Raw genomic sequence first — 54,576 nt, forward strand, 5'->3', positions numbered from 1 at the left:
CCGGACGTCGGCCTTCGTGGCCGCGGCGGCGCCGCTGTAGCCGACGATGACCTTCAGGCCGTTCTTCTGGGCCCTGCGGGTGGCCGCCTTGTTGAGTTCGGTGACGTCGAAGAGGCGCTGGTCCAGCTTGCCGGTGGCGACCAGTCGGGCAGCGTCGGCCGGGACGACCAGCGTGTGCCCGGCGGTCTTTCGGACCTGGAACGGTATGTGCTCGCGTCCCTTGGCCCGCTGCAGGCCGACGACGCGGCCCTTGGCGTCGAGGGCGACCCGGTCGCCGGTGATCAGGGTGACGTGGTGCTTGGCGGTGAGCGAGGAGGCAGCCGCCGGGACGCCGTGCCCGGGCTTCGCCGACGCGGGGCTGGTCATACCCGCTGCGAGGGCGACGGCTGCGGCGACGGCGACGGTGGCCGCAGCTCCTCTTTTCACTTGTCTGCGCAAGTTCTCCCCCTGGAGACGAGGTACCGGGCGAATTCCCCATTCACCCGACCGGGGGGAGTCTCGTACACATGAACGTCAACCCCCCGGATCACGCAGTATGCCGGGGGTGATCAGGCGGCTCAAGGGATAAGAGGGAGGTGAGAAAGCGCTGACCGGAACTGTTACGTGCCGGGCGGGACACTGTTACAGGATCGGGAACTGTGGTGCGTGCGCGTCGGCTTGAAGCGTGAGAAGCCCGCGCCCGGACCCGGAAACACCGGTGCCGCCCCTGGGGGGCGGCACCGGCGATGCTGTGCGGAGACCGTCGGACGGGGTGTCAGACGGCCGAACCGGCCTTCCACTGGGCCCAGTCCATGTTCCAGCCGTTGAGGCCGTTGTCCGGGGCGACGGTCTTGTCGCCGGTGTTCTGCACGACGACGACGTCACCGATCAGCGAGTGGCTGTAGAACCACGCGGCCGGCGTGCTCGGGTCGCCCGCGCCCTTGACGTCCTGCAGGCCGACGCAGCCGTGGCTGGTGTTGGCGTTGCCGAACACCGACGGCCCGCCCCAGTAGTTGCCGTGGATGAAGGTGCCGGAGGTGGTCAGGCGCATGGCGTGCGGCACGTCCTTGATGTCGTACTCGCCCTTGCCGTCGCCGTCCTTGAAGCCGACCGTCGCGCCGTTCATGCGGGTCTGCTTGAACTTCTCCGAGATCACCATCTGGCCCTCGTAGGTGGTGTGCTCGGGGGCGCCGGCGGAGATCGGGATGGTCTTGACGACCTTGCCGTCCTGCGTGACCTTCATCTGCTTGGTCTTCGCGTCGACGTAGGAGACCTGGTTGCGGCCGATGTGGAAGGTGACCGTCTTCTGCTGGACGCCGGTGACGCCCGGCGCGCCCTCGACACCGTCGAGCGCGAGCTTCAGGGTGACGGTGGCGCCTTCCTTCCAGTACTGCTCCGGGCGGCAGTCCATGCGGTTGGCGTTGAACCAGTGGCAGGCGACCTCCTGGCCGCTGCTGGAGGTGACCGTGATGCCCTTCTGCACGGCCGCCTTGTTGGTGATCGCCTTGTCGAAGTTGATCGACACCGGCATGCCGACGCCGACGGTCGCGCCGTCGTCCGGGGTGAAGGTGCCTATGAAGCTGTTGGCCGGGGAGACCGTGGTGAAGGAGGCGTTCTCGTTGGCTATGCGGCCCTGGGAGTCCTTGGCCACCGCGGCGATCTTGTACGTGGTCGAGCGCTGCAGCGGGACGCTGGGCTTCCAGCTCTTGCGGTCGGGGGAGAGCTGACCGGCGACCGCGCTGCCGTCCTGCGTGGTCATCGTGACGCCGGTGAGCGTGCCCTTGGCGACCGTGACGGTGGCGGAGTTGTTGATCGAGGCGTTGTCGGCGCCGTCCTTGGGCGTGATCGTGATCTGCGCCTCGGAGGACTTCTTCGCCGCCGCCTCGTCGACCTTGGCCTGTGAGCTGTCGCCGGTGTCGGCGGCCTTGGCGTTGCCGCCGCCGGAACAACCGGTGAGTGCCAGTACCCCGCCGAGCAGTGCGGACGCGACCGTGAGGCCCTTGCGCCGCTTACTGTCCGTCATCACACGCTTCTCCATCATTGCCGAATTCGCGAACCCCGAAAGTCCCTGCGAGCCATCAACGCTACGGACGATCCATTCCGTTCCACATGGTGCGCATGTGTTAGGCGCACCACGTGCCCGCTCGGGGCGAGTGGTGCGGAAGCCGGTCCGTGCGTCCCCCTGGGACGGCGAAAACCCCGAACGGCGGTCGCCGTCCGGGGTGTTCGGGTGCCCCGGGACGCTCAGCCGATGCCGTCCTCTTCTTCGTCGCCGCCCCTATCATCCTCGTCCAGATCCCACTCGGGCGAGTCGGGGTCGTAGTCGACCCACTCGGTGGACCACGAGGCCTGCTGCAGCTCCACGCCGGGTACCTCGCTGACCAGGTCGAACGGGTCGACGAGGTGCGCGATGGCCTCCGCGGTGTCTTCCGTCACAGCGCTCTCGGCCTGACTGCGCTCGTCCTGCGGCAGCTCCGGATCGGCGGCGAGCCGGCGCAGCGCGGCCTTGGCCACCTCGTCTTCGTCCTGCACCTCGAGGACCAGCTCGACTCGAAGCCGTACAAACCGTGATGTCTCTTCTTCGCTCATGGCGGGAGAGTACGACTGAAACCTCCCGTGACTTTCCTGTGACCCGCAACTTTCACTAACATCGCCCCACACGGCCAATTCGCCAGCGTCACAAGGGGATCGATATTCCGTGTCATCCGCTCGCCGTCCGCTGCTGACCGCCACCGCCGCGGGGACGCTGTTGTGCGCCCTGTGGTTCGTCCCGTCCGCCAACGCGTCGCAGGACGGCCCGGCGAGAGCGACGGCGCAGGTGACCTCGGTCACCTCGACCACACAGGTCACACCGGCCACCCAGCAGGCCAGGGCGGTGTCCGGGGCCACGGCGACCGACGCCTCGGACAGCACGCGGCTCGCCGACACCGGCAGCTTCGACACCACGCCGTACGTGATCGCGGGCAGCGCGTTCCTCGCGATAGGTGCCGGTTTCGTGGTGTATTCGGTGCGCCGCGAGCGGCTCGGCCTTTAATCTCGCTTGACGATCTTTTGACGGTACACGCATAGTCCGTCCATGAAGAGATCATCGGGCGTGCGGCTGTGCGCCACCCTCGCCGTGAGCGCGCTGTCCCTCGCCCTCGTCACCGGCTGCTCCGACGGCGGGTCGAAGGACTCCCCGGAGGGCAAGGGGGCGGACGCGGCGAAGCCGGCCGCGAAGGCGCTGAGCGCCGCGGAGTTGAAGAGGCTGATTCTCGCCAAGGGCGACGTGACCGGGTACAAGGTCGAGCCGGTCGAGGGCGGCACGCCCGCCAAGAGCAAGGTCAAGGCGGCCGACGCCCAGTGCGACCCGCTGCTGCGCGTCATGACCGGCATCGCGCCGGGCACCCCGGCGGCGGAGACCAACCGCGCGGTCCAGGAGGTGAAGAAGGCCCCCACGGACAAGGCGACGTCCATGGACGACCTGGCCGACGGCAAGTTCGAGGACACGTTCAAGGACTCGATGGACATCGACACCACCATGGTCATCCTGTCCTCGTACGACGGGGACGGCGCGCGGCAGGCCCTGCGGTCGGTCTCCGACGCGATGAAGGCCTGCGCGGGCGGCTTCACGGGCGACCAGGCCGGCGACAAGGCCAAGTTCACCAGGGTCGCCGAGGAGCGGCCCGCGGACGCCGGCGACGAGTCGGTGGCCTTCATGGCGACCAGCGACATGGAGGACGGGGACACCGCACCGGTCCACGTGCAGGTGGTGCGGCACGGCAACAACGTCGCGTCCTACATGACCATCAACCTCGGCGCCATGATGACCGAGAAGGCCTACTCGGTGCCGGCCGCGGTGGTCAAGGCGCAGGCAGCCAAGCTGAAGTGACCGCGTGACAGAGAGGGCCCTGTGGTCGCACAGGGCCCTTTCGCCATGCCGGTTACCGCAGCGGCCCGGTGACCGTCTCCACGGCGGCGACGAGCGCCCCGCTGCGGACGAACGCGTCGGCGGCGGCCAGGTCGGGCGCCAGGAACCGGTCCGGCCCGGGGCCCCGCACGCCCGCGGCGCGCGCGGCCTCGATCACGGCCCGCGAGGCGGGCGCCGGGGTCAGGCCCTCGCGCAGCTCGACGGCGCGAGTGGCCGCGTACAGCTCGATGGCGACGATCCGGGTGAGGTTGTCGACGGCGGTACGCAGCTTGCGGGCGGCCGACCAGCCCATGGACACGTGGTCCTCCTGCATGGCGGAGGACGGGATGGAGTCCGCGGAGGCGGGCACGGCCAGCCGCTTCATCTCGCTCACCAGCGCGGCCTGCGTGTACTGGGCGATCATCAGCCCGGAGTCCACTCCGGCGTCGTCGGCGAGGAACGGCGGCAGGCCGTGGCTGCGGTTCTTGTCCAGCAGCCGGTCGGTGCGCCGCTCGGCGATGGAGCCGAGGTCGGCGGCGGCGATGGCGAGGAAGTCCAGCACGTAGGCGACGGGCGCGCCGTGGAAGTTGCCGTTGGACTCCACCCGGCCGTCGGGGAGCACCACCGGGTTGTCGACGGCGGAGGCCAGCTCCCGCTCGGCGACGACCCGGGCGTGGGCGAGGGTGTCGCGTCCGGCACCGGCGACCTGCGGGGCACAGCGCACCGAGTAGGCGTCCTGGACGCGGGGCGCGTCGTCCTGGTGGTGCCCGGTGAGCTCGGAGCCCTCGAGCACGGCGAGCATGTTGGCGGCGGAGGCGCCCTGCCCCGGGTGCGGGCGGATGGCGTGCAGCTCGGGCGCGAGGACCTTGTCCGTGCCGAGCAGCGCCTCCAGGCTGAGGGCGGCGGTGACGTCGGCGGACTTGTACAGGGTGTCGAGGTCGGCGAGGGCCATGACCAGCATGCCGAGCATGCCGTCGGTGCCGTTGAGGAGGGCCAGGCCCTCCTTCTCGCGCAGCTCGACGGGCTGGATGCCGTGCTCGGCGAGCAGCTCGCCGGCGGGCCGTACGGTCCCGTCGGGGCCCTCGGCGTCGCCCTCTCCCATGAGGGTGAGGGCGCAGTGGGACAGCGGGGCCAGGTCGCCGGAGCAGCCGAGCGAGCCGTACTCGTGGACGACCGGGGTGATCCCGGCGTTGAGCACGTCGGCCATGGTCTGGGCGACCTCGGGCCGCACGCCGGTGTGCCCGGAGCAGACGGTCTTGAGCCTGAGGAACATCAGGGCCCGGACGACTTCCCGCTCCACCCGCGGCCCCATGCCGGCGGCGTGGGAGCGGACGATGTTGCGCTGCAGCTGGGCGCGCAGCTCGGGGCTGATGTGCCGGGTCGCCAGGGCGCCGAAGCCGGTGGAGACGCCGTAGACCGGGTCGGGCTTGGCCGCAAGGGCGTCCACGATCTCCCGGGCCGCCGCCAGGGCCGCCACCGCTTCGGCCGACAGCTCGATGCGGGCACCGCCGCGCGCCACGGCGAGAACGTCGGACGCGGTGACACCGGACGTCCCCACCACCACAGTGTGCATATCCATATTCAGGAGCGTACGCATTGAATGCGTTGATGTCACCAGTGGGGCGGCGGATTGACCCTTACCCTCGCTGTGCGCCGCGTCACGGCTCCCGCCCGCGGAAGCGGCGCCGCTCGCCGTGCGCGGGGGACGCCTCGTCCGCCAACCGTACGACCGGATCGTCCGGGCCCTCCCGGCCGGCCACCACCGGCCGCTCGGCGCGCAGGGCCTTGGCCCGGTACTGCGCGGCGTCGGCCAGCCGGAACAGCCGCCGGGCCGACCGCACCGGCCCGATGGGATCCCCGGTCGAGGCGACCCCGCAGGCCACGCCCTCGCCGAGTTCCAGCTCGGCGGCGCGCCGGCACAGCTCGTCCGCCGCCTTCACCACGTCGTCGGCCGGCCGCCCCACCGCGAGCAGGCAGAACTCGTCCCCGCCGAGCCGGGCCACGAGCGCGCCCGGCACCATCGCCCCGCACAGGGACAGCACCGAGCCGAATCGTTCCAGCAGCCGGTCGCCGACGGCGTGCCCGAGGGTGTCGTTGACCCGCTTGAGCCCGTTGAGGTCGCAGACGACGAGGCTGACGACCACGCCCTCCACCCGGTGCCGCTCGACGGCCTCCTCCAGCCGTACGTCCACGGCGCGCCGGTTGGCCAGGCCGGTGAGGGCGTCGGTGAACGCGAGCCGGCGGGCCTCCTCCAGCCGCTCGGTCTGCGCCAGCCCGGCGGCGACGACGGCGGCCAGGACGGTCGCGAAGTCGGCGTCCCCGCGCCCGAACAGCGGCGCCCCGGCCGGCCGGGCCACGTACAGCTCGCCCCAGGCCCTGCCGTGCAGCACGACGGGGGCGACGACACAGCATCCCCGGCCGCGCCGGCGCAGGGCGGCCACCCGCTGGTGGAAGTACCCGGGGGTGCCGGCGGCGGGCCCTTGGGCGGTCTCCACCCACGCGTTGGGCCCGCCGCCGCCCGCCCACCGCTCGTGCAGGAACTCGGTGATCTCCGGGAACTGGTGCACCGGGTAGGCCTCGGTCTCCGGAAACTCCTCCTCGTCCGGTGCCCGCTCCCCCACGTTGACGAGAACGCGCAGCCGCCCCAGCTCCCGCTCCCACACCGACAGCGCGGCGAAGCTGCCGTCCAGCGCCCGGCACGCGCCGAGGGCGGCGGCCCGCCACGACTCCCGCGGGGTGTGCGCCGCCGCCATCCCCTGAGCCAGCGTCACCACGTCGGCGAGCCGGTTGTCCTCACCCATTACTCCAGGTTAGGGACGAACACCGGCAAGAGGGATATTTATGGAGCGATCAAGTGAAACCGCGCATGCGGCGTGCGGCCGCGATCACTCACCCGGCCACTGCGGCCTGCGCTTCTCGTTGAAGGCCGCGACGCCCTCCGCCCGGTCCCCGGAGAACGCCACCGACCGCCAGGCCGCGTCCTCGACCTCCAGCCCGGCCGGCAGGTCCAGCCCGTGCCCCAGCCGCAGTGCCCGCTTCGCGGCCCGCAGGCCCACCGGCGAGTTCCCGGCGATCCGCTCGCCCAGCGCCAGCGCCTCCTCCCGGTCCCGGCCCTCGTCCACCAGCAGATCGACCATGCCCAGCTCGGCGGCCTCCGGCGCCTCCACCCGCCGCGCCGAGAAGATCAGCTCGGCGGCGCGCGCCGCACCGACCCTGCGCGGCAGCAACTGCGTGCCGCCGCCGCCCGGGATCACGCCCACGGACACCTCCGGCAGCCCGACGACCGCCGTACGGTCCGCCACGATCAGGTCGCAGGACAGGGCCAGCTCGAACCCGCCGCCCAGCGCGAAGCCGTGCACCGCCGCGATCGTCGGCATCGGCAGCTCCAGCACGCCGGTGTACGCCCCGCGCGCGACGGGCCGCTGCCGCACCAGGTCGGCGTCGCTGAAGGAGTTCCGCTCCTTGAGGTCCGCACCGACGCAGAACGCCCGCTCGTGGGAGGACGTCAGCACGGTCACGCGTACGTCCCGGTCGGCGGCGAGCGCGGCACAGGCTCCCGCGATGGAGCGGGCCATCTCCGTCGAGACGGCGTTCATGGCCTTGGGCCGGTCCAGCACCAGCTCCGCGACGTGCCCGTGCCGCCGCACCAGCACGAACTCCCCGAACCGCTCCTCGCTCATGACACCCTCCGGTTAACGCGGGTTAACTTCTGCCGCCCCGATCATCGCAGCCGTACCCCGCCCCGGAAAAGAGCCGCCGCCGTTGCCTGTTCTACCCCCGTTCGAGTGACATCCCGACTGTTCCGCCCCACACCCCCCACAGCCCGGCATAACGTGCGCACCGCCACGACGCGCCCCGGGCGCGCGGCGGGGAGGGGACCTGATGACACCGATACGTGGAGAGTCCGGCACGGCGGGAAGACCGCCGGCACCTGCCGAGGCGGGGACGACGGAGACGCGGGCGGCCGGCGCGGCGGAGACGGTCCGCCCTGGAGCGGCGGGTCCGGCCGGAGCCGCCGACGGGCAGCGTGCTGCCGCGGCCGGGACAGCGGACGCGGACGATGCGGCCGGTACGGCCCGGTCGGCCGAGGCCGCTGAAGCGGCGAAGCCGGCCGAGGCGACGGCAGCGGCAGCCGCCGGCAGGACAACCGCAGCCGAGCCTGTCGAGGCGGCCGGCGCGACGCACCCCTCCCAGGCCGCCACCGCGGCGAAGGCCACGGCGGAGTCGGCAGAGGCCGCTGCCCCGGCCCCGTCAGCGGAACCGGCCGCAGAGGCCGAGCCCCCCGCTTGGGCCGCCGCCCCAGCGGAAGACCCGGCAGAGCGGACCGACGCCGCTGCCCCAGCCACACCGGCGGAACCGGCCACACAGGCCCAGGCAGCCACCACAGCGCAGGACCCGGCAGAGCAGACCGGCACCACCGCCCCCGCCACACCAGCCGAACCGTCCGCGGAGGCCCAGCCCCCCGCTCCTTCGACCGCACCGCGGACCGGCGCGGCGGACACCGTCCGGGCCACCACCGCAGCGGTGGACACGGTGGAGTCGGCGGAGGCCGCCGACCCAGCCGCAGCGACGGAGCCGGAACCAGCGGAGCCGACCGCGGAGACCACGCCCACCGCCCGGCAAACAGCGCCCCACCTCCTCCCCCACGGCCGCCACCGCAAGCCCCGGCACCGGAAGGTGCTGATCGCCGCCGGGGGGCTGGCCCTGGCCGTCGGGGTGCTGAGCCTGGTGCGGGTGGCGCCGGAGTCGGGGCTGGGCGGTCCGGGTACGGCGGAGGCCGACCCCCGGGTCCACCCGGGCGCCGGGGCGAGTGCCCGGTCGGCGGCCCCGTCCGCCGGCAAGGCCGCTCGCCCGCGCGCCGTGCCCTCGGCCACCTCCGTCATGGGCGGGGTGAGCGCCGCGCCGACGACGTCCGGGGCGGCCGCGACGCCCCCCTCGGCGAAGCCCACCCGGCTTCCCGGCACCCCGTCCGGCGGGGCCCCGCAGCCGACGACCGCACCGACCAGCACCGCGCCCCGCCCAGCCCCCGACGCCCCCACCCCCACCGGAACGGCCCCCGCACCGGCCCCGAGCCACAGCACCACCGCCCCCACACCGGGCGGCGGACTGTGCCTGCCACTGATCAGCCTGTGCGTAGGGGATCTGCTGGGCGGGAAGAGCAGCCGCTAGGCAGGCCCCCCACGACGACCCGACACCGTGGGAATCCGCTGGGCGGAAAGCAGCCGCTGGGCCCTAGGCGGAGCCCGTGCGGCGGCCGAGCAGCCACGGCTCGACCACGCCGAGTCCGCGCACCGGCCGCTGCCACATGGGCTGGAGCGCGAAGCGGTACGTCGGCGGCTCCTCGCCCTCCTTCTCCGCGGCGGCCGCCGCCTCGGCGGCCTCGGCCTCCGAGGCGGGCGCCTCGCCGGTGCGGATCAACTCCTCCGCGAAGGCGCTGTCCACCAGCACCGCGTCCCGCGGCGCTATCGACGTCAGCCGGGAGGCGAGGTTGACGGTCGTACCGAACACGTCGCCCATCCGGGTGGTCACCGTGCCGAACGCCATCCCGACCCGCAGCTCGGGCATCGTCTCGTCGTTCGCCATCGTCTCGACCAGGCGCAGGGCGATGTCCGCGGCCGTACCGGAGTCGTCGGCGACGTACAGCACCTCGTCCCCGAGGGTCTTGATGAGCCGGCCGCCCCGGGCGGCCACCAGGTCGGCGGCGGTCGTCTCGAACGCCTCGACCAGCTCGCCCAGCTCCTCCTCCTCCATCCGGCGGGTCAGCCGCGTGAACCCCACCAGATCGGCGAAGCCGACCGCGAGCCGCCGGTCGACCATCTCCTCGTCGTCGGCGGTCTGCACGACCCGCCCGGCCGAGGCGGCCAGCTGGCGGCGCCACACGTAGACGAGGAACTCCTCCAGCTCGGGCAGGAGCAGCTCGACGATCGGGTACGTCACCTCGGTGCGGGTCATGCCCGGCTCGGGAGGCTCGGTCAGCCCCTCCAGGAAGGAGTCGATCTGCCATTCGGCCAACCGGGCGGTCGTCTGCCCCGTCGACCGGGCCACCTGCACCGCCATGGCCTCGCTCAGCAGGCCCGCCTCCACCAGACCGGCGAGGCGGCGCAGCGCCAGGACGTCGGCCTCGGTGAGGGCCTTGGCCTGGCCGATGTCGGCGAAGCCCATCGCCCGCCAGAACCGCGAGGCCAGCTCCATGGAGACACCGGCGCTCCGGGCCGCCTGGAACGGGGTGTAGCGCCGCTCGGCGCCCAGGATGAGCTGTTCGAGGCGCAGCGCGAGCGGGTCCTCGCCGGAGTCGGCGGCGTGGGGGTCCCCCCGGTCCGCACCGGAGCCCGTGTCGTCGACGGTCACGCCTGCTGCCCTTCCGATCTGCCACGGTCAGGTATCGACCGGCCTCAACTCTACGGCAGGTGTGCGCCAGCTCACTCCGCTGGGTTTGGCCGAAGGTCCACTTGCGCGGGGACGCTCCGGGCCGTCCCCGCCCACCATGCCGCACGGGCGCCGCGGGCGCTCGCTCACGCGGGGCGCAGGTGCACGATGTCCCCCGCTCCCACGGGCTCCTGCACCCCTTCCCGGGTGGCGATGACCAGCCGCCCGTCGCCGTCGACCGCCACCGCCTCGCCCACGATCGAACGCTCCCCCGGCAGCTCGGCCCGCACCTCGCGCCCCAGGGTGGCGCAGCCGGCCGCGTACGTCTCCTGCAGTCCGCTGGCGGCCGGGTCGCCCCCGGCCGCCCGCCAGCGCCCGTACCAGTCCTCCAGCGACCGCAGCACCGCGCGCAGCAGCGGATCGCGGTCCGTGCTCACCGCCCCGGCCAGCACCAGCGAGCCCGCCTGGGGCACGGGCAGTTCCCCGGCCCGCAGCGTGACGTTGATCCCGACGCCGACGACCACACCGCCCTCGCCGGCCCGCTCGGCGAGGATGCCCCCGGCCTTGCGCTCCTCGCCTCCGACCTTCACCAGCAGGTCGTTGGGCCACTTCAGCGCCGTGTCCACGCCCGCCGCGCGGGACAGGCCCGTCGCCACCGCCACGCCGGTGAGCAGCGGCAGCCACCCCCAGCGGGCGATGGGCACCTCGGTGGGCCGCAACAGTACGGAGAAGAACAGCCCGGACCGCGGCGGCGCGGACCACTGGCGGTCCAGCCGCCCGCGCCCGGCCGTCTGCTCCTCGGCGACGAGCACCGCGCCCTCGCCCGCGGTGCCGGCCGCGGCCCGCTCCACCAGGTCGGAGTTGGTCGAGCCGGTGCGCTGGACCAGCTCCACCCGGGACCACAGTCCGCCCTCCCGCACCAGCCCGCGCCGCAGCGCCGCGGCGTTCAGGGGCGGACGGTCCAGGTCGGACCAACGGCTGTCGTCTGAGGCATTGTGCGGTGTCATGCAAGTCACCCTAGGTGTGGGAAACGCCGCACTGCCGACCCGGAGGCACACCACTACGCTACGGATGAGTAACCGTCCCCCCTTTTGAGCAGGCAGGGAGCCGCGATCCCGATGTCCGAGCCGGAAGAGCGCCACGAGATCGACATCCACACGACCGCGGGCAAACTCGCGGGTCTGCAGCGCCGTATTCACGAGGCGACGCACGCCGGCTCGGAGCGCGCCGTCGAAAAGCAGCACGCCAAGGGCAAACTGACGGCCCGTGAGCGCATCGAGCTGCTGCTCGACGAGGGATCCTTCGTCGAGCTCGACGAGTTCGCCCGCCACCGCTCCACCCACTTCGGCCTGGAGAAGAACCGCCCGTACGGCGACGGCGTGGTCACCGGGTACGGAACCGTCGACGGCCGCCCGGTGGCCGTGTTCTCACAGGACTTCACGGTCTTCGGCGGCGCCCTCGGCGAGGTCTACGGCCAGAAGATCGTCAAGGTGATGGACTTCGCGCTGAAGACCGGCTGCCCGGTCATCGGCATCAACGACTCCGGTGGCGCCCGCATCCAGGAAGGTGTCGCCTCGCTCGGCGCGTACGGCGAGATCTTCCGCCGCAACACCCACGCCTCCGGCGTCATCCCGCAGATCAGCCTGGTCGTCGGCCCCTGCGCGGGCGGCGCGGTGTACTCCCCCGCGATCACCGACTTCACGGTCATGGTCGACCAGACCTCGCACATGTTCATCACCGGCCCGGACGTCATCAAGACCGTCACCGGCGAGGACGTCGGCTTCGAGGAACTGGGCGGCGCCCGCACCCACAACACCGCCTCCGGTGTGGCCCACCACATGGCCGGGGACGAGAAGGACGCCATCGAGTACGTCAAGCAGCTGCTGTCGTACCTGCCGTCGAACAACCTCAGCGAGCCGCCGGCCTTCCCGGAGGAGGCCGACCTCGCCGTCACGGACGAGGACCGCGAGCTGGACACCCTGGTCCCGGACAGCGCGAACCAGCCGTACGACATCCACACGGTGATCGAGCACGTCCTGGACGACGCCGAGTTCTTCGAGACGCAGGCGCTGTTCGCGCCGAACATCGTCACCGGCTTCGGCCGGGTCGAGGGCCGGCCGGTGGGCATCGTCGCCAACCAGCCGATGCAGTTCGCCGGCTGCCTCGACATCACGGCGAGCGAGAAGGCCGCGCGCTTCGTGCGCACCTGCGACGCCTTCAACGTCCCGGTCATCACCTTCGTCGACGTGCCGGGCTTCCTGCCGGGCGTCGGCCAGGAGCACGACGGCATCATCCGCCGCGGCGCCAAGCTGATCTTCGCCTACGCCGAGGCGACCGTCCCGCTGATCACGGTCATCACCCGCAAGGCCTTCGGCGGCGCCTACGACGTCATGGGCTCCAAGCACCTGGGCGCCGACCTGAACCTGGCCTGGCCGACGGCCCAGATCGCCGTGATGGGCGCCCAGGGCGCCGTCAACATCCTGCACCGCCGCACCCTGGCCGAGGCGGAGGCGAGCGGCGAGGACGTGGAGGCGGTGCGCGCCCGGCTGATCCAGGAGTACGAGGACACGCTCCTCAACCCCTACGTCGCGGCCGAGCGCGGCTACATCGACGCGGTGATCATGCCGTCCGACACCCGCCGCCACATCGTCCGCGGCCTGCGTCAGCTGCGCACCAAGCGGGAATCCCTGCCTCCGAAGAAGCACGGCAACATCCCCCTCTAGGCCCGCCGACCCTGGGAGCGGTCATGAACATCAAGGTCGTACGAGGCAATCCGACCCCGGAGGAGCTGGCCGCCGCCCTGGCGGTGGTCCGGGCCCGCGCCGCGGCGGCGGCAGCCCTGCCGCCCGGCGCGCCCACCCCCCGCGACTCCTGGTCGGACCCGTCCCGCATCGCGACGACACACCTGCCGGCACCGGGCCCGACGAGCTGGACCCGCACGTACTGGCCGAGCTGAGGCGGCGTCCTCAGGTGCGCCGGGCGCCGATCTGAGTACCCCTACTCAGGCGCCCGGCCCGCCGAGGCCGCACGCTGGTGGCATGTTGTGGTCAGACCCCGAGGACGAACCGCCGAAAGAACTCCGCGACACGCAGGAGATGCTCCGGCGGCTGGGCCTCCTGATGGCTCTGGCCGCGGTCCTCACGATGATCGTGATCGGCCTGAGGTAGCGCGGCGCGCCCCGCTAACCTGGGCCGCATGACCGCCACACCGCGCAGACGACTCGTACTGGCCTCCCAGTCCCCGGCCCGCCTGGGCCTGCTCCGCCAGGCCGGCCTGGCCCCCGAGGTGATCGTGAGCGGGGTCGACGAGGACGCCGTCACCGCGCCCACCCCGGCCGAGCTGGCGCTCGCCCTCGCGGAGGCCAAGGCCTCGGTGGTGGCGGCGAAGCCGGAGGTGCAGGGCGCCCTGGTGATCGGCTGCGACTCGGTGCTGGAGCTGGACGGGCAGGCGCTCGGCAAGCCCGCCGACGCCGAGGAGGCCACCGCCCGCTGGAAGTCCATGCGCGGCCGGGCCGGCGTCCTCCAGACGGGGCACTGTGTGTGGGACACCGCGGCCAAGCGGTACGTCTCCGCGACCGCGTCCACCGTCGTCCGGTTCGGCGAGCCGACGGACGAGGAGATCACCGCGTACGTCGCCTCCGGCGAGCCGCTCCACGTCGCCGGGGCGTTCACCCTGGACGGCCGTTCGGCGCCGTTCGTCGAGGGCATCGACGGCGACCACGGCAACGTGATCGGCATCAGCCTGCCCCTCGTCCGGCGGCTGCTGGCCGAACTGGGCGTGGGGATCACCGACCTGTGGACACCGGCTGCCGACTGACCTGGGCGGGGACGGTGTCCTGCGGCTCCTCGTCGCCGTCCTGCGGCGCGTCGCCGCGGCCGTGCGGCTCCGCCGCGGGGTGCGCGGGCGGCTCGGCCGGCGCGCCGGGCTCGGTCCCGGCCTCCGGGTGGCCGCCCGTCAGCGGGTCGCCCCCGGCGACCTCCTGCCCGGGGCCGGGCTCACGGTCGTAGGTCACCAGGAGCAGGACGATCAGGGCGAGCATCACCAGCATGAACAGGAACGCGGGCCAGCCCACCAGGCCCAGCGCGAACGCGCCCAGCAGGGCGTGCACCACCGCGGCGCTGATCAGCAGGACGCGGCCGAGGCCGGCGGGGGCGCGGTCGCGGATCGCGACGAGCAGGGCCACCAGGGCGCACGCGGCGAAGTAGAGCCCGAAGACGACGCCCCCGGCCTTCGAGGACGTCGACATCACCTGGGGGTCGAGGCCGGCCATGGACATCTGCTGGTGGTCGACGACCACTCCGAGGAACCAGTTCAGCGCCCCGATTCCGAACGCCTCGGCCAGGAGCACGACCGCCACGACCCACGCCACCGGTCTGCGCACCACCGGTCCCACCCACTTTCGACCTCAGCCCTAGCAGGCTGCTGTTACCTGAAGTACGTTCGCGTCTCCGTGAGGCTACTAACGGGTAAACCCGGGGACAAGGGTTCGGTCACCGGCAAAGAATCGTTGGGCCATTCGTAGGGACTCGACAAAGAAACGAAGTGGGCCGCAGCACGCGCCCACAGAGACCTTGACCACACGACGGGGCTAGGGTTTTCCGGTGGAGTCCTGCGCATCACGGCGCGACAAGGGTTTTCGCGGGTCGAGCGAGCCTCGCATCACGCTCCGTGTGGGCAAGCTCACCATGGGGGACGGGTCGATGTGACTCGTCGGCAGTCCCTAAACTCGGCTTGTTTCAAGGAGGGAGCCTCAATCGTGCGCAAGGTGCTCATCGCCAACCGTGGCGAAATCGCTGTCCGCGTGGCCCGGGCCTGCCGGGACGCCGGGATCGCGAGCGTGGCCGTCTACGCCGACCCGGACCGCGACGCTCTGCATGTCCGCGCCGCGGATGAGGCGTTCGCCCTGGGCGGTGACACCCCGGCCACCAGTTATCTCGACATCGAGAAGGTACTGAACGCGGCGCGGGAGTCCGGCGCGGACGCCGTGCACCCGGGCTACGGCTTCCTGTCGGAGAACGCGGAGTTCGCGCAGGCGGTCCTGGACGCCGGTCTGAACTGGATCGGCCCGCCCCCGCACGCCATCCGCGATCTCGGTGACAAGGTCGCCGCCCGGCACATCGCCCAGCGGGCCGGCGCCCCGCTGGTGGCCGGCACCCCGGACCCGGTGTCCGGCGCCGACGAGGTCGTGGCCTTCGCCCGGGAGAACGGCCTGCCGATCGCCATCAAGGCCGCCTTCGGCGGTGGCGGGCGCGGCCTGAAGGTCGCCCGCACCCTGGAGGAGGTCCCGGAGCTGTACGACTCGGCGGTGCGCGAGGCGGTCGCCGCCTTCGGGCGCGGCGAGTGCTTCGTGGAGCGCTACCTGGACCGCCCCCGGCACGTGGAGACCCAGTGCCTGGCGGACAAGCACGGCAACGTGGTGGTCGTCTCCACCCGTGACTGCTCGCTGCAGCGCCGCCACCAGAAGCTGGTCGAGGAGGCCCCGGCGCCGTTCCTCTCCGAGGAGCAGGTCGCCGAGCTGTACCGCGCCTCCAAGGCCATCCTGAAGGAGGCCCGCTACGAGGGCGCGGGCACCTGCGAGTTCCTCGTCGGCCAGGACGGCACGATCTCCTTCCTGGAGGTGAACACCCGCCTGCAGGTGGAGCACCCGGTGACCGAGGAGGTCGCCGGCATCGACCTGGTCCGCGAGATGTTCCGCATCGCCGACGGGGAGGAGCTGGGGTACGACGACCCGGTGCTGCGCGGCCACTCGTTCGAGTTCCGCATCAACGGCGAGGACCCGGGCCGCAACTTCCTGCCGGCCCCCGGCACGGTCACCGCCTTCGACCCGCCGTCCGGCCCCGGTGTCCGCCTGGACGCGGGCGTGGAATCCGGCTCGGTCATCGGCCCGGCGTGGGACTCCCTGCTGGCCAAGCTGGTCATCACCGGCCGCACCCGCAAGGAGGCCCTGGAGCGGGCCGCCCGCGCCCTGGAGGAGTTCCAGGTCGAGGGCATGGCGACGGCGATCCCCTTCCACCGCGCGGTGGTGCGGGACCCGGCGTTCGCACCCGAGCTGACCGGCTCCGACGAGCCCTTCACGGTCCACACCCGCTGGATCGAGACCGAGTTCGTCAACGAGATCAAGCCGTTCGCAGCCCCGGCCGACGCCGAGGCGGAGGAGGAGGGCGGCCGCGAGACGGTCGTCGTCGAGGTCGGCGGCAAGCGCCTCGAGGTCTCCCTGCCGTCCTCGCTGGGCATGTCCCTGGCCCGCACCGGCCTCGCGGCGGGCGCCAAGCCGAAGCGCCGCGCGGCCAAGAAGTCCGGCCCCGTGGCGTCCGGTGACACCCTCGCCTCCCCGATGCAGGGCACCATCGTGAAGGTGGCCGTCGAGGAGGGCCAGGAGGTGCAGGAGGGCGACCTGGTCGTCGTCCTGGAGGCCATGAAGATGGAGCAGCCCCTCAACGCCCACAAGGCGGGCACCATCAAGGGCCTGAACTTCGAGGTCGGCGCCTCGGTCACGTCCGGCGCGGCGATCTGCGAGATCAAGGACTGACGGCACGGACCCGCGCGACGCCCGGCAGCCCCCGAAACGGCGGCCTGCCGGGCGTCCGCATGTCGGCCTCCGGAAAGGCGACGCACCTCGGAGGCGCGGGGGACCACGCGGGCGACCGCGACGCGCCGACACCCGCACGACGGCTTCCGCCCCTGCGGCGGACAGGCGCCGACGTGCGCAGCCCCCTCAGCGCCTGCGGAGGTCGGCCACCCGTCCCCGCTCGGTGCCCGCCGGCTGCTCCCCCAGGACGCCGCGCAGCCCTCCGCCGGGCGTCCCCCGCCGGGGCCCCGGCAGCGGGGACCGCTGGCGCGCGGTGGGCAGCTCGCCTCCTCCGGCCCCCGCCACGGCGATCTGCACGCCCTGGTCCGCGAGAGCCTGCAGCTCCGTGGCGGCCCGGTCGTCGTGCCCCGGAGGCTCGTCGGTGACGAGGCGCGTGATGACGTCCGTCGGCACCGTCTGGAACATCGTGTCCGTGCCGAGCTTGGTGTGGTCGGCGAGGACCACGACCTCCGCCGCGGCCTGCACGAGGGCCCGGTCGACGGACGCCGACAGCATGTTGGACGTGGACAGCCCGCGCTCGGCGGTGAGCCCGCTCCCGGACAGGAACGCCTTGGACACCCGCAGTCCCTGCAGGGACTGCTCCGCTCCGGAGCCGACGAGGGCGTAGTTGGAGCCGCGCAGGGTGCCGCCGGTCATCACGACCTCCACCCGGTTGGCGTGGGCGAGCGCCTGGGCCACCAGCAGGGAGTTGGTGACGACGGTCAGCCCGGGCACCCGCGCGAGCCGGCGGGCCAGCTCCTGCGTGGTCGTACCCGCGCCGACCACGATGGCCTCGCCCTCTTCGACGAGGCTCGCGGCGAGGTCGGCGATGGCCGTCTTCTCGGCGGTCGCGAGATGGGACTTCTGCGGAAAGCCGGACTCCCGCGTGAACCCGCCCGGCAGTACCGCACCGCCGTGCCGGCGGTCGAGGAGTCCTTCGGCCTCCAGTGCGCGCACGTCCCGCCGTACGGTCACTTCGGAGGTCTGGACGACGCGGGCGAGTTCACGGAGCGACACGGCACCGTTCGCTCGCACCATTTCGAGGATCAATTGACGACGTTCTGCAGCGAACACGAAACTGACAGTAACCCCAACGACCGTCTGGTTTCAGCAGTTTGCGCCGAATAACAGAAGTTGTTCGCATGGCACGGCGGGAAGTGGTATAGGACGTTATTCCCCCCGCCCATGCCGTACGCATGCTCGACAACTCCCCGTGAACAGCGGGAAGTCGGGGAACCGTCAGATCTCGCCGCCCGCCTTGCGCGTGTGCAGCTGCCGCGCCACCTCCGCGATCGACCCCGAAAGGGAGGGGTACACGGTGAAGGCGTTCGCGATCTGTTCGACCGTCAGATTGTTGTCGACGGCGATCGAGATGGGGTGGATCAGCTCAGAGGCGCGCGGCGCCACGACCACGCCGCCGACGACGATGCCCGTGCCCGGCCGGCAGAAGATCTTCACGAAGCCGTCCCGGATGCCCTGCATCTTGGCGCGCGGGTTGCGCAGCAGGGGCAGCTTGACGACGCGCGCGTCGATCTTGCCGGCGTCCACGTCCGCCTGGCTGTAGCCGACGGTGGCGATCTCGGGGTCGGTGAAGACGTTGGAGGAGACGGTCTTGAGGTTGAGCGGGGCCACCGCGTCGCCGAGGAAGTGGTACATGGCGATGCGGCCCTGCATGGCGGCGACGGACGCGAGGGCGAAGACACCGGTGACGTCACCGGCCGCGTAGACGCCCGGAGCGGTCGTCCGCGACACCTTGTCGGTCCAGATGTGACCCGACTCGCGCACCTTGACGCCGGCCTCCTCGAGACCGAGCCCCGCGCTGTTGGGGATCGCGCCGACGGCCATCAGGCAGTGCGTGCCGCTGATGACGCGCCCGTCGGCGAGCGTCACCTCCACCCGGTCGCCGACGCGCTTGGCGGACTGCGCGCGGGAGCGGGCCATGACGTTCATGCCGCGGCGCCGGAAGACGTCCTCGAGGACGGCGGCGGCGTCGGGGTCCTCGCCGGGCAGCACCCGGTCGCGGGACGACACGAGGGTGACCTTCGACCCGAGGGCCTGGTAGGCGCCGGCGAACTCGGCGCCGGTCACGCCCGAGCCGACCACGATCAGCTCTTCGGGCAGCTCGGTGAGGTCGTAGACCTGGGTCCAGTTGAGGATGCGCTCGCCGTCGGGCTGGGCGTCGGGCAGCTCGCGCGGGTGGCCGCCGGTGGCGAGGAGGACGGCGTCGGCGGTGAGGGTCTCCTCGGTGCCGTCGGCGGCGGTGACGACGACCTTGCGGGACCCGTCGAGGGCCTGCATGCCCTCCAGGCGGCCGCGGCCGCGCAGGACCCGGGCGCCGGCGCGGGTGACGGACGCCGTGATGTCGTGCGACTGCGCGAGCGCGAGCCGCTTCACACGCCGGTTCACCTTGCCGAGGTCCACACCGACGACCCGGGCCGCCTGCTCCAGCGGCGGGGTGTCGTCGGCGACGATGATGCCCAGCTCCTCGTAGGAGGAGTCGAAGGTGGTCATCACCTCGGCCGTGGCGATCAGGGTCTTCGACGGCACGCAGTCGGTCAGCACCGACGCTCCGCCCAGACCGTCGCAGTCGACGACGGTCACCTCCGCACCGAGCTGAGCGGCCACCAGCGCCGCTTCGTATCCGCCGGGTCCGCCACCGATGATCACGATCCGAGTCACGTACCCCATTGTCCCGCACGCTTCAAGGTGCCACTGCCCGGGGGCGCACGGGGGTTCCTCGCGGGTCCGGAGTGACGGCAGTGCCGCTGCCGTACCCTCTCCCCATGTCGCTCTACGCCGCGTACGCCGGCAACCTCGACGCGCGGCTGATGTCCCGCCGCGCTCCCCACTCCCCGCTGCGTGCCGTCGGCTGGCTGAACAACTGGCGGCTGACCTTCGGCGGCGAGCAGCTGGGCTGGGAGGGCGCGCTGGCGACGATCGTCGAGGAGCCCCTGGCCCAGGTCTTCGTCGGCCTGTACGACCTCGCTCCGCTGGACGAGGAGTCCCTCGACCGGTGGGAGGGCGTCGGCCTCGGCATCTACCGCCGGGCCCGGGTCCGCGTGCACACCCTGGACGGCGAGGAATCGGCCTGGACCTACGTCCTCAACGGCTACGAGGGCGGCCTGCCGTCGGCCCGCTACCTGGGCGAGATCGCCGACGCGGCGGAGTCGGCCGGGGCGCCCCACGACTACGTGATGGAGCTGCGCAAGCGGCCCTGCTGAGGCCTGCGCCGGGCTCGCGCGGTCTCCCGCCCCGGGCCGCCCCTCGTGGGAAACGACAAGACAACGATCTCAATCCGGTGAGCTCTGTATCTACGCGCGTAGGCGAAGACCGGCTACCCTCATCCGCGTGAACGCATCTCTCCTTCCGGACGACATCCAGGGCGACCCCCACGCCGCCGCCGACGCCGCCGCCGCGCGCCTGCGCGAACTCACCGGCGCCGAGACCCACGACGTCGCCCTCGTGATGGGCTCCGGCTGGGCTCCGGCCGTCGACGCCCTGGGCGCACCCGACGCCGAGCTCCAGGTCACCGAGCTGCCCGGCTTCCCGCCGCCGGCCGTCGAGGGCCACGGCGGCAAGGTCCGCTCGTACTCCTTCGGTGACAAGCGCGCCCTGGTCTTCCTGGGCCGCACGCACTACTACGAGGGCCGCGGCGTCGCCGCCGTCGCGCACGGCGTCCGCACGGCCGTGGCGGCGGGCTGCAAGACCATCGTCCTGACCAACGGCTGCGGCGGCCTGCGCGAGGGGATGCGCCCCGGCCAGCCGGTGCTGATCAGCGACCACATCAACCTGACGGCCACCTCCCCGATCGTCGGCGCCAACTTCGTCGACCTGACGGACCTGTACTCGCCGCGCCTGCGCGCCCTGTGCAAGGAGATCGACCCGTCCCTGGAGGAGGGCGTCTACGCGCAGTTCCCCGGCCCGCACTACGAGACCCCGGCCGAGATCCGCATGGCCCGCGTCATCGGCGCGGACCTCGTCGGCATGTCGACGGTCCTGGAGGCGATCGCCGCCCGCGAGGCCGGCGCCGAGGTCCTCGGCATCTCCCTGGTCACCAACCTCGCGGCCGGTATGACCGGCGAGCCCCTCAACCACGAGGAGGTCCTCCAGGCGGGCCGCGACTCGGCGGCGCGCATGGGCCAGCTGCTCTTCCAGGTGCTGGGCAGGCTGTAGGCGGGACCTTCCCGCCGGCCGGTCCGGCCGGCCGGGTGGGCAGAACGGGGCCGGGGCGGAGCCCCCGGTGGAGCAAACACGGAGAGGTTGATCCCAAGGTGCACGACGACGATCTCATCGCCCGGGCCAAGGCATGGCTCGCCGAGGACCCCGACCCGGAGACCCGTGGCGAACTGGCCGGGCTGATCGACGCCGGGGACACGGCGGAGCTGTCCGCCCGCTTCAGCGGCACCCTGCAGTTCGGCACCGCGGGCCTGCGCGGCGAACTGGGCGCCGGGCCGCAGCGCATGAACCGCAGCGTCGTGATCCGCGCCGCGGCCGGACTGGCCGCGTACCTGAAGAAGAACGGCGAGTCGGGCGGCCTCGTGGTCATCGGCTACGACGCCCGTCACAAGTCCGCCGACTTCGCCCGGGACACCGCCGCCGTGATGACCGGCGCCGGCCTGCGCGCGGCCGTGCTGCCCCGCCCGCTGCCCACCCCCGTGCTGGCCTTCGCCATCCGCCACCTCGGCGCGGTCGCGGGCGTGGAGGTCACCGCCAGCCACAACCCGCCCCGGGACAACGGCTACAAGGTCTACCTGGGCGACGGCTCCCAGATCGTCCCGCCCGCGGACGCGGAGATCGCCGCCGAGATCGACGCGATCACCTCCCTGCACGACGTACCGCGCCCGGACGGCGGCTGGGAGATCCTCGACGACACCGTCCTGGACGCGTACCTCGCCCGCACCGACGCCGTCCTCGCCGCCGGCTCCCCGCGCACCGCCCGCACGGTCTACACGGCGATGCACGGCGTCGGCCGCGACGTGCTGCTCGCCGCCTTCGCCCGGGCCGGCTTCCCGGAGCCGGTCCTGGTCGCCGAGCAGGCGGACCCGGACCCGGACTTCCCGACGGTCGCCTTCCCCAACCCGGAGGAGCCGGGCGCGATGGACCTGGCGTTCGCGCGGGCCCGCGCCACCGGCCCCGACCTGGTCATCGCGAACGACCCGGACGCCGACCGCTGCGCCGTGGCCGTCAGGGACGGCGGCGACTGGCGCATGCTGCGCGGCGACGAGGTCGGCGCGCTGCTCGCCGCCCACCTGGTGCGGAGCGGGGCGCGCGGCACCTTCGCGGAGTCGATCGTCTCCTCGTCCCTCCTCGGCCGCATCGCCGAGGCGGCCGAGCTGCCGTACGAGGAGACCCTCACCGGCTTCAAGTGGATCGCCCGTGTGGAGGGCCTGCGCTACGGCTACGAGGAGGCCCTCGGCTACTGCGTGGACCCCGAGGGCGTGCGCGACAAGGACGGCATCACGGCCGCCCTGCTGATCACGGAGCTCGCCTCGCAGCTCAAGGAGGAGGGCCGCACCCTCCTGGATCTGCTGGACGACCTCGCCGTCGAGCACGGCCTGCACGCCACCGACCAGCTCTCGGTCCGGGTCGAGGACCTGTCGCTGATCGCCGACGCGATGGGCCGCCTGCGCGAGCAGCCGCCGACCGAGCTGGCCGGGCTGCCCGTCACCCGTGCCGAGGACCTGACCCGGGGCACGGACCGGCTGCCGCCCACCGACGGCCTGCGCTACACGCTCGACGGCGCCCGCGTCGTCGTCCGCCCCAGCGGCACCGAGCCCAAGCTGAAGTGCTACCTGGAGGTCGTCGTCCCGGTCTCCGGCCATGCCGGTCTGGCGGCGGCCCGGGCGCGCGCGGCCGAGCTCCTCGCGGCGATCAAGCGGGACCTGTCGGCGGCCGCCGACATCTGAGGCCCAGCGCTCGTAGGCTCGGCGCTCGCCGTCCAGTACGGCGGCGGCGAGCCGCTGCCGCGGGCGCAGGTCCGCCCTGATCTTCACCAGTTCCCCGGCGTGCTGCCCGACCAGACGCTTCTGCTGGGCGACCTCCGCGGTGTACCGGATCCCGACCAGGTCGGTCCGCGCCTTGCGGGGCGCGTCGGCTACGGCCACGGCCCGTTCCCGGGCCGTGGCCGTAGCCGTGCGCCAGGCGGGATCGGCCGCGGCCTCCTCGGGGCCGGCGTACGTGTAGCCGTGCGTCCGAGCGGGCTGCGGGCCAGTGCCGGCCGGTGGCCCGCTGCCGAACGGGAGGGGGCGGACGGGTGCGGCGCGCCTCGCACCACGGCCCGGTGAGCCTGGTCCCCGCATCCCACCGGCACCCCGCGCGCCCCTACCACCGGGCGGGAATGCCTCGCAGGCACCGCCGCTGGCCGACGAGGGCCGGCCGATGACGGGCCGGCAGCTCCGCCCGGTGCCGCGGCGCGCGGCCGAGGTGCTCAGCCGAGCGCGAGCAGGATGCCCAGCAGCACCGCGCCGGCCACCGCGGGCGCGACCACCTCGTAGGCCCAGCGGACGGTCACCTCGCCCTGGGCCGACGGGGTCTCTCCGCGGCGCTCCAGGGTCTGCCGGAGGTCGTCCATGACCTTGTCGGTCTCCGCGCGGGTGGGGACGTCACGACCGGCGCCGGAGCCGCCGAAGAGGCCGAAGCCGCCGAGGTCCGGGCCGCCGGGACGGTCGCCGCGGCGGCTCGCGGCGGCCGCGCGGGACTGGCCGCGGGCCGCCTTCTTGCGGGCGCGCAGCGAGACGGGAATGGCCCACAGCTGGTACTTGGTGCCGGAGTTGGCGACGACCTCGTTGGTGTAGCCGGAGCGCAGCGAGGCGATCTCGCCCCAGGGCAGGGTGATCACGCGGAAGGGGTTGCGGACCCGCAGCCGGTCCTCGCCCGCGAAGACCGCCGGGCGCAGGGTGAAGGCGATCACCAGCGGGACGGCCAGGATCAGCGCGGCCAGCGCCAGCCACGGCGTGCGCCCGTGCCCGCGGACCAGCGCGTCGAAGCCGAGCCAGCAGGCGAGGGCGAGCAGCAGCACACCGGCCACGAGCGCCAGGGGCGAGCGGTAGATCAGATCCTTGGCGGTGGACGCGGGCTGTGGCGCCGGCGACGGGTGGTCCGGGGTCGTCATGCCCCCGATTCTGCATGATGCCCGCGGCACCCGGCCGAGCCGCCCGGACGCCGCGCGGACGCCCGGGCGTGCTCGGGTGCGGGCGGTCGTCGGCCGGCGGCACGGTTGCCCGCGCCCCGTGACGTGGGGACGTTTCCCGGTGCCGCTCGGGCGTCCGGTGTCCGCCGCCCGGGGCTGTACAGCCGCTACGCGCGTAGATATGCTCGTCTGGTGACCATGCCCACCACTGCACCCGCACACCGGCTCTCAGACGTCACCGCGTCCGACAGCACGCTGCGCCGCTTCCTGCACGGACTGCCCGGCGTCGACGCGGTCGGCCTGGAGGCGCGCGCCGCGTCTCTCGGCACCCGTTCCATCAAGACCACCGCGAAGGCGTACGCCATCGACCTCGCCATCTCGATGGTCGACCTGACGACGCTGGAGGGCGCGGACACCCCGGGCAAGGTCCGGGCGCTCGGCGCCAAGGCGGTCCGCCCCGACCCGACGGACCGCACGGCCCCGGCCACGGCCGCGGTCTGCGTCTACCCCGACATGGTGGCCGCCGCCAAGGAGGCCGTCGCCGGCTCCGGCGTCAAGGTCGCCTCGGTCGCCACCGCCTTCCCGGCCGGCCGCGCCGCGCTCGACGTGAAGCTGGCCGACGTCCGGGACGCCGTCGCCGCGGGCGCCGACGAGATCGACATGGTCATCGACCGGGGCGCGTTCCTCGCGGGCAAGTACCTGAAGGTGTACGACGAGATCGTCGCCGTGAAGGAGGCCTGCGGCGCGGACGCCCGGCTGAAGGTCATCTTCGAGACCGGCGAGCTGTCGACGTACGACAACATCCGCCGGGCGAGCTGGCTGGGCATGCTGGCGGGCGCCGACTTCATCAAGACGTCCACCGGCAAGGTCGCCGTCAACGCCACCCCCGCCAACACCCTGCTGATGCTGGAGGCGGTGCGCGACTTCCGCGCCCAGACCGGCGTCCAGGTCGGCGTGAAGCCCGCGGGCGGCATCCGCACCAGCAAGGACGCGATCAAGTTCCTGGTGCTGGTCAACGAGACCGTGGGCGAGGACTGGCTGGACAACCACTGGTTCCGCTTCGGCGCCTCCTCCCTGCTGAACGACCTGCTGATGCAGCGGCAGAAGCTGGCCACCGGCCGTTACTCCGGCCCCGACTACGTGACGGTGGACTGATCCCCCATGGCTTTTGAGTACGCACCCGCCCCCGAGTCGCGCGCGATCGTCGACATCGCGCCCTCGTACGGCCTGTTCATCGACGGCGAGTTCACCGAGGCGGCCGACGGCAAGGTCTTCAAGACGGTCAGCCCGTCCACCGAGGAGGTCCTCTCCGAGGTCGCGCGGGCCGGCGCCGAGGACGTCGACCGCGCCGTCCGGGCCGCCCGCAAGGCGTTCGAGAAGTGGTCGGCGCTGCCCGGTTCCGAGCGCGCCAAGTACCTGTTCCGCATCGCCCGCATCGTCCAGGAGCGCAGCCGCGAGCTGGCGGTCCTGGAGACGCTGGACAACGGCAAGCCGATCAAGGAGACGCGCGACGCCGACCTGCCCCTGGTCGCCGCGCACTTCTTCTACTACGCGGGCTGGGCGGACAAGCTCGGCCACGCCGGGTTCGGCCCCGACCCGCGTCCGCTCGGCGTCGCCGGCCAGGTCATCCCGTGGAACTTCCCGCTGCTGATGCTGGCGTGGAAGATCGCCCCGGCGCTGGCCACCGGCAACACGGTCGTCCTGAAGCCCGCCGAGACCACCCCCCTGTCGGCGCTGTTCTTCGCGGACGTCTGCCGCCAGGCCGGCCTGCCCAAGGGCGTCGTCAACATCCTCCCGGGCTACGGCGACGCGGGCGCCGCGCTCGTCGCGCACCCGGACGTGAACAAGGTCGCCTTCACCGGCTCGACGGCCGTGGGCAAGGAGATCGCCCGCACGGTCGCCGGCACGGACAAGAAGCTCACCCTCGAACTCGGCGGCAAGGGCGCGAACATCGTCTTCGACGACGCCCCGATCGACCAGGCCGTCGAGGGCATCGTGAACGGCATCTTCTTCAACCAGGGCCAGGTCTGCTGCGCGGGCAGCCGGCTGCTCGTCCAGGAGTCGATCCAGGAGGAGCTGCTGGAGTCCCTCAAGCGGCGCCTGTCCACGCTCCGCCTCGGCGACCCGCTGGACAAGAACACCGACATCGGCGCGATCAACTCCGCCGAGCAGCTCGCGCGGATCACCGCGCTCGCCGAGCAGGGCGAGGCGGAGGGCGCCGAGCGCTGGTCCCCGGCCTGCGAACTGCCCTCGGCCGGCTACTGGTTCGCGCCGACGCTGTTCACCGGCGTCACCCAGGCGCACACCGTCGCCCGGGAGGAGATCTTCGGCCCGGTGCTGTCGGTCCTCACCTTCCGCACGCCGGACGAGGCGGTCGCCAAGGCGAACAACACGCCGTACGGCCTGTCGGCGGGCATCTGGACCGAGAAGGGCTCCCGGATCCTGGCCGTCGCGAGCAAGCTGCGCGCGGGTGTCGTCTGGTCCAACACGTTCAACAAGTTCGACCCGACCTCGCCCTTCGGCGGCTACAAGGAGTCGGGCTTCGGCCGCGAGGGCGGCCGCCACGGCCTGGAGGCGTACCTCGATGTCTGACGCGCGACTGTCTGTCTTCAAGACCTACAAGCTGTACGTCGGCGGGAAGTTCCCGCGTTCCGAGAGCGGCCGGGTGTACGAGGTGACCGACGCAAAGGGCAAGTGGCTCGCCAACGCTCCGCAGTCCTCCCGCAAGGACGCCCGGGACGCGGTGGTCGCCGCGCGCAAGGCGTTCGGTGCCTGGTCCGGCGCGACGGCGTACAACCGCGGCCAGGTGCTGTACCGGGTCGCGGAGATGCTGGAGGGGCGCCGCGACCAGTTCACCCGTGAGGTCGCGGACGCCGAGGGCCTGTCGAAGTCCAAGGCGGCCGCGGTCGTGGACGCCACGGTCGACCGCTGGGTCTGGTACGCGGGCTGGACCGACAAGATCGCCCAGGTGGTGGGCGGCGCCAACCCGGTCGCCGGCCCCTACTTCAACCTCTCCTCGCCCGAGCCGACCGGCGTGGTCGCCGTCCTGGCCCCGCAGGAGTCGTCCTTCCTCGGCCTGGTCTCCGTCCTGGCCCCCGTGATCGCCACCGGCAACACCGCGGTCGTGATCGCCTCCGAGAAGGCCCCGCTGCCCGCCCTGTCCCTGGGCGAGGTGCTGGCCACCTCCGACGTGCCGGGCGGCGTGGTCAACGTCCTGTCCGGCCGTACGGCGGAGATCGCGGCGCCGCTGGCCGCGCACCAGGACGTCAACGCGATCGACCTCGCGGGCGCCGACGAGGTGCTGGCGAAGGAGCTGGAGATCGCGGCGGCGGACAACCTCAAGCGCGTCGTGCGTCCACAGCCTGTGGACTACTTCGAGACGCCCGGCACCGACCGGCTGACGGCCTTCCTGGAGACCAAGACCGTCTGGCACCCGACGGGCTCCCTGGGCGCCTCCGGCTCCTCCTACTGAGTCCCGTCCCGCAGCCGAGCCGCGCCACCCCTCCGTCCGGGGGCGGCGCGGCTCTCCCGTCCGGTCACGCCTCCGAGCCGCCGCCCAGCAGGCCCCCGAGCTGCTCCAGGGTCGGGACGGCGCCGATCGGGCCGGTCTGGGCGAGGGGGCCGGTCAGGCCGGAGAGCGGGGCGCCGTCGTCCTTGGCGGACGCCGCCGGCGCACCCACGGCGAGCGCCGCGGCGGCGGCCGCGAGGACGAACAGCGCGCACCGCGCGGTGGGACGGAGAGGGGACGTGTGTCGTGCCATCGCGGGAACCGCCTTCCGATACAGCGAATACATTGCGTCAGATTATAAGTACGCAGAGTAGTCGACGTGTGATCCGTACTCCAAAGCCGACCCGCGGGGTCGGCAGGGCGCTCGCCATACGTCAAACTGGTGTTCCGTGAGCCTTCATCCCCCGTCCCCCGCCCGTGTCGTGCTGCTGTGCGGCCCCTCGGGTTCGGGCAAGTCCCTGGTCGCCGCCCGGTCCGGGCTGCCCGTGCTGCGCCTCGACGACTTCTACAAGGAGGCCGGCGACCCCACGCTGCCGCTGGTGGACGGGAGTTCGGACATCGACTGGGACCATCCGCTGTCGTGGGACGCGGACGTCGCGATCGAGGCCATCGCCCGCCTCTGCACGACCGGGTCGACCCCCGTACCGGTGTACGACATCGCGCTCAGCGCCCGTACCGGCGAGGAGACGCTGCACATCGGGCGCACCCCGCTGTTCATCGCCGAGGGCATCTTCGCCGCCGAGATCGTGGAGCGCTGCCGCGAACGGGGCCTGCTCGCCGACGCGCTGTGCCTGACCCGGGGTGCGGCCACCACCTTCCGCCGCCGCTTCCTGCGCGACCTGCGCGAGGGCCGCAAGTCGGTGCCGTTCCTGCTGCGCCGCGGCTGGCGGCTGATGCGCGCCGAGCGGTCGATCGTGGCCCGCCAGGTGTCCCTGGGCGCGCATCCCTGCGACCGCGACGAGGCGCTGGGCCGGCTGGCGGCAGCGGCGGCCGGACGGCAGGCGCACCGGCAGACGGTGGCGTGACCCGCACGGGCGGGGCCGTCGCGCGGCGGCCGTACGCCCGGCCCGTACACACGGGAAGCGGGACTGGACGGCCCCCCCGGTCCACCAGTCCCGCTTCCTTCGTGCTCCCCCGTGCTTCCCCCGTGGGATCCCACCCCCCAGTGGTCCCCCGTTTCCCCGTTCCCCCGTGCTCGGGTCACCCCCCGGTGACCCCCGACCTTCAGGCGACCAGTTCGCCGAAGGCGTTCTCCTCGTCACGGCCGAAGCTGAGGACCTCGTCCTCGCGCAGCCGGCGCAGGGAGCGCCAGATGCTGGACTTCACCGTGCCGACACTGATGCCGAGGATCTCGGCGATCTCCGGGTCCGTGCGGCCCTCGTAGTAGCGCAGGACCAGCATCGTGCGCTGGAGTTCGGGCAGCCGGGCCAGCGCCTGCCACAGGACCGCGCGCAGTTCCGTGCCGCGCATCGCGTCCGTCTCGCCGGGCGTCTCCGGCAGTTCCTCGGTCGGGTACTCGTTGAGCTTGCGGCGCCGCCAGGCGCTGATGTGCAGGTTCGTCATGGTGCGGCGCAGGTAGCCGCCGACCGCCGCCTTGTCGCTGATGCGGTCCCACGCCCGGTAGGTCGAGAACAGCGCGCTCTGCAGCAGGTCCTCGGCCTCGTAGCGGTCGCCGGTCAGGTGGTAGGCGGTGGCGTACAGGGAGGCGCGGCGCTCCTGGACGTAGGCGGTGAACTCCGCCTCCGTCAGCGAACGGCGCTCCCCCGAGTCCTCCCTGTACGCGGATCCCCCGTGCGGTTCCCCCGTGTGCGCGTCGACCACCGTCATGTAACCGGTGTGCTGACGCCCGGTACCGCGAGCGCACCCCCGCTGGCTCATGGCACCGGACTTCTCCGAACCCCGGTTCACGTCGTGCAGCCGCGTGACCACTGCGCTGGTGCTGATGCTGTGCAGCGTGTTCATCTCGCGCTCCCCCGTCGTGGACTTCCGGTGTTCGCCTCGCTCGGTTTCCTGCTCGGCGTCACTTCCTTGCCTGTGCCGAGTAGCTTGCCGAGCGACCTTCATCGCCGTGTCAGCCGACTGTCACAGACCTGTCACAGGGACCGGCCCCGGGCGCGTCACGGAGCACGCACGGACGGTGGCCGTGACGGGAGCCCGGCGGCGGCCCGGCAGGGGCCTGGCGCCGACAGGTCGTACGAGACCCCGTCCATGGGCCAGAATGAGCCCGTGCCTTCCCTGTTGCTGATCGAGGACGACGACGCCATCCGTACGGCCCTGGAGCTCTCCCTGACGCGCCAGGGACACCGGGTGGCCACCGCTGCCAGTGGTGAGGACGGTCTGAAGCTGCTGCGTGAGCAGCGGCCGGATCTGATCGTGCTGGACGTGATGCTGCCCGGCATCGACGGTTTCGAGGTGTGCCGGCGCATCCGGCGCACCGACCAGCTGCCGATCATTCTGCTGACCGCCCGCAGCGACGACATCGACGTGGTCGTCGGGCTGGAGTCCGGCGCCGACGACTACGTGGTCAAGCCGGTGCAGGGCCGGGTGCTGGACGCCCGGATCCGCGCCGTGCTGCGGCGCGGGGAGCGCGAGTCCAGCGACTCGGCGACCTTCGGCAGCCTGGTCATCGACCGGTCGGCCATGACCGTGACGAAGAACGGCGAGGACCTGCAGCTGACCCCGACCGAGCTCAGGCTCCTGCTGGAGCTGAGCCGGCGGCCCGGTCAGGCGCTGTCCCGGCAGCAGCTGTTGCGGCTGGTGTGGGAGCACGACTACCTGGGCGACTCGCGCCTGGTGGACGCGTGTGTGCAGCGGCTGCGCGCCAAGGTGGAGGACGTGCCGTCGTCCCCGACCCTGATCCGTACGGTCCGTGGTGTCGGCTACCGCCTGGACGCGCCTCAGTGACCACTGTGCGAGGGGGGCTGCGCGGCTGGGCCGCGGGGCGCAGGGGAAGTCTGGCCCGGCTCAGGTTCACCAGCCTCAGACTGCGGCTGGTCGTCGTCTTCGGTCTGGTCGCGCTCACCGCCGCGGTGTCGGCGTCGGGCATCGCGTACTGGCTGAACCGGGAGGCGGTGCTCACCCGCGCGCAGGACGCGGTGCTGCGCGACTTCAAGCAGGAGATGCAGACCCGGGCGGGCGCCCTGCCGGCCCACCCCACGCAGGACGAACTGCAGCGCGCCGCGGGCCAGATGGCGGCCAGCAGCCAGCGCTTCAGCGTGCTGCTGGTCGGCCGCGACCCCGGCGGCAGGACGGTGTACGGCAACTCCGGCGGCCTGAACGAGTTCTCGCTGGAGGACGTGCCCGCCTCGCTGCGCACCGCCGTGAACAGGCGGCAGAAGACCGGTGACGGCAACTCCGCCGCGTACCACCTGTACTGGCAGCGGATCGACGAGCACGGCACGCCGTACCTGGTGGCCGGTACCCGGCTGGCCGGCGGCGGGCCCACGGGCTACATGGCCAAGTCGCTGGAGCCGGAGGCCAAGGACCTGAACTCGCTGGCCTGGTCGCTGGGGATCGCGACGGGCCTGGCGCTGATCGGCTCGGCGCTGCTCGCGCAGGCCGCCGCCACCACCGTGCTGAAGCCGGTGCACCGGCTCGGGGTGGCCGCCCGGCGGCTCGGCGAGGGCCGGCTGGACACCCGGCTCAGGGTGTCGGGCACCGACGAACTCGCCGACCTGTCACGGACGTTCAACAACGCGGCGGAGGCGCTGGAGAAACGGGTCGCCGACATGGCCGCCCGGGACGAGGCCTCGCGCCGCTTCGTCGCCGACATGAGCCACGAGCTGCGGACCCCGCTGACCGCCATCACCGCCGTGACGGAGGTGCTGGAGGAGGAGCTGGAGTTCGAGGGCGGCGGTTTCGACCCGATGATCGAGCCGGCCGTGCGGCTGGTGGTCAGCGAGACGCGGCGGCTGAACGACCTGGTCGAGAACCTGATGGAGGTCACCCGCTTCGACGCGGGCACCGCCCGGCTGGTCCTCGACGACGTCGACATCGCCGACCAGATCACCGCCTGCATCGACGCCCGCGCCTGGCTGGACGCGGTCGAGCTGGACGCCGAGCGCGGCGTCCACGCCCGGCTGGACCCGCGGCGCCTGGACGTCATCCTCGCCAACCTGATCGGCAACGCCCTCAAGCACGGCGGGTCGCCGGTCCGGGTGTCGGTGCGGATCGCCCCCGGCGAGGACGGCGACGACCTCGTCATCGCCGTGCGCGACCACGGGCCGGGCATCCCCGAGGACGTCCTGCCGCACGTGTTCGACCGCTTCTACAAGGCGAGCGCCTCCCGCCCGCGCTCCGAGGGCAGCGGGCTGGGCCTGTCCATCGCGCTGGAGAACGCCCACATCCACGGCGGTGAGATCACCGCGGCCAACTCGCCCGACGGCGGGGCGGTGTTCACGCTGCGGCTGCCGCGGGGCTCCGACCCGGCCGCGGAGCCGGACCCGGACACGGGCTCGGACTCGCACACGGACCCGCACACGGACTCGGCTTCGCGTTCGGCTTCCGGGAGGGAGGGGTCATGAGCGCGCGGAGCGTACGGCGCCTGCTGGCGGCGCCCCTCCTCGCCGCGCTGCTCGCCGGGTGCGGGATCCGCACCACCGAGGTGCCGACCGACTTCGGCGCGGCGCCCTCCAGGGTGCCGTGCGAGCTGTCCGGCCCCGATCTGCCGGCGCAGTCCACGCACGGGGTGCCCGTCCAGGTCTTCCTGCTGTGCGGCTCGTCCCTGGTGACCGTCGACCGGACCGTGCGGGTCCCGGCGGGCACCCCGGACGCGCGGCGCCGGGTCATCGTCGCGCAGGGCCTGCTGGACGAGCTGGCCGCGTCACCGTCGGCCGCCGAACGGGCGGCGCGCTACACGACGTACGTGCCGGGCGGCCTCGGCGTGTCCGGGCCCGGCCACCGGGACCCGGAGGACACGCTGCGGCTGAACACCGCGCCCTCCCGGCTCACCGCGTACGCCCTCGCCCAGCTCGTGTGCACGCTCTCCGACTCGGCGGCGACGGAGGGCGACGGCTCGGTCGTCCTGGGCGGCCGCACCGGCCCGCTGCGGCGCTACGCGTGCACCGACGACGTCCGCAACCACCCGGGCGGGAGCAGGCCGCCGTCCAGCCAGGTGGGGGCGGCCTGAGCCGTCGGCGGGCCCGGTGCGGGCGGCGCCCTACGGCGATCCGCGTGACGGGCGGGGAACCGATCGTGCACACGGCTGCGTCTAGGGGGGCGTGCAGCGTCAAGGCTTCATCGGCGGCAGCGCCGCGATCCGCATCCGGGTGACGGGAGGTGTCCTCCTCGTCGCGCACCTCGCGCTCGTCGCCTGGCTGATGCTGCGGCCCCTGGACGTCCCCTGGGTGATGCCCGCCAACCTGCGCCCGCTGGCCGGTATCCGGGCCGATCTGGCGCTGGGCCCGGGCGAGGCGGCCAGACGCATCGGTGAGGGGCTGGCGCTGCTCGCGCCGCTGGGCGTGCTGCTGCCGATGTCGCACGGCCGGCTCACCGTCTCCCCGCTCGCCTCCCTGGTCCGTACGGCGTTCACGGGCGCCCTGGTCTCCCTGGGCATCGCCCTGCTGCAGACCGGTGTGCCGGGCAGGGTCGTGGACGTCGACTCGCTGCTGCTGAACACCGTGGGTGTGGCCCTCGCGCACCTGGCCGTGGTGCCGGCGGGCCGGGCCTGGCTGCGGCGCAGGGAGGCCCGGCCGGGCGCGCGACGGGCCGGGCGGGCCGGTGTGCAGGAGGAGTTCACCCAGGGGCGTACCCCGACGATTCCCAGGGTCGGTATCGCCCCTTAGAGTGACGCTTCGTCCGCTTCGTCTCCGTACTGTGGAGAACAGTTGAGGCCGTCACCCGGGCGGCCCGGCCACCGGCTCGTGAGCGAGCCGACGATCCCACAGGAGCCGACATGACCGCCCTTGCCCGCCCCACCCACGGCCGCGTGATCGGCGGAGTGTGCGCCGCGCTGGCCCGGCGCTTCGGCACGTCCGCGACGACGATGCGGGTGATCTTCGTGCTGTCGTGCCTGCTGCCCGGCCCGCAGTTCCTGGTCTACGTAGCGCTGTGGATCCTGCTCCCGTCCGAGGACAAGGCGCGCACCGCCTGGTGACGGGCACCGACGGCCCGAGCCGCCCCGGGTCGCCGGCGGGGCGCTCCCGGAGGGTGCCGGTGCGCCCCAGCGGCGGTGTACGGGTCTCAGCCGAGCGGGAGGCCGCCGAGGCTGCTGGAGACCGGCAGGCCGCCGATCCGGCTCTTGACCGGCCCGGTCGGGTCGTTGGTCAGCGCCCGGCCGACGGCCGACTGCCCGGTGGCCACCCCGGAGGCCAGGGCGCCCTGGCCGCGGGTGAGCCCGTCCCCGGCCCGCGCGGGCAGCGCGCCGGAGACGTTCCCGGCGGGCAGCGCGCTGGTGACGGAGTCCAGGGCCGGCGCGGCCGGAGCGGCGTTCGGGCCGACGGCCGGAGCCGCGTGGGCCGCGCCCGCGCCGACGGCGGCGATGGCGGCACCGAGGGCGGCGACGGAGAGGGTCCTGGCAGCGGAGTGCTTCATGGAGTGCGTCCTTGATGCGGAGACGGAGAGCAAAAAAGGATTGAACGTTTCTGGACCGTAAACAGCCAGGATCCCCCCTCGCAAACACCGAAATGCGGACGGCTTGTGAACACCCGTCCACATTCCACCGGACGACGACGCCCCGAACTACCCCTCCGATTCAGCAGAACCGCTGGTGGAGACGGCCTGGCGGAACAGCCATTCGGATTTCAGCTGCGCATATCCGGGCTTGAGGACGTCATTGATCATCGCGAGTCGTTCATCGAAAGGAATGAACGCGGATTTCATGGCATTGACGGTGAACCACTGGAGGTCGTCGAGCGTGTAGCCGAACGCGTCGACGAGGTGCTCGAATTCCTGGCTCATGCTGGTGTGCGACATCAGCCGGTTGTCGGTGTTCACGGTGGCCCGGAAGTGCAGCCGGCGCAGCAGCCCGATGGGATGCTCGGCGTAGGAGGGCGCGGCCCCGGTCTGCAGGTTGGAGCTGGGGCACAGCTCCAGCGGGATCCGCTTGTCACGGACGTAGGAGGCGAGCCGGCCGAGCCGGACCGAGCCGTCCTCGCGGACCTCGATGTCGTCGATGATGCGCACGCCGTGCCCGAGCCGGTCGGCGCCGCACCACTGCAGGGCCTGCCAGATGGACGGCAGGCCGAAGGCCTCCCCGGCGTGGATGGTGAAGTGGTTGTTCTCCCGCTTCAGGTACTCGAAGGCGTCCAGGTGCCGGGTGGGCGGGTAACCGGCCTCGGCGCCGGCGATGTCGAAGCCGACCACGCCCGCGTCCCGGTAGCGGTTGGCGAGTTCGGCGATCTCCAGGGCGCGGGCAGCGTGCCGCATGGCCGTCAGCAGGGCGCCGACCCGGATCCGCCGGCCGTTCTCGCGGGCGAGCCGCTCCCCCTGGCGGAAGCCCTCGTCGACCGCCTCGACGACCTCCTCCAGGCTCAGCCCGCCCTCCAGGTGCTGCTCGGGCGCGTACCGCACCTCGGCGTAGACGACCCCGTCCTCGGCGAGGTCCTCGGCGCACTCGCGGGCGACCCGGACGAGCGCCTCCCGGGTCTGCATCACGCCCACGGTGTGGCGGAAGGTCTCCAGGTACCGTTCCAGCGAGCCGGAGTCGGCGGCCTCGTGGAACCAGATGCCCAGCTTGTCGGGGTCGGTCTCCGGAAGGCCGGAGTAGCCCGTCTCCCGGGCGAGTTCGACGACGGTTCCGGGGCGCAGCCCGCCGTCGAGGTGATCGTGCAGCAGAACCTTGGGCGCCTGCCGGATCTGGTCCGGCGTCGGAACGGTCCCGTTCGGTGCAGTCTGGCTCGTCATTGCCGCACTCTAACTCCTACGCGCGTAGAGCACTCGGCGAACAGGCGGGAAAGGGCAGAGCACGCGGCGAAAGGGGAGAGAAAGGGCGGAGAACGGGCAGAGGACGGGCTTTACTTTTCCGTCGATATGTAACGGTGACCGCCAGGACGGGTTTCGTACACCGTCGCTTCTGACACTGTTCTGCCATGGGACAGCAAGCGACGCCGGTCCGAACGGCCCGGCTGGGTAAGGGAGTCGGCCCGGAGCCGACGGCGGTGAGCGGAGCGGTGCTGGTCCTCCCCGGCGGGCAGGAGGTGTCCGCCCGCAGGCCCTCGCCGCTCCTGGCGACGGCCTTCGTCCGCTCCCTGGGCCGCCGCCTCGCCCGCGAGGGCCGCACCGACGGCCTGGCCGTGCACACCGTCCACTACCGCTACCGGGGCTGGAACGGCCACCAGGCGCACCTCGCGGGGGACGCCGAGTGGGCCGCCGACGAGGCCGTACGCCGGTACGGGGACGTGCCCGTGTGCCTGGTCGGGATCGGCATGGGCGGGCGGGCCGCGCTGCGGGCGGGCGGCCACGAGGCCGTCAACTCGGTCGTCGCCCTGTCCCCCTGGCTGCCCGAGGAGGACGTCGCCGCACCCGCCGAGCCGGTGCGGCACCTGGTGGGCCGCCGGGTGCTGATCGTCCACGGCACGAACGACGAACGCACCGACCCCGAGCTGTCCTTCCGCCTCGCGTCCCGGGCGAAGAAGGCCAACCGCGACGTCTGCCGCTTCGAGGTCCACTCCGACGGCCACGGACTGCACCAGCACCGCGACGAGGTCCTGTGCCTGACCGCGGACTTCGTGATGGGCGCCCTCTTCGGCCGGCCCGTCTCCCGCCCGGTGGAGGACGCGCTGGCCGCCCCGCCGCCGATCGGCCTGCGGATGCCGCTGGCCGCGGGGTTCGGGAAGTCGCCCAGGGGCTGGGCCAGACGTTAGGGCAGCAGATTCCCCCTCCGCGAGAGGAGGAACTTCTTGAAGGCCGCCACCGGTGGCGTGTCCGGGCGGTCCGCCAGCCAGGCGACGCCGATCTCGCGCGCCGCCCTCGGGGCCGTGACCGTCAGTTCCACCACGCCCGGGCGCGGGACGGTCGGAGGGGGCAGCAGGGCGACGCCCAGGCCCGCCGCGACCAGGCCCCGCAGGGTCTCCGCCTCCTCGCCCTCGAAGGCCACCCGCGGCTTGAAGCCGGCCTCCCCGCACAGGTCGTCGGTGATGCGGCGCAGGCCGTAGCCGGGCTCCAGGGTCACGAAGGTCTCCTCGGCGGCCTCGGCGAGGCGGATGCGGCGGCGGGCGGCCAGGCGGTGTTCGGCGGGCACGACCAGGCGCAGCTTCTGCTCGTCGAGGCGGCGGGCGACCAGGTCGGGGGCGTCCGGCACCGGGGAGGTCAGGCAGAGGTCGAGTTCGCCGGCGCGCAGGCCTTCCAGCATGGCCTCGCCGTAGTTCTGGACGAGGCTGAAGCGGACGCGCGGATGGTCGGCGCGGAAGGCGTGCAGCAGCCCGGGGACCGTCTCGGCGCCCATGGTGTGCAGGAACCCGAAGGCGACCTTGCCGGTGGCCGGGTCGGCGTCCGCGCGGACCTCCTCGGCGGCGCGCTCGATCTCGGCGAGCGCGCGCTCGACGGAGGCGAGGAAGGTGCGGCCGGCCGGGGTCAGGGAGACCGTGCGGCCGTGCCGGGCGAACAGGTCGACACCCAGGTCCTGCTCCAGGCGGGCCATCGCGCGGGAGAGGGTCGACTGGGGGACGTTCATCTCCTGGGCGGCGCGCGTGACGTGCTCGGTGCGGGCCACACCGGCGAAGTGGGCGAGCCGGGGCGCGAGCAGCCGCGACATCCGCGTCATGTCTTCTGTGTCACCGGACGGTGACAGGCGGGGCTGTGAGCTTCGCTGATGCGCCATGGGAACGATTATGGCGATTCCATGCATTGGACGGATGAGAGGGCGGTCCCTACGGTCGAGGCATGTCTCCCGCCAGTACCGGGGCGTCCGCCATCCCGGGCGCCGTCACGTCCGTCCCCGCCCCCGACTCCGACACCCGAATGGCTCCGGGCGGCCCCGGCTACCGCCGGATGAGCCTCGCCCTCTTCCTCGCCGGAGTCGCGACCTTCGCCCTGCTGTACTCCACGCAGGCCCTGCTGCCGCTGATCTCCGGCGAGTTCGGAGTGGCGGCGAGCGAGGCGAGCTGGACCGTGGCGGCCGCGACCGGCGGCCTGGCCCTGTTCGTGCTGCCCATGAGCGCCCTGTCCGAGCGGTTCGGCCGCCGGACGATCATGACGGCCTCGCTGGCGGTCGCGGTGACCGTCGGCGTGCTGGTGCCCTTCGCGCCGTCCCTGGGCACGCTGGTCGTGCTGCGGGCGGTGCAGGGCGCGGCGCTGGCCGGGCTGCCGGCCTCGGCGCAGGCCTACCTGGCCGAGGAGGTGCGGCCCAGGGCGCTGGTCACGGCGATCGGCCTGTTCGTCGCGGGGAACAGCGTCGGCGGCATGAGCGGCCGGGTGATCACCGGCTGGGTGGCGCAGGAGTGGGGCTGGCGGGTCTCGGTGGGCGTGATCGGCCTGATCGCGGTCCTGTGCGCGGTGGCGTTCCGGCTGCTGCTGCCGGCCCCCCGGCACTTCACGGCGGGCTCGCTGCGCCCCCGGGTCCTGCTCGGCACGGTCCGCGGCCACCTCTCCGACCCGCTGCTGCGCCGGCTGTACGCGATCGGCGCGCTGTTCATGACGGTGTTCGGCGGGGTCTACACGGTGATCGGCTACCGGCTGACCGAGGCCCCCTTCTCGCTGCCGCAGGGCATCATCGGCTCGATCTTCCTGGTCTACCTGGTGGGCACCGTGTCGGCGTCCACGGCGGGCCGCCTGGTGGGCCGGTTCGGCCGCCGGGGCGCGCTGTACCTGGCGGGCGGTACGACGGCGGCCGGCCTGCTGCTCTCCCTGGTCCCGTCGATCCCGCTGGTCCTGCTGGGCCTGGTGCTGATCACGGCGGGCTTCTTCGCCGGGCACGCGGTCGCCTCCTCGGCGGTCAGCAAGACGGCCACCCGCGGCCGCGCCCAGGCCTCGGCCCTCTACCAGTCCGCGTACTACGTCGGCTCCAGCGTCGGCAGCACGGTCGGCGCGACGGCCTTCCACGCGAGCGGCTGGGCGGGCACGGTCACGGTCGGCGTCCTCGCCGTCCTCGGGGTCGTCGCGATCACCGTCCTCGGCTCGCACGCCGCCCGCACGGCGGCCCGGCGGGAGCCGGTCGCGGCGCACTGAACCGGGGTCTTTCGTTCTGATCAGGCCGGAGCAGGCCGGATCAGGGAGCGGGGTCCGGTGCGGTGCCAGGGCCCGCGAGCCCGGCGTGATCCGAAGGAGAGGCCCCCTCCGCCCGCTCCGGGGGCCGTTGTCAGTGCCCTGCGGTAGCTTCCGAAGTACCGGGCGCGAGGGCGCGCGGACGGTACGGCCGCAGGGGTGGGTGGACGATGGGCAACGGCACGGCGACGGCGGACCTGGACGTCGCACTGGAGAAGCACCGGACCGAACTGACCGGGTACTGCTACCGGATGCTCGGCTCCTCCTTCGAGGCCGAGGACGCGGTGCAGGACACCCTGGTGCGGGCCTGGCGGAGCTACGACAGGTTCGAGGGCCGGTCCTCCCTGCGCTCGTGGCTGTACCGGATCGCGACGAACGTGTGCCTGGACATGCTGTCGGCCGGGAACAAGCGGGCCCGCCCGGTGGACCTGACCGACTCGACCCCGCTCGCGCAGGCGGCCCTGATGCCCCGCCCGGACAACACCTGGCTGGAGCCGATGCCGGACGCGCGCGTGCTGCCGACGGTGGACGACCCGGCGGAGGCGGCCGTAGCCAAGGAGTCGGTGCGGCTGGCCTTCATGGCGGCCCTGCAGCGGCTGCCGCCCAAGCAGCGGGCGGTGCTGATCCTGCGCGAGGTGCTGGCCTGGCGGGCGAGCGAGGTCGCCGAGCTGCTGGGGACGACGGTGGCGTCGGTCAACAGCGCGCTGCAGCGGGCGCGGGCGACGCTCGCCGAGCGCGGGGACGAGGGGCCCGCGGGCGCGGTGTCCGACCCGCTGGACGAGGCGCAGCAGAAGCTGCTGGAGCGCTACGTCAAGGCCTTCGAGGGCTACGACATGACGGCGCTGACGGCGCTGCTGCACGAGGACGCCGTGATGACGATGCCGCCGTTCGACCTGTGGCTGCGCGGCGCGGCCGACATCACCGGCTTCATGACCACCCTCGGGGCGTCCTGCGCCGACTCCAGGCTGCTGCCGGTCCGGGCCAACGGCCTGCCGGGCTTCGCGCACTACAAGCCGGACCCGGAGGCGGGCGGGTTCACCGCCTGGGCGGTGCAGGTGCTGGAGATATCAGGGGGCCGCATCACCGGTTTCCACTGCTTCCTCGACACCAGGCGCTGGTTCCCGCTCTTCGGCCTGCCCCTCCAGCTGGAAGCACAGGCCGACGAGGTCGAGCAGGGCGGGTAGCGCCGGGTCGGGGTCCCGCAGCAGGATCCGCCCGCCGGCCCGGCGGGCGGTCAGCGCCAGCCGCGCGAGCAGATCGACGGCCCCGAGCCCCGGCGGCCCCAGCCCGCCCACGTCGCAGACGACGACCCGGCGACCGCCGTCCGCCAGCAGCGCCCGCAGCGCGTCGCACAGCTCCGTCACCTCGTCCCGGGTGACGGGGCCGGTCAGCACGAGCACGGCGGGTGTCCTGGTGTCCACGCACGGTAGACCGGCGGGGCCGGCGGAACTCATCGGGCGGTGCCGGCGGCGCGCCCGGCACGGGCTCGTGCCGGCCCGGTAGGACCGGCGGGCCGGCGGGACCGGCGAAGATCACATTGACCGGGTCGGCCGCCGCACCGGAGGGTGGGGGCCGTGCGGGGGGTGCTGAGCGGGTTCGCGGTGATCGCGGTCGTCATCGGGGTGGGCTACGTGCTCGGGCGGCGCGGGACGCTCGGCGAGCGCGGCGCGGAGGTGCTGACGCGGCTGGCCTTCACCGTGGCCGGTCCCGCGCTCCTGTTCACGACGCTGGCGAGGGCCGACCTGGCGCTGCTCTTCTCCAGCCGGCTGCTGGTGACGGCGCTGAGCACGGCGGTGGTCGCGGGTGTGTTCACGGCGGTCGGCGCGGTGCGGCACTGGGGCGTGGGCCGTACGACGATCGGCGCCCTGTGCGCCGGTTACGTCAACTCGGGCAACCTCGGCATCCCCATCGCGGCGTACGTCCTGGGCGACGCGTCGCTGGTGGCGCCGGTGCTGCTGTTCCAGGTCGTGCTGGTCACGCCCGTCGCCCTCACGGTCCTGGACCTGTCCGGCACGGGCGAGAAGGACACGCTGTGGCGGCGCCTGCTGACGCCGCTGCGCAACCCGATCGCGGTCGGCTCGCTGTCGGGCGTGGTGGTGTCGGCGGCCGGATGGCGGATCCCCGGCCCGGTCCTGCAGCCGCTCACCCTGATCGGCAACATGTCCGTCCCGGCGGCACTGCTGGTCTTCGGCATGTCCCTGCACGGCGCCGCGGCCCCCGGCCGGGGCCGCGACCGGCAGCCGGTGCTGCTGTCGGTGGCACTGAAGTCGGTGGGCCAGCCGCTGGTGGCCTGGGCCCTGGCCAGGTCCGTCTTCGCCCTCCACGGCGCCCCTCTGCTGGACGTGGTGGTCACGTCGGCGCTCCCGGCCGCCCAGAACCTCTTCACCTACGCGAGCCGCTACCGCGTGGGCGAGTCACTGGCCCGCGAGTCGATCCTGCTGTCGACGGTGGTGTCGGTACCGGTGCTGGTGGGGGTGGCGGCGGTGCTGGGGTGAGAGAGCGGAACGGGACCGGTGGGGGTCCACCGGTCCCGTTCACCCGAACATGGAACTGCCTGGTCAGGCGATGCGCTCCAGCACCACCGGCGTCGGGGTGAAGGCCGTACCCGGGGTGGCGACGTCGTAGGAGCCCGCCACCGCCTCCAGGGCGTACGCGAAGCGATCGGGGGTGTCGGTGTGCAGGGTCAGCAGGGGCTGGCCCTCGGTCACCGTGTCGCCCGGCTTGGCGTGCATCTCGACGCCCGCCGCCGCCTGCACCGGGTCCTCCTTGCGGGCGCGTCCGGCGCCGAGGCGCCAGGCGGCGATGCCGATGTCGTAGGCGTCGAGACGGGTCAGGACGCCGGAGGAGGGGGCCGTGACGACGTGCTGCTCGCGGGAGGTGGGCAGCGGGGCGTCCGGGTCGCCGCCCTGGGCCGCGATCATCCGGCGCCAGACGTCCATCGCGGAGCCGTCGGCCAGGGCCTTCGCCGGGTCGGCGTCCTTGATGCCGGCCGCGTCGAGCATCTCGCGGGCCAGGGCCAGCGTCAGCTCCACCACGTCCGCCGGGCCGCCGCCCGCCAGGACCTCCACCGACTCGCGGACCTCGAGGGCGTTGCCGGCCGTGAGGCCGAGCGGGGTCGACATGTCCGTCAGGAGGGCGACCGTCCGCACGCCGTGGTCGGTGCCGAGGCCGACCATCGTCGCCGCCAGCTCACGGGCGTCCTCGATGGTCTTCATGAAGGCGCCGGTGCCGACCTTCACGTCCAGGACCAGGGAGCCCGTGCCCTCCGCGATCTTCTTCGACATGATCGACGAGGCGATCAGCGGGATCGCCTCCACCGTGCCGGTCACGTCGCGCAGCGCGTACAGCTTCTTGTCCGCCGGGGCCAGGCCGTCGCCCGCCGCGCAGATCACCGCGCCGGTGCCCTCCAGCACCGACAGCATCTCCTCGTTGGAGAGCAGCGCGCGCCAGCCCGGGATCGACTCCAGCTTGTCCAGGGTGCCGCCGGTGTGGCCGAGGCCGCGGCCGGAGAGCTGCGGGACGGCGGCGCCGCAGGCCGCCACCAGAGGGGCCAGCGGCAGGGTGATCTTGTCGCCGACGCCGCCCGTCGAGTGCTTGTCGGCCGTCGGGCGGGACAGGGAGGAGAAGTCCATGCGCTCGCCGGAGGCGATCATGGCGGCCGTCCAGCGGGCGATCTCGCCGCGGTTCATGCCGTTGAGCAGGATCGCCATGGCGAGCGCGGACATCTGCTCGTCGGCGACCTCGCCACGGGTGTAGGCGTCGATGACCCAGTCGATCTGCTCGTCGGTCAGTTCGCCGCGGTCCCGCTTGGTGCGGATGACGGAGATGGCGTCCATGGCCATGGCGATGGCTTCCTTCCGGAGGTGCGAAGTGCACGGCCCCCCTGGGCGGGCCAGGGGGGCCGTACGGGAGTTACTTGGTGAGGTGCTCCGGGCCGAAGGCCTGGGGCAGCATCTCGGAGAGCGGGAGCACGCCCCCGGGGGTGTCCAGGAGCAGGTCCGGGCCGCCGAACTCGTAGAGCAGCTGGCGGCAGCGGCCGCACGGCACGAGCAGCGCACCCGTGCCGTCCACGCAGGTGAAGTGGGTGAGGCGGCCGCCGCCCGTGCGCTGCAGCTGCGAGACGAGCCCGCACTCGGCGCACAGGCCAAGGCCGTAGGAGGCGTTCTCGACGTTGCAGCCGGTGACCGTGCGCCCGTCGTCGACCAGGGCGGCCACGCCGACCGGGTAGCCCGAGTAGGGGACGTAGGCGTGGGACATGGCCTCGCGCGCCTCGGCGCGCAGGGTCTCCCAGTCGAACCCGGCTTCCCGGCTCACTTGCCCTGTCCCTTCCGGTACCGCATGCCGTCCGCCTTCGGCATCCGCAGGCGCTGCGCCGACAGGGACAGCACGAGCAGCGTGACGACGTACGGGGTGGCGCCCACGAAGTCGCTGGGGACCTCGTCGGTGAGCAGGTACCACACCAGCACGAGGCCGGCCATGACGGCGCTGACCACGCCCTGCCACACCGCCTTGCGGTACAGCTTCCAGCCGGCCAGCACCGCCAGCAGGACGACCAGCAGGAGCAGCAGGGCGTGGACGGTCACGCCGCCGTTGCGCAGCTGGAGCGCGTCGGAGTAGCCGAACAGGCCCGCGCCCATGGCGAGGCCGCCGGGACGCCAGTTGCCGAAGATCATCGCCGCGAGGCCGATGTAGCCGCGGCCGCCGGTCTGGCCCTCGAGGTAGGTGTGCGAGGTGACCAGCGCGAGGAAGGCGCCGCCGAGTCCGGCGAGGCCGCCGGAGATGGCCACGGCCGCGTACTTGTAGGTGTAGACGTTGACGCCGAGGGACTCCGCGGCGGTCGGGTTCTCGCCGCAGGAGCGCAGCCGCAGCCCGAACGGGGTCCGCCACAGCACCCACCAGCTGCCGACGAACAGCACGGCGGCCAGGATCGTGATCACGGACAGGTTGGTGACCAGACCGCCGAGGATGCCCGCGAGGTCGGAGACCAGGAACCAGTGGTGCTTCTCCAGCGAGGACAGGCCGTCGGAGAGACCGGGCACGGTGACGCTGGGCAGCGAGTCCACGGGCGGGGACTGCTTGGGGTTGCCGCCCGCGTCGGCGGCCTTGCCGTCGGCGAAGAACAGCTTGGCCAGGTACTGGGTGGCACCCAGCGCGAGCAGGTTGATCGCGACACCGGAGACGATGTGGTCGACGCCGAAGGTGACGGTCGCGACCGCGTGCACGAGGCCGCCGAGGACACCGAAGCCGATGCCCATCAGCAGGCCGAGCCAGGGGCTGGACTGCCAGCCGACCCAGCCGGCGCCGAAGGTGCCGAGGATCATCATGCCCTCGAGGCCGATGTTGACCACGCCGGAGCGCTCGGACCACAGGCCGGCGAGACCGGCGAGGCCGATCGGCACGGCGAGGCCGAGGGCGGCGCTGACCTGGCCGGCGGAGTCGAGCTGGTTGGAGCCGGTGATCATGCGGACCGCGGCGACGAGCAGCAGGGCGCCTGCGACGATCATGAGGATCTGGCCGAGCGAACGGCCCTGGCGCCGGGCCGCGGTGGCCGCCTTGGGCGCCGCGGGCGGCGGCGTGTCGGTCATCGTGGCAGTCATCACGCCACCTCCTGCTTCTTCGTCGGAGCGGCGGCCTGGGCGGCGAGTTCCGCGCCGACCCGCTGCTGCTGGCGCTTGAGGCCGTAGCGGCGTACGACCTCGTAGGCGATCACGACGCACAGGACGATGACGCCCTGGATCACGCCGAGGATCTCCTTGTCGTAGCCCTGGAACTCCAGGTGGTTGGTGGTGCGCTCGAGGAAGCCCCAGAGCAGGGCGCCGAGCGCTATGCCGACCGGGTTGTTGCGGCCGAGCAGCGCGATGGCGATGCCGGTGAAGCCGATCCCGCTCGGGAAGCTGTTGTCGTACTGGTGGCTCTCGTTCAGCAGCGTGGGCATGCCGATCAGACCGGCCACGGCGCCGGAGATGACCATGCTGGTGGCGACCATCTTCTTCACCGACACACCGCTCGCGGCGGCGGCGCTCTCGGACTGGCCGACGGTGCGCAGGTCGAAGCCGAACCGGGTGCGGCCGAGCACGAACCAGTACGCCAGACCGACGATCACGGCGACGACGATGAAGCCGTCCAGCACGCCGGCCGGGCCGGTGTCGATGCTGAAGAAGTACGAGGACGACGGCAGCGGCTTGGTGGAGACCAGGGTGCCGCCCTGCTGCAGCTCGCCCAGTTTTCCGGGCTGGAGCAGGTAGCCGATGACCGCGGTGGCGATCGAGTTCAGCATGATGGTCGAGATGACCTCGCTGACGCCGCGGGTCACCTTCAGCACACCGGCGATGGCCGCCCACAGGGCACCGGTCGCCATGGCGCAGACGATGATCAGCGGGATGGCGATCCAGCCGGGCACGGTCAGCACCCCGCCGAGGACGGCGGCGATGAACGCGGCGAGCCGGTACTGGCCGTCGACGCCGATGTTGAACAGGTTCATGCGGAAGCCGATGGCCACCGCGACACCGGCCAGGTAGTACGTCGTCGCCTTGTTGAGGATGTAGACCTGGCTGTCGCTGGCGAAGCCGTAGGTCACCATGTCGGAGAAGGCGTCGCCGGGGTTCTTGCCGGTCGCGAGGATCACCAGGGTGGTGACGACGAGGGCGGCGACGACCGCCAGCAGCGGGGCCGCGATCCCGAGGAGCAGCCGCTCCTTGTCGAGGCGTTGGGTCAGCTTGTTCATCGCTCGTCGTCCTCTGCGTGCTCCAGGCGGCCGGTGGCCGCACCCGTCATGGCGGAGCCCAGCTCTTCGGGGGTGATCGTGGCGGGGTCGGCGTCGGCGACCAGGCGGCCGCGGTACATCACCCGCAGGGTGTCGGAGAGCCCGATCAGCTCGTCCAGGTCGGCGGAGATCAGCAGCACGGCCAGGCCCGCGCGGCGGGCCTCGCGGATGTGGTCCCAGATGGCCGCCTGGGCGCCGACGTCCACGCCGCGGGTGGGGTGGGCGGCGATGAGCAGCTTGGGGTCGTGGCTCATCTCGCGGCCGACGATCAGCTTCTGCTGGTTGCCGCCGGACAGCGAGGCCGCGGTGACCTCGATGCCGGGGGTGCGCACGTCGTAGTCCCGGACGATCCGCTCGGTGTCGGCGCGGGCGGCCTTGATGTCGAGCAGGCCGCCGCGGGAGTTGGGCCGCTCGGTGACGTGGCCGAGGATGCGGTTCTCCCACAGCGGTGCTTCCAGGAGCAGGCCGTGGCGGTGGCGGTCCTCGGGGATGTAGCCGATGCCCGACTCGCGGCGGTCCCGGGTCGGGGCCTGGGTGATGTCGGTGCCGTCGAGCGTGACGGTGCCGGCGTCGGGTTTGCGGATGCCCATGATCGCCTCGACCAGCTCGGACTGGCCGTTGCCCTCCACGCCGGCGATGCCGAGGACCTCGCCCTTGTGGATGGTGAGGGAGATCTCGTCCAGGATGATCCGCTCGACGCCGTCGAGATCGGTCTGGGTGAGGTGCAGGCCGTCCACGGTGAGCAGGGGGACGTCCGTGACGGTGGACTCCTCCGTCTCCGGGGTGGGCAGCTCGCTGCCGACCATCAGCTCGGCGAGCTGCCGGGAGGTGGTGCTCTTCGGCTCGACGGTGCCGACGGTGGTGCCGCGTCGTATGACGGTGATCTCGTCGGCGACGGAGAGCACCTCGCCCAGCTTGTGGGAGATGAAGATGACGGTGAGGCCCTCGGCCTTGAGGTCGCGCAGGTTGGCGAAGAGCGCGTCGACCTCCTGCGGGACGAGCACGGCGGTCGGCTCGTCCAGGATGAGGGTCCTGGCGCCGCGGTAGAGGACCTTGAGGATCTCCACGCGCTGGCGGTCGGCGACGCCCAGCTCCTCGACGAGGACGTCGGGGCGGACGTTCAGCCCGTAGGCGCCGGAGATCTCGTTGATCTTCGCCCGCGCCCGGCCCCCGATGCCGTACAGCTTCTCCGCGCCGAGGACGACGTTCTCCAGGACGGTGAGGTTGTCGGCGAGCATGAAGTGCTGGTGCACCATGCCGATGCCGCGGGCGATGGCGTCGCCGGGGTTGTGGAAGACGACCTGTTCGCCGGCCACCGTGATGGTGCCCTCGTCCGGCTGCTGCATGCCGTAGAGGATCTTCATCAGGGTGGACTTGCCGGCGCCGTTCTCGCCGCACAGGGCGTGGACGGTGCCCGTGCGGACCGTGATGTCGATGTCGCGGTTGGCGACGACGCCGGGGAAACGCTTGGTGATGCCGCGCAGTTCGACGGCAGCGGGAGGGCTGGACGCGTTGATGGCGCACTCTCCTCGGGGAAAGGGGCTGCGTAGGGGAGGGCAGGCGTCGGCGACGCTAGCGCGGCAACTCCGCGCTACACGCGTAGAGTTGACACATTGTTATGGCTCGGCGAAGGGGTGCCGTTACGGCGCCCCCGCGCCGAGCCGAGGTCCGGCGAGGCCGGCCGGTTCCTGAGGGACCCGACGGGGTCCCTCAGGTCACGGGGCAGGTCACGGGGTGGTCTTGACCTTGATCTGACCGTCGACGATCTTCTTCTTCGCCGCGTCCAGCTTGGCCTGGATGTCGTCGATGAAGCCACCGCTGGTGGACAGCGAGACACCGTTCTTGGCCAGCGAGTAGGTGTTGGTGCCGGTCAGCGGCTTGGTGTCGTGTACGGACTTGATGAAGTCGTAGACGCCGACGTCGACGTTCTTGACCATCGAGGTCAGGATCGAGTTCTTGTACTTGGCCAGACCCGGGATGTTGTACTGGTCCGAGTCGACGCCGATCGCCCAGGCGCCCTTGGCGCCGCTGACGGCCTCGATCGCGCCGTTGCCGGAGGAGCCGGCCGCCGAGTAGACGACGTCGGCGCCGTTGTCCAGCATGCCCTGCGCGGCCTCCTTGCCCTTGTCGGGGCTGGCGAAGCCGGAGGTGTCCGAGCCGTGGGACAGGTACTGGGTGTCGACCTTGACCTTCGGGTTGGTGTCCTTGACGCCCTGGACGTAACCCGCCTCGAACTTCTTGATCAGCGGGACGTCGACGCCGCCGATGAAGCCGACGTGGTCCTTCTTCGTCTTGAGCGCGGCGGCGACACCGGCGAGGTAGGAGCCCTGCTCCTCGGTGAAGGTGATGCTGTCGACGTTCTTGGCGTCCACCACCGAGTCGACGATGCCGAAGCTGGTCTTCGGGTACTTCGCGGCGACCTTCGTCATGGACGGGGCGTAGGCGTAACCGACGGCGATGATCGGGTTGTAGCCGGCGTCCGCGAGGTCCGACAGGCGCTGCTCGCGGTCGGCCTCGGTGTCGGAGGTCTTGGCGGTCAGCTCCTTGATGGAGCCGCCGAACTCCTTCTCCGCCTTGTCGGCACCGCGCGCGGCGGAGTCGTTGAAGGAGCGGTCGCCACGGCCGCCGACGTCGTAGGCGAGACCGATCTTGACGCCCTTGCCGCCACCCGAGGAGGACGACGACGAGCTGTTGTTGTCGGAGGAGGTGCTGCCACACGCGGTGGCAGTCACGGCGAGGGCCGCGGTCGCGAGACACGCAGCGGAAAGCTTGGCTACCCGGCGCACGGGAGGCTCCTTCACCTGACCTGAGCGCCATGTGCGGCGCTTGATGTGAGCACCATGCGGTACTCGGGCCGAGCGCCCCGGCGGCGTCGGCTTCGCGGCATCGTAACGCGCGTAGATGTCAGAAAAACACCCCATCGGAAGCCGTTATCGATTCGAGGCAAACACTGCCTGAACTCGGGATCTGAGCTCTCTCACGGCTGTGTTGCAGACCGTGAACGAATGGCTTGCGAGCGTGTTGCGCCGGAGCGCGCGGCGGCCCCCGCGGGTGCGGGGGCCGTGGCTCACGACGGGGTGTGCCGGCTCAGCGCGTCGCGCCGTTGGAGCCGTTGGGCTCCAGGAACGCGGCGGCGGTGAACAACTCCACGCCCACCGTGATCGCGTGCTCGTCGGCGTCGAAGTCGCCCTGGTGCAGGTCGCGCACGGTGCGCTCGCCCGGCTTGCGCACGCCGAGGCGGGCCATGGCGCCGGGCACGCGCTCCAGGTACCAGGAGAAGTCCTCGCCGCCCAGGCTCTGCTCGGTGCTCTCGACGGAGTCCCGGCCGCGGCGGGCGGCCATGGCCCTGCGCAGCAGTTCGGTGGACTCCCGGTCGTTCACCACCGGCGGCACCCCGCGCACGTAGTTGATCTCGGACTTGGCCCGGTGCAGGGTGGCGACCTCGTCGATCGCGGCGTGCACGATGTCGGGCGCCTCCCGCCACGCCTCCAGGTCCAGGCAGCGCACGGTTCCGGCCAGCTCGGCGTGTTGCGGGACCACGTTCGGCGCGTGGCCCGACTCGATCCGGCCCCAGGTCAGGGCCAGCCCGGCACGGGTGTCGACCCGGCGGGCGATCAGCGCGGGCACGTCGACGGCGACGCGTGCGGCGGCGGTGACCAGGTCGGTGGTCAGGTGCGGGCGGGCGGTGTGCCCGCCGGGCCCGTCGAGCGCGATCTCCAGCCGGTCGCAGGCGCTGGTGATCGGCCCGTGCCGCAGCCCGACCTTGCCGGCGTCCACCCGGGGGTCGCAGTGCACGGCGAGGATGCGCCCGACCCCGGCCAGCACCCCGTCCTCGATGGCGTCCAGGGCACCGCCGGGCAGCACCTCCTCGGCGGGCTGGAAGATCAGCCGCACCGGCCGGGACAGCAGCCCCTTGGCGTGCAGGTCGGCGAGGACGAGACCGGTGCCGAGCACGATGGTCGTGTGCATGTCGTGCCCGCAGGCGTGCGCCCGATCGGGCACGGTGGACCGGTACGCACAGTCACTCTTCGTGTCCGGAATGGGCAGGGCGTCGATATCGGCACGCAGAGCGAGCACGGGGATGGCCGACCGCTCGCCCTCCCGCAGCCCGATGTCACAGACGAGTCCTGTTCCGGAGGCGAGCACGCGGGGCCGGAGCCCGGCCTGCTCGAGCCGCTCCTTGATCGCGGCGGTCGTACGGAACTCCTGGTTGCCCAACTCGGGGTGCATGTGCAGGTCGCGGCGGAACGCGACGAGTTCGGCGTGCAGTGACTCGCTCAGCACGCCGGGGAGCACATCCCCCGGGAGGCCGGCCTCGGACTCTAGGGACATCAACTGTTTCACCCTCTGAAGGGTAGGACGCCCGACCTGTCGGTCACCCCTCGATCAACAAAAGTTCAACCCGTTAGGGGAAGAAAATCTGACCGTCGGACGCATGGCGGTGGTCTGTGCTGGGTAAGACCTTTGTTTCCACTTCCACGCATACCATGCCATGACATGATCGCGCGCGCCCAGTCCACACACCGGACCCTGCCCGCGCCGGTAGGGTCCGCCGTCGTGAGCGACTCGAGCGCGGACTTCCTGCAGACCACCAGCTCCTCCTACGACGCGATCGCCAAGGACTACGCGTCCCAGTTCCCGGACGGCCTGTCCCACGCCCTGGACCGGGCGCTGATCACCGCCTTCGCCGAACTGGTCACGGCGAACGGCCCGGCCCCCGTGGCCGACCTGGGCAGCGGCCCCGGCTACGTCGCCGCCCGCCTGCACGGCCTGGGCGTCCCGGTCTTCGGCGTCGACGTCTCCCCCGCCATGGTGAACCTGGCCCGCGAGGCCCACCCCCGGCTCCGCTTCCACGTGGGCTCGATGACGTCCCTGGACCTCCCGGACGCCACCCTGGGCGGCATCCTCGCCCTCTACTCGACGATCCACGTCCCCGACACCCACCTGCCGGCGGCCTTCGCCGAGTTCCACCGCACCCTGACCCCCGGCGCCCCGGTCCTCCTCGCCTTCCAGACGGGCCCCGAACCGGGCGGTCTCCACCTCACGGAACGCTTCGGCCACGAGATCGACCTGCACTACTACTGGCGCACCCCGGCCCAGGTGGCGGCCCTGCTGGAGGAGGCGGGCCTGCAACCGGCGGCGACGGTGACGCGGGAGCCGGAGGAGGGCGGAAAACGGCCCCGGGCCTTCGTCCTGGCCCGCAAGCCCGGCTGAGGGCTCAGCGCCGACCCCGCCCCGGGAGCAGCACGCCGAGCACCGCGCACACGCCCGCCCCGAACAGCACACCGCCCCAGGGCACCTCGTCCGGACGATGCGTCATCGCTCCGTAGGCGAGGGATCCGAGCACGCCGGCCACGAAGAAGCAGGCGAAATTCCGGAGGGCGTACCACCATCTGGGGCGGTCTGTGTCTGCGGTCACCGGAGCATTGTCTTCACACGCTCAGTCTTCGAGGAAGAGCTCGGCTGCGTCCTTGGCGTGCATCGCTCGCCGGATCCAGACTTCGAGCCGGTCGAGGTCGGTGCAGGCGTTCACGCGCTCGCGGACGTGGTCGGGCACCGGCACGGACTGCCACTCCAGGATGCGCAGGACCATCTCCCGGCGATCCTGGAGGCGCCCCTCTTCGCGGCCTTCCTCGCGGCCTTCTTCACGGCCTTCTTCACGTACCTGCTCGGCCAGCGGGTGTCGCCAGAAGTACTGGATCGCCGTCATCAGGTCCCTCCACATCTGCTTCGCCTGGGGGTCGGCCAGGCAGGAGTCGACGAACTGTACGAATACCGCGGCGCTGTCGGGGTCGATGGTCCGCAGGGCGGCTGCCGTGGATTCCAGTATGGCCGGGGCCTGGGGGCCGCGTCCGTGTGTCATCGCCGAGAGCACCGCAAGGGGGACGTCCTGTACGGCCGTCCGCTCGTCGGTGATCACCGGCACGTTGTCCGGGCCCAGCACCAGGGGTCGCACGGTCAGCGAGTGCCAGTCGCGGAAGCCGAGCCGGATCGGGCGCGCGGCCCATCGGGCGGTGGTGCTGCTCTGGGTGGTGACGATGAGGATCGGCTCGCAGCGGAACTTCTCGTACAGGTAGGAGAGGTAGTAGGGCCAGCTGCCCCGCTTGCGCTCGTCCACCTTCTTCTGCGCCTCGATCACGAAGAGGTAGGTGCCCTCGTCCGTCTCCGCCCGTAGCAGCGTGTCCACGCGGCGCTCGACCGGTTCGATCTCGGTGAGGTCCACGTTCAGCGCGGCGATCTCGCGCGGCTCGGGGAACGGCACGTGCAGCACGCGCTGCAAGGCCCGGGTCAGCAGCGTGGGGTCCTTCTGGAAGATGCGGTGCATCGCCTCGTGCGACGAGCTGACCATCAGCTCTCCTTTCGGTCGGTCGACGTGATCAACGAGTTAGGCCGCCGCGAGTTCGCACCACACGTACTTGCCCCGGTTGCCGAACCGGGCCGAGGGCTGCCAGCCCCAGTAGTCGGCGCACGCCCGGATCAGGGCCAGGCCCCGGCCCTCCTCCCCCATCTCGGCGACCTGGTCGAAGGTCGGCGGCGGTTCCGGTGGTGCGGGGTCGGTGTCCCAGGCCCCGATCCACACCGCGCCCTCCGGGGTGCGGCGGACCCTGAGCGCGGCCGGCCCCTTGGTGTGGCGTACGGCGTTGGAGACCAGCTCCGTGGCGAGGAGTTCCGCCGTGTCCACCAGCCCGATCAGGCCGTGCATCGTCAGGATCAGACGCAGGGTGCGGCGCGAGATCGTCACGGCTCTGAGGTCGTTGGGGATGTAGAGGGTGTAGTCCCAGGTCTCCCGGCTTTCGGGCATACGGCAGCAACTCCGTTCGATGGCAGGGGGATTCGGCGCGCGGTGGCTTTGCCGCAGCCGTCGTGGCATGACGGGGCGGTGCGCTTCCGCTACGTACGCCTTACGTAACTGAAAGTAGGTCTATTGATTCATGTTTCGCAAGCGGGTCCAGTAACCTGACTCCGAACGAGTCTCGTCTGCGGGCGCGTTGGACCAGGGAGCGATCGATGGCACTGAGGCGCGAACCGACGGCACGGCAGATGCGGCTGGCCACCGAACTGCGCAGGCTCCGCGAAGCGGCAGGTCTTACCGCTCGGGAGTCGGCAGCGCTGCTCGGGGTGAGCGCCCCACAGATCACCCACATCGAGTCCGCACTCGCAGGCGTGAGCGAGAAGCGACTCCGTCGCCTCGCGTCCAACTATTCCTGCACCGACGAGAAGCTCATCGACGCCTTGGTCGCCCTGGCCACCGATCGGACACAAGGCTGGTGGGAGGAGTACCGGGGACTGTTGCCCACCTCATTCCTGGACCTGTCCGAGTTGGAGTACCACGCCTCCTATCGCTGGGACGTCGACTTCCTGCACGTCCCGGGCCTGTTGCAGACGGAGGACTACGCGAGGGCGTTGTTCTCCCGCCGGGTACCGGAACTGCCGCAGGAGGAGTTGGAGTTGCGCGTGCACCACCGGATGCATCGGCGTGTCATCCTCGAACAAGCGGAACCCGTGCCGTATGAGGTGCTGGTGCACGAAGCGGCCTTGCGGATCAAGGTGGGCGGTCGTGAAGCCTCTCGGGCCCAGCTCGGACGCATCCTGGAACTCTCCGAGGCAGACCACGTAACCGTACGGGTCATCCCCTTCGACCTGGACGGCTTCGCTGACATCACGGCGGCCATGGTGTACGCCGGCGGCCCGGCCCCCAAGCTGGACACCGTCGTCCGCGACGGCCCACACGGCGCCCTGCTCATCGACTCCGAGGCACAGCTCGAGGTCTTCCGAACACTCTTCCGTAGAGTGAAGGAAGCGTCACTCGACCCGTCCCGGTCGCGTGACCTCATCCGGAGACTGGCCAAGGAACTGTGAGGTGCACGGTGACCACCCCGGACAACTGGCGGAAGTCCTCCTACTCCGGCAGTGGTGACGGCAACGCCTGCGTGGAGATCGCACCCCACCCCCTGCACATAGCCGTCCGCGACTCCAAGGACCCCGCCCGTGGCACCCTGACCTTCGCCGCCGAAGCCTTCACCCCCTTTGTCGCAGCTCTCAAAACCGAGCAACATCCATAGAACGACCGCCAGGGGCCCCACTCATCGAGCGAACTCACCGCACACCTCTGCGACCAGTCTGTCGGCTTCACCCAGCGCGGCAGTGAGCGTGTCCGGAGTGGTACCGAGCGCGGAGAACAACTGGCGCGCACGACCGGCGAAGTCCACCGAGACACCGCCTAGTTCTCCCGCGGCCCGCACCGCACCCTTCTCATTGAGCAGCCAGCGCCTGGCATGGGCGTGGAGTGCGTGCGCGAGGAGTCCGACCGCGCGGAAGAGGCAGCCGGCGACGTAGAAGGCGTCACCGCGGGCCGCGCCCTTGCGAGCGCAGGCCAGGATGAACGGCGCCTCCCAGCGCGCGTTGTCGATGAGAGCTGCGCGCAGGGGCTCCGGATAGAGCCGTGTCTGCTCCTGCAGGGCCAGAAGCTCGCCGCCGGGGTCGGCGAGGACGCGTCCGAGGGCCAGCTCGCCGGCGTAGGCGTGGGAGTACACCCCCAGGGGGTGACCGGGCTGGGCGCCGATCTCGAACTGTCCGGCCTGGCACTGTCGCCAGACTCGGTGGACCCGGTCCAGGTCGCGGTAGATCCAGTCGACGCGTTGCCCGTCGACGGTCAGCCAGGCACCACCGTCGACCCACGGCCCCCAGCCGCCCGGCTCGGTGACCTCCACCGGCTCACCGGTCAGCTCGGCCGCAAGCAGGCGCAGCGCGGCGGTGTCCAGCGGTGGCCGGTAGTAGAGCCCCAGGTCGTAGTCGGAGTCGGGGCTGTGCGCACCTCTGGCCCGGCTGCCTCCCAGGCACACCCCGACAACACCGCCGACCTCGACCAGCCGCACCGCGATCTCCACCAAGCGCTCCACGAGCGACAGTCTGCGCAGGCGGATCCCCGACCGCTACCGCTTTGCCCGGCATCCGCGCCCGAGGCGTCTACCCCCGCGAGCGAAGTTCCGAGCCGTTCACGCGTTCTGGACGCGCCCCTGTTCACGGCCTCGCCGTCCGGTCGGCAGCGTCCCCGTGCAGGCCGCGGCACAGCCGGTCGAAGGCCTGGGCCGCTGCTGGGGCAACCGCGTCGCGGACGCGCGCCGGGGACTCGCCGGACATGATGCGGCGCTGGATCTCGCGCAGGGCTGCCCGGTGCGTCCCGGTGATGGCGCCCGCGAGAAGCGCGGGGATCGGCAGGTCGGCGTTGCCCGAT

56 protein-coding genes and 1 pseudogene (2 of these 57 only partly in view) are annotated in these 54,576 nt (G+C 72.3%); 27 read left to right on the forward strand and 30 right to left on the reverse strand.

Features of this window, described 5'->3' with window-relative positions:
- The 3 genes from AQJ66_RS12735 to AQJ66_RS12745 all read right to left on the reverse strand — a co-directional run.
- A protein-coding gene (locus AQJ66_RS12735; RefSeq protein ID WP_061920319.1) for a S8 family peptidase crosses the window boundary here: on the reverse strand, positions 1-366 show its start. The gene continues 2,874 nt to the left of window position 1, outside the view; 366 of the gene's 3,240 nt are visible here — the first part of the coding sequence; it begins with the start codon at positions 364-366; its stop codon lies off the left edge, out of view.
- 388 nt (positions 367-754) lie between these two features.
- Positions 755-2,002, reverse strand: a complete 1,248-nt coding sequence (locus AQJ66_RS12740; RefSeq protein WP_061920873.1) for a L,D-transpeptidase — start codon at positions 2,000-2,002, stop codon at positions 755-757.
- 221 nt (positions 2,003-2,223) lie between these two features.
- Entirely contained in the window at positions 2,224-2,568 is a 345-nt protein-coding gene (locus tag AQJ66_RS12745; protein ID WP_061920321.1) for a hypothetical protein, read from the reverse strand.
- 109 nt (positions 2,569-2,677) lie between these two features.
- Here AQJ66_RS12745 and AQJ66_RS12750 point away from each other — a divergent pair, with 109 nt between their 5' ends.
- Both AQJ66_RS12750 and AQJ66_RS12755 read left to right on the forward strand, forming a co-directional pair.
- Positions 2,678-3,013, forward strand: a complete 336-nt coding sequence (locus AQJ66_RS12750; RefSeq protein WP_061920323.1) for an LPXTG cell wall anchor domain-containing protein — start codon at positions 2,678-2,680, stop codon at positions 3,011-3,013.
- A 42-nt stretch (positions 3,014-3,055) separates the two neighbouring features.
- Positions 3,056-3,850 (forward strand): hypothetical protein, encoded by a 795-nt coding sequence (locus tag AQJ66_RS12755; RefSeq protein ID WP_244162811.1) that lies wholly within the window; start codon positions 3,056-3,058, stop codon positions 3,848-3,850.
- Positions 3,851-3,902: 52 nt separating this feature from the next.
- Here AQJ66_RS12755 and hutH read toward each other — a convergent pair whose 3' ends face one another.
- The 3 genes from hutH to AQJ66_RS12770 form a co-directional block, all read right to left on the reverse strand.
- The gene (hutH, locus tag AQJ66_RS12760) at positions 3,903-5,441 is read right to left on the reverse strand and encodes a histidine ammonia-lyase (protein ID WP_061920328.1); all 1,539 of its coding nucleotides are present in this window, start codon (positions 5,439-5,441) and stop codon (positions 3,903-3,905) included.
- 85 nt (positions 5,442-5,526) lie between these two features.
- Complete coding sequence (locus AQJ66_RS12765) at positions 5,527-6,669, reverse strand: GGDEF domain-containing protein (RefSeq protein WP_061920330.1); 1,143 nt, start codon at positions 6,667-6,669, stop codon at positions 5,527-5,529.
- Positions 6,670-6,753: 84 nt separating this feature from the next.
- Positions 6,754-7,548 carry an enoyl-CoA hydratase/isomerase family protein gene (locus tag AQJ66_RS12770; protein ID WP_061920331.1) on the reverse strand — a complete coding sequence of 265 codons (795 nt, stop codon included), beginning with the start codon at positions 7,546-7,548 and terminating at the stop codon, positions 6,754-6,756.
- Between the two features lie 844 nt (positions 7,549-8,392).
- On the opposite strand from AQJ66_RS12770, the gene AQJ66_RS12775 reads away from it, so the two are divergent.
- Positions 8,393-9,037: a hypothetical protein gene (locus tag AQJ66_RS12775; RefSeq protein WP_244162827.1), complete on the forward strand. Its 645-nt coding sequence runs from the start codon at positions 8,393-8,395 to the stop codon at positions 9,035-9,037.
- 63 nt (positions 9,038-9,100) lie between these two features.
- Here AQJ66_RS12775 and AQJ66_RS12780 read toward each other — a convergent pair whose 3' ends face one another.
- Positions 9,101-10,216, reverse strand: coding sequence for an adenylate/guanylate cyclase domain-containing protein (locus AQJ66_RS12780; protein WP_061920334.1), 1,116 nt, complete (start codon positions 10,214-10,216; stop codon positions 9,101-9,103).
- Between the two features lie 164 nt (positions 10,217-10,380).
- Complete coding sequence (locus tag AQJ66_RS12785; protein ID WP_061920337.1) at positions 10,381-11,241, reverse strand: biotin--[acetyl-CoA-carboxylase] ligase; 861 nt, start codon at positions 11,239-11,241, stop codon at positions 10,381-10,383.
- Positions 11,242-11,352: 111 nt separating this feature from the next.
- On the opposite strand from AQJ66_RS12785, the gene AQJ66_RS12790 reads away from it, so the two are divergent.
- The 4 genes from AQJ66_RS12790 to AQJ66_RS12800 all read left to right on the forward strand — a co-directional run bounded on the left by AQJ66_RS12790 (position 11,353) and on the right by AQJ66_RS12800 (position 14,050).
- A complete protein-coding gene (locus tag AQJ66_RS12790) occupies positions 11,353-12,957 on the forward strand; it encodes an acyl-CoA carboxylase subunit beta (protein ID WP_061920339.1) in 1,605 nt (534 codons plus the stop codon).
- Positions 12,958-12,980: 23 nt separating this feature from the next.
- A complete protein-coding gene (locus tag AQJ66_RS12795) occupies positions 12,981-13,190 on the forward strand; it encodes an acyl-CoA carboxylase epsilon subunit (protein WP_061920341.1) in 210 nt (69 codons plus the stop codon).
- An 82-nt stretch (positions 13,191-13,272) separates the two neighbouring features.
- Positions 13,273-13,401, forward strand: a complete 129-nt coding sequence (gene mmpB / locus AQJ66_RS40620) for a morphogenic membrane protein MmpB (protein WP_279617320.1) — start codon at positions 13,273-13,275, stop codon at positions 13,399-13,401.
- Positions 13,402-13,429: 28 nt separating this feature from the next.
- Positions 13,430-14,050, forward strand: coding sequence for a Maf family protein (locus AQJ66_RS12800; protein WP_061920343.1), 621 nt, complete (start codon positions 13,430-13,432; stop codon positions 14,048-14,050).
- 76 nt (positions 14,051-14,126) lie between these two features.
- Here the strand turns inward: AQJ66_RS12800 and AQJ66_RS12805 are convergent.
- Positions 14,127-14,618: pseudogene (locus AQJ66_RS12805) on the reverse strand (hypothetical protein); the annotation flags it as partial.
- 372 nt (positions 14,619-14,990) lie between these two features.
- Between AQJ66_RS12805 and AQJ66_RS12810 the strand changes: the two are divergent.
- The gene (locus AQJ66_RS12810; protein WP_061920345.1) at positions 14,991-16,763 is read left to right on the forward strand and encodes an acetyl/propionyl/methylcrotonyl-CoA carboxylase subunit alpha; all 1,773 of its coding nucleotides are present in this window, start codon (positions 14,991-14,993) and stop codon (positions 16,761-16,763) included.
- Positions 16,764-16,949: 186 nt separating this feature from the next.
- On the opposite strand, the gene AQJ66_RS12815 is transcribed toward AQJ66_RS12810, so the two are convergent.
- Together AQJ66_RS12815 and AQJ66_RS12820 are read right to left on the reverse strand one after the other, a co-directional pair.
- Positions 16,950-17,876, reverse strand: coding sequence for a DeoR/GlpR family DNA-binding transcription regulator (locus AQJ66_RS12815; protein WP_079060204.1), 927 nt, complete (start codon positions 17,874-17,876; stop codon positions 16,950-16,952).
- Between the two features lie 165 nt (positions 17,877-18,041).
- Positions 18,042-19,490, reverse strand: coding sequence for an NAD(P)H-quinone dehydrogenase (locus AQJ66_RS12820; protein WP_061920349.1), 1,449 nt, complete (start codon positions 19,488-19,490; stop codon positions 18,042-18,044).
- Positions 19,491-19,585: 95 nt separating this feature from the next.
- Between AQJ66_RS12820 and AQJ66_RS12825 the strand changes: the two genes are divergently transcribed.
- From AQJ66_RS12825 to AQJ66_RS12835, 3 genes are all read left to right on the forward strand, one after another.
- Positions 19,586-20,023 carry a gamma-glutamylcyclotransferase family protein gene (locus tag AQJ66_RS12825; RefSeq protein WP_061920351.1) on the forward strand — a complete coding sequence of 146 codons (438 nt, stop codon included), beginning with the start codon at positions 19,586-19,588 and terminating at the stop codon, positions 20,021-20,023.
- Positions 20,024-20,150: 127 nt separating this feature from the next.
- Positions 20,151-20,975 carry a purine-nucleoside phosphorylase gene (locus tag AQJ66_RS12830; protein ID WP_061920353.1) on the forward strand — a complete coding sequence of 275 codons (825 nt, stop codon included), beginning with the start codon at positions 20,151-20,153 and terminating at the stop codon, positions 20,973-20,975.
- A gap of 98 nt (positions 20,976-21,073) precedes the next feature.
- Positions 21,074-22,708, forward strand: coding sequence for a phospho-sugar mutase (locus tag AQJ66_RS12835; protein WP_061920355.1), 1,635 nt, complete (start codon positions 21,074-21,076; stop codon positions 22,706-22,708).
- A 521-nt stretch (positions 22,709-23,229) separates the two neighbouring features.
- Here the strand turns inward: AQJ66_RS12835 and AQJ66_RS12840 are convergent.
- A complete protein-coding gene (locus AQJ66_RS12840; protein ID WP_061920357.1) occupies positions 23,230-23,913 on the reverse strand; it encodes a PH domain-containing protein in 684 nt (227 codons plus the stop codon).
- Positions 23,914-24,129: 216 nt separating this feature from the next.
- Here AQJ66_RS12840 and deoC point away from each other — a divergent pair, with 216 nt between their 5' ends.
- The 3 genes from deoC to AQJ66_RS12855 are packed head-to-tail and all read left to right on the forward strand — an operon-like array spanning position 24,130 to position 27,403.
- Entirely contained in the window at positions 24,130-25,086 is a 957-nt protein-coding gene (deoC, locus tag AQJ66_RS12845; RefSeq protein WP_061920359.1) for a deoxyribose-phosphate aldolase, read from the forward strand.
- Positions 25,087-25,092: 6 nt separating this feature from the next.
- Positions 25,093-26,523: an aldehyde dehydrogenase family protein gene (locus tag AQJ66_RS12850; RefSeq protein ID WP_061920361.1), complete on the forward strand. Its 1,431-nt coding sequence runs from the start codon at positions 25,093-25,095 to the stop codon at positions 26,521-26,523.
- Positions 26,516-27,403 carry an aldehyde dehydrogenase family protein gene (locus AQJ66_RS12855; RefSeq protein WP_061920363.1) on the forward strand — a complete coding sequence of 296 codons (888 nt, stop codon included), beginning with the start codon at positions 26,516-26,518 and terminating at the stop codon, positions 27,401-27,403. Before AQJ66_RS12850 ends, AQJ66_RS12855 begins: the two co-directional genes overlap by 8 nt.
- A 64-nt stretch (positions 27,404-27,467) precedes the next feature.
- Here the strand turns inward: AQJ66_RS12855 and AQJ66_RS12860 are convergent, their stop codons facing one another.
- Positions 27,468-27,692 carry a hypothetical protein gene (locus tag AQJ66_RS12860; protein WP_061920365.1) on the reverse strand — a complete coding sequence of 75 codons (225 nt, stop codon included), beginning with the start codon at positions 27,690-27,692 and terminating at the stop codon, positions 27,468-27,470.
- 169 nt (positions 27,693-27,861) lie between these two features.
- On the opposite strand from AQJ66_RS12860, the gene AQJ66_RS12865 reads away from it, so the two are divergent.
- Positions 27,862-28,464, forward strand: coding sequence for a uridine kinase family protein (locus tag AQJ66_RS12865; protein ID WP_061920367.1), 603 nt, complete (start codon positions 27,862-27,864; stop codon positions 28,462-28,464).
- A gap of 199 nt (positions 28,465-28,663) precedes the next feature.
- Here AQJ66_RS12865 and AQJ66_RS12870 read toward each other — a convergent pair whose 3' ends face one another.
- Positions 28,664-29,401, reverse strand: a complete 738-nt coding sequence (locus AQJ66_RS12870) for a SigE family RNA polymerase sigma factor (protein ID WP_061920369.1) — start codon at positions 29,399-29,401, stop codon at positions 28,664-28,666.
- Between the two features lie 264 nt (positions 29,402-29,665).
- On the opposite strand from AQJ66_RS12870, the gene afsQ1 reads away from it, so the two are divergent.
- The 5 genes from afsQ1 to AQJ66_RS12895 all read left to right on the forward strand — a co-directional run bounded on the left by afsQ1 (position 29,666) and on the right by AQJ66_RS12895 (position 33,533).
- The gene (gene afsQ1 / locus AQJ66_RS12875) at positions 29,666-30,343 is read left to right on the forward strand and encodes a two-component system response regulator AfsQ1 (RefSeq protein WP_031024517.1); all 678 of its coding nucleotides are present in this window, start codon (positions 29,666-29,668) and stop codon (positions 30,341-30,343) included.
- Positions 30,340-31,962 carry a sensor histidine kinase gene (locus tag AQJ66_RS12880; protein WP_061920371.1) on the forward strand — a complete coding sequence of 541 codons (1,623 nt, stop codon included), beginning with the start codon at positions 30,340-30,342 and terminating at the stop codon, positions 31,960-31,962. Before afsQ1 ends, AQJ66_RS12880 begins: the two co-directional genes overlap by 4 nt.
- Positions 31,959-32,567, forward strand: coding sequence for a hypothetical protein (locus tag AQJ66_RS12885; protein WP_061920373.1), 609 nt, complete (start codon positions 31,959-31,961; stop codon positions 32,565-32,567). The genes AQJ66_RS12880 and AQJ66_RS12885 overlap by 4 nt, the downstream gene beginning before the upstream one ends.
- 91 nt (positions 32,568-32,658) lie before the next feature.
- Complete coding sequence (locus tag AQJ66_RS12890) at positions 32,659-33,222, forward strand: VanZ family protein (protein ID WP_061920375.1); 564 nt, start codon at positions 32,659-32,661, stop codon at positions 33,220-33,222.
- Positions 33,223-33,332: 110 nt separating this feature from the next.
- Positions 33,333-33,533: a PspC domain-containing protein gene (locus tag AQJ66_RS12895; protein ID WP_061920377.1), complete on the forward strand. Its 201-nt coding sequence runs from the start codon at positions 33,333-33,335 to the stop codon at positions 33,531-33,533.
- Between the two features lie 86 nt (positions 33,534-33,619).
- Here the strand turns inward: AQJ66_RS12895 and AQJ66_RS12900 are convergent, their stop codons facing one another.
- A complete protein-coding gene (locus tag AQJ66_RS12900) occupies positions 33,620-33,970 on the reverse strand; it encodes a hypothetical protein (protein WP_061920379.1) in 351 nt (116 codons plus the stop codon).
- A 147-nt stretch (positions 33,971-34,117) separates the two neighbouring features.
- On the reverse strand, positions 34,118-35,281 hold the full coding sequence (locus AQJ66_RS12905; RefSeq protein WP_061920380.1) for an adenosine deaminase: 1,164 nt from the start codon (positions 35,279-35,281) through the stop codon (positions 34,118-34,120).
- Positions 35,282-35,466: 185 nt separating this feature from the next.
- On the opposite strand from AQJ66_RS12905, the gene AQJ66_RS12910 reads away from it, so the two are divergent.
- Positions 35,467-36,240 (forward strand): dienelactone hydrolase family protein, encoded by a 774-nt coding sequence (locus tag AQJ66_RS12910; RefSeq protein WP_079060205.1) that lies wholly within the window; start codon positions 35,467-35,469, stop codon positions 36,238-36,240.
- On the opposite strand, the gene AQJ66_RS12915 is transcribed toward AQJ66_RS12910, so the two are convergent.
- Entirely contained in the window at positions 36,237-37,196 is a 960-nt protein-coding gene (locus AQJ66_RS12915; RefSeq protein WP_061920384.1) for a LysR family transcriptional regulator, read from the reverse strand. The genes AQJ66_RS12910 and AQJ66_RS12915 overlap by 4 nt on opposite strands.
- Before the next feature lie 62 nt (positions 37,197-37,258).
- Between AQJ66_RS12915 and AQJ66_RS12920 the strand changes: the two genes are divergently transcribed.
- Entirely contained in the window at positions 37,259-38,542 is a 1,284-nt protein-coding gene (locus AQJ66_RS12920) for an MFS transporter (RefSeq protein WP_061920386.1), read from the forward strand.
- 206 nt (positions 38,543-38,748) lie between these two features.
- Positions 38,749-39,762: a sigma-70 family RNA polymerase sigma factor gene (locus tag AQJ66_RS12925; protein WP_061920388.1), complete on the forward strand. Its 1,014-nt coding sequence runs from the start codon at positions 38,749-38,751 to the stop codon at positions 39,760-39,762.
- On the opposite strand, the gene AQJ66_RS37210 is transcribed toward AQJ66_RS12925, so the two are convergent.
- The gene (locus AQJ66_RS37210; protein ID WP_159052557.1) at positions 39,646-40,032 is read right to left on the reverse strand and encodes an STAS domain-containing protein; all 387 of its coding nucleotides are present in this window, start codon (positions 40,030-40,032) and stop codon (positions 39,646-39,648) included. The genes AQJ66_RS12925 and AQJ66_RS37210 overlap by 117 nt on opposite strands.
- A gap of 120 nt (positions 40,033-40,152) precedes the next feature.
- Here AQJ66_RS37210 and AQJ66_RS12930 point away from each other — a divergent pair, with 120 nt between their 5' ends.
- Complete coding sequence (locus tag AQJ66_RS12930; protein ID WP_061920389.1) at positions 40,153-41,073, forward strand: AEC family transporter; 921 nt, start codon at positions 40,153-40,155, stop codon at positions 41,071-41,073.
- 63 nt (positions 41,074-41,136) lie between these two features.
- Here the strand turns inward: AQJ66_RS12930 and AQJ66_RS12935 are convergent, their stop codons facing one another.
- The 7 genes from AQJ66_RS12935 to AQJ66_RS12965 all read right to left on the reverse strand — a co-directional run bounded on the left by AQJ66_RS12935 (position 41,137) and on the right by AQJ66_RS12965 (position 49,673).
- On the reverse strand, positions 41,137-42,420 hold the full coding sequence (locus AQJ66_RS12935) for a thymidine phosphorylase (RefSeq protein WP_061920391.1): 1,284 nt from the start codon (positions 42,418-42,420) through the stop codon (positions 41,137-41,139).
- Between the two features lie 70 nt (positions 42,421-42,490).
- On the reverse strand, positions 42,491-42,892 hold the full coding sequence (locus AQJ66_RS12940; protein ID WP_061920395.1) for a cytidine deaminase: 402 nt from the start codon (positions 42,890-42,892) through the stop codon (positions 42,491-42,493).
- Positions 42,889-44,175 carry an ABC transporter permease gene (locus AQJ66_RS12945; RefSeq protein WP_061920397.1) on the reverse strand — a complete coding sequence of 429 codons (1,287 nt, stop codon included), beginning with the start codon at positions 44,173-44,175 and terminating at the stop codon, positions 42,889-42,891. The genes AQJ66_RS12940 and AQJ66_RS12945 overlap by 4 nt, the downstream gene beginning before the upstream one ends.
- Complete coding sequence (locus AQJ66_RS12950; RefSeq protein WP_061920399.1) at positions 44,175-45,302, reverse strand: ABC transporter permease; 1,128 nt, start codon at positions 45,300-45,302, stop codon at positions 44,175-44,177. Before AQJ66_RS12950 ends, AQJ66_RS12945 begins: the two co-directional genes overlap by 1 nt.
- The gene (locus tag AQJ66_RS12955) at positions 45,299-46,825 is read right to left on the reverse strand and encodes an ABC transporter ATP-binding protein (protein ID WP_107118925.1); all 1,527 of its coding nucleotides are present in this window, start codon (positions 46,823-46,825) and stop codon (positions 45,299-45,301) included. The genes AQJ66_RS12950 and AQJ66_RS12955 overlap by 4 nt, the downstream gene beginning before the upstream one ends.
- Positions 46,826-47,068: 243 nt before the next feature.
- Positions 47,069-48,127: a BMP family lipoprotein gene (locus tag AQJ66_RS12960; protein ID WP_061920403.1), complete on the reverse strand. Its 1,059-nt coding sequence runs from the start codon at positions 48,125-48,127 to the stop codon at positions 47,069-47,071.
- A gap of 301 nt (positions 48,128-48,428) precedes the next feature.
- The gene (locus tag AQJ66_RS12965) at positions 48,429-49,673 is read right to left on the reverse strand and encodes an amidohydrolase (protein ID WP_208611356.1); all 1,245 of its coding nucleotides are present in this window, start codon (positions 49,671-49,673) and stop codon (positions 48,429-48,431) included.
- Positions 49,674-49,898: 225 nt separating this feature from the next.
- Here AQJ66_RS12965 and AQJ66_RS12970 point away from each other — a divergent pair, with 225 nt between their 5' ends.
- Positions 49,899-50,555 carry a class I SAM-dependent DNA methyltransferase gene (locus AQJ66_RS12970; RefSeq protein ID WP_061920881.1) on the forward strand — a complete coding sequence of 219 codons (657 nt, stop codon included), beginning with the start codon at positions 49,899-49,901 and terminating at the stop codon, positions 50,553-50,555.
- A gap of 4 nt (positions 50,556-50,559) precedes the next feature.
- Here AQJ66_RS12970 and AQJ66_RS38835 read toward each other — a convergent pair whose 3' ends face one another.
- Genes AQJ66_RS38835 through AQJ66_RS12980 form a run of 3 tightly spaced genes read right to left on the reverse strand, consistent with a single transcriptional unit; the run spans position 50,560 to position 52,143 of the window.
- Positions 50,560-50,760 (reverse strand): hypothetical protein, encoded by a 201-nt coding sequence (locus AQJ66_RS38835; protein ID WP_159052558.1) that lies wholly within the window; start codon positions 50,758-50,760, stop codon positions 50,560-50,562.
- A 21-nt stretch (positions 50,761-50,781) separates the two neighbouring features.
- Entirely contained in the window at positions 50,782-51,690 is a 909-nt protein-coding gene (locus AQJ66_RS12975; RefSeq protein ID WP_061920404.1) for a hypothetical protein, read from the reverse strand.
- 36 nt (positions 51,691-51,726) lie between these two features.
- Positions 51,727-52,143, reverse strand: a complete 417-nt coding sequence (locus AQJ66_RS12980; protein WP_061920406.1) for an ATP-binding protein — start codon at positions 52,141-52,143, stop codon at positions 51,727-51,729.
- Between the two features lie 206 nt (positions 52,144-52,349).
- Between AQJ66_RS12980 and AQJ66_RS12985 the strand changes: the two genes are divergently transcribed.
- Both AQJ66_RS12985 and AQJ66_RS12990 read left to right on the forward strand, forming a co-directional pair.
- Positions 52,350-53,201 carry a helix-turn-helix domain-containing protein gene (locus AQJ66_RS12985; RefSeq protein WP_061920408.1) on the forward strand — a complete coding sequence of 284 codons (852 nt, stop codon included), beginning with the start codon at positions 52,350-52,352 and terminating at the stop codon, positions 53,199-53,201.
- Positions 53,202-53,209: 8 nt separating this feature from the next.
- Positions 53,210-53,404, forward strand: coding sequence for a DUF397 domain-containing protein (locus AQJ66_RS12990; protein ID WP_061920410.1), 195 nt, complete (start codon positions 53,210-53,212; stop codon positions 53,402-53,404).
- Between the two features lie 21 nt (positions 53,405-53,425).
- Here the strand turns inward: AQJ66_RS12990 and AQJ66_RS12995 are convergent, their stop codons facing one another.
- Positions 53,426-54,241, reverse strand: a complete 816-nt coding sequence (locus tag AQJ66_RS12995; protein ID WP_061920412.1) for a nucleotidyltransferase domain-containing protein — start codon at positions 54,239-54,241, stop codon at positions 53,426-53,428.
- Positions 54,242-54,362: 121 nt separating this feature from the next.
- Positions 54,363-54,576, reverse strand: the final stretch of a protein-coding gene (locus AQJ66_RS13000) for a TetR/AcrR family transcriptional regulator (RefSeq protein WP_061920413.1). It continues 449 nt past the right edge of the window; the window shows 214 of its 663 coding nt (coding positions 450-663); the start codon falls outside the window, past its right edge; its stop codon occupies positions 54,363-54,365.

This window comes from Streptomyces bungoensis (assembly GCF_001514215.1).
GTDB classification, from domain to species: domain Bacteria; phylum Actinomycetota; class Actinomycetes; order Streptomycetales; family Streptomycetaceae; genus Streptomyces; species Streptomyces bungoensis.

What these genes read in the sequence shown, in the direction of transcription:
- AQJ66_RS12740 (WP_061920873.1), bottom strand. Translation starts at nt 2,002, where the DNA reads ATGACGGACAGTAAGCGGCGCAAGGGCCTCACGGTCGCGTCCGCACTG.
- AQJ66_RS12745 (WP_061920321.1), bottom strand. Translation starts at nt 2,568, where the DNA reads ATGAGCGAAGAAGAGACATCACGGTTTGTACGGCTTCGAGTCGAGCTG.
- AQJ66_RS12755 (WP_244162811.1), top strand. Translation starts at nt 3,056, where the DNA reads ATGAAGAGATCATCGGGCGTGCGGCTGTGCGCCACCCTCGCCGTGAGC.
- hutH (WP_061920328.1), bottom strand. Translation starts at nt 5,441, where the DNA reads ATGCACACTGTGGTGGTGGGGACGTCCGGTGTCACCGCGTCCGACGTT.
- AQJ66_RS12765 (WP_061920330.1), bottom strand. Translation starts at nt 6,669, where the DNA reads ATGGGTGAGGACAACCGGCTCGCCGACGTGGTGACGCTGGCTCAGGGG.
- AQJ66_RS12770 (WP_061920331.1), bottom strand. Translation starts at nt 7,548, where the DNA reads ATGAGCGAGGAGCGGTTCGGGGAGTTCGTGCTGGTGCGGCGGCACGGG.
- AQJ66_RS12785 (WP_061920337.1), bottom strand. Translation starts at nt 11,241, where the DNA reads ATGACACCGCACAATGCCTCAGACGACAGCCGTTGGTCCGACCTGGAC.
- AQJ66_RS12790 (WP_061920339.1), top strand. Translation starts at nt 11,353, where the DNA reads ATGTCCGAGCCGGAAGAGCGCCACGAGATCGACATCCACACGACCGCG.
- AQJ66_RS12795 (WP_061920341.1), top strand. Translation starts at nt 12,981, where the DNA reads ATGAACATCAAGGTCGTACGAGGCAATCCGACCCCGGAGGAGCTGGCC.
- mmpB (WP_279617320.1), top strand. Translation starts at nt 13,273, where the DNA reads ATGTTGTGGTCAGACCCCGAGGACGAACCGCCGAAAGAACTCCGCGAC.
- AQJ66_RS12800 (WP_061920343.1), top strand. Translation starts at nt 13,430, where the DNA reads ATGACCGCCACACCGCGCAGACGACTCGTACTGGCCTCCCAGTCCCCG.
- AQJ66_RS12820 (WP_061920349.1), bottom strand. Translation starts at nt 19,490, where the DNA reads ATGGGGTACGTGACTCGGATCGTGATCATCGGTGGCGGACCCGGCGGA.
- AQJ66_RS12825 (WP_061920351.1), top strand. Translation starts at nt 19,586, where the DNA reads ATGTCGCTCTACGCCGCGTACGCCGGCAACCTCGACGCGCGGCTGATG.
- AQJ66_RS12840 (WP_061920357.1), bottom strand. Translation starts at nt 23,913, where the DNA reads ATGACGACCCCGGACCACCCGTCGCCGGCGCCACAGCCCGCGTCCACC.
- deoC (WP_061920359.1), top strand. Translation starts at nt 24,130, where the DNA reads ATGCCCACCACTGCACCCGCACACCGGCTCTCAGACGTCACCGCGTCC.
- AQJ66_RS12850 (WP_061920361.1), top strand. Translation starts at nt 25,093, where the DNA reads ATGGCTTTTGAGTACGCACCCGCCCCCGAGTCGCGCGCGATCGTCGAC.
- AQJ66_RS12855 (WP_061920363.1), top strand. Translation starts at nt 26,516, where the DNA reads ATGTCTGACGCGCGACTGTCTGTCTTCAAGACCTACAAGCTGTACGTC.
- AQJ66_RS12860 (WP_061920365.1), bottom strand. Translation starts at nt 27,692, where the DNA reads ATGGCACGACACACGTCCCCTCTCCGTCCCACCGCGCGGTGCGCGCTG.
- AQJ66_RS12870 (WP_061920369.1), bottom strand. Translation starts at nt 29,401, where the DNA reads ATGAACACGCTGCACAGCATCAGCACCAGCGCAGTGGTCACGCGGCTG.
- AQJ66_RS12885 (WP_061920373.1), top strand. Translation starts at nt 31,959, where the DNA reads ATGAGCGCGCGGAGCGTACGGCGCCTGCTGGCGGCGCCCCTCCTCGCC.
- AQJ66_RS12895 (WP_061920377.1), top strand. Translation starts at nt 33,333, where the DNA reads ATGACCGCCCTTGCCCGCCCCACCCACGGCCGCGTGATCGGCGGAGTG.
- AQJ66_RS12900 (WP_061920379.1), bottom strand. Translation starts at nt 33,970, where the DNA reads ATGAAGCACTCCGCTGCCAGGACCCTCTCCGTCGCCGCCCTCGGTGCC.
- AQJ66_RS12905 (WP_061920380.1), bottom strand. Translation starts at nt 35,281, where the DNA reads ATGACGAGCCAGACTGCACCGAACGGGACCGTTCCGACGCCGGACCAG.
- AQJ66_RS12910 (WP_079060205.1), top strand. Translation starts at nt 35,467, where the DNA reads ATGGGACAGCAAGCGACGCCGGTCCGAACGGCCCGGCTGGGTAAGGGA.
- AQJ66_RS12915 (WP_061920384.1), bottom strand. Translation starts at nt 37,196, where the DNA reads ATGGCGCATCAGCGAAGCTCACAGCCCCGCCTGTCACCGTCCGGTGAC.
- AQJ66_RS12920 (WP_061920386.1), top strand. Translation starts at nt 37,259, where the DNA reads ATGTCTCCCGCCAGTACCGGGGCGTCCGCCATCCCGGGCGCCGTCACG.
- AQJ66_RS12925 (WP_061920388.1), top strand. Translation starts at nt 38,749, where the DNA reads ATGGGCAACGGCACGGCGACGGCGGACCTGGACGTCGCACTGGAGAAG.
- AQJ66_RS37210 (WP_159052557.1), bottom strand. Translation starts at nt 40,032, where the DNA reads ATGAGTTCCGCCGGCCCCGCCGGTCTACCGTGCGTGGACACCAGGACA.
- AQJ66_RS12935 (WP_061920391.1), bottom strand. Translation starts at nt 42,420, where the DNA reads ATGGCCATGGACGCCATCTCCGTCATCCGCACCAAGCGGGACCGCGGC.
- AQJ66_RS12945 (WP_061920397.1), bottom strand. Translation starts at nt 44,175, where the DNA reads ATGACTGCCACGATGACCGACACGCCGCCGCCCGCGGCGCCCAAGGCG.
- AQJ66_RS12950 (WP_061920399.1), bottom strand. Translation starts at nt 45,302, where the DNA reads ATGAACAAGCTGACCCAACGCCTCGACAAGGAGCGGCTGCTCCTCGGG.
- AQJ66_RS12965 (WP_208611356.1), bottom strand. Translation starts at nt 49,673, where the DNA reads ATGTCCCTAGAGTCCGAGGCCGGCCTCCCGGGGGATGTGCTCCCCGGC.
- AQJ66_RS12975 (WP_061920404.1), bottom strand. Translation starts at nt 51,690, where the DNA reads ATGGTCAGCTCGTCGCACGAGGCGATGCACCGCATCTTCCAGAAGGAC.
- AQJ66_RS12980 (WP_061920406.1), bottom strand. Translation starts at nt 52,143, where the DNA reads ATGCCCGAAAGCCGGGAGACCTGGGACTACACCCTCTACATCCCCAAC.
- AQJ66_RS12985 (WP_061920408.1), top strand. Translation starts at nt 52,350, where the DNA reads ATGGCACTGAGGCGCGAACCGACGGCACGGCAGATGCGGCTGGCCACC.